The organism is Primorskyibacter aestuariivivens (assembly GCF_028023675.1).
GTDB lineage: Bacteria > Pseudomonadota > Alphaproteobacteria > Rhodobacterales > Rhodobacteraceae > Marinovum > Marinovum aestuariivivens.
In genome coordinates this window covers 1-55662 of sequence record NZ_JAQIOZ010000022.1, presented here as the reverse complement: position 1 = coordinate 55662, position 55662 = coordinate 1, and the positions used below count along the sequence as shown (strand labels likewise).

The 55662-nt window shown below is 61.1% G+C and carries 57 protein-coding genes, 1 tRNA gene and 1 pseudogene (1 of these 59 only partly in view); 20 read left to right on the top strand and 39 right to left on the bottom strand.

The window, feature by feature from the left end; translation table 11 throughout:
• The 8 genes from PGB28_RS18790 to folK all read right to left on the bottom strand — a co-directional run.
• Window positions 1-783, bottom strand: the 5' portion of a protein-coding gene (locus tag PGB28_RS18790; protein ID WP_271423067.1) for a class I SAM-dependent methyltransferase. The gene continues 39 nt to the left of window position 1, outside the view; the window shows 783 of its 822 coding nt (coding positions 1-783); it begins with the start codon at window positions 781-783; its stop codon lies off the left edge, out of view.
• Window positions 784-943: 160 nt separating this feature from the next.
• On the bottom strand, window positions 944-1348 hold the full coding sequence (acpS, locus tag PGB28_RS18785) for a holo-ACP synthase (RefSeq protein WP_271423066.1): 405 nt from the start codon (window positions 1346-1348) through the stop codon (window positions 944-946).
• Window positions 1345-1797 carry a hypothetical protein gene (locus PGB28_RS18780; protein WP_271423065.1) on the bottom strand — a complete coding sequence of 151 codons (453 nt, stop codon included), beginning with the start codon at window positions 1795-1797 and terminating at the stop codon, window positions 1345-1347. The genes acpS and PGB28_RS18780 overlap by 4 nt, the downstream gene beginning before the upstream one ends.
• On the bottom strand, window positions 1794-2534 hold the full coding sequence (locus PGB28_RS18775; RefSeq protein ID WP_271423064.1) for a pyridoxine 5'-phosphate synthase: 741 nt from the start codon (window positions 2532-2534) through the stop codon (window positions 1794-1796). The genes PGB28_RS18780 and PGB28_RS18775 overlap by 4 nt, the downstream gene beginning before the upstream one ends.
• 74 nt (window positions 2535-2608) lie before the next feature.
• On the bottom strand, window positions 2609-3277 hold the full coding sequence (locus tag PGB28_RS18770) for a DUF2062 domain-containing protein (protein ID WP_271423063.1): 669 nt from the start codon (window positions 3275-3277) through the stop codon (window positions 2609-2611).
• A 14-nt stretch (window positions 3278-3291) separates the two neighbouring features.
• Window positions 3292-5430 (bottom strand): RelA/SpoT family protein, encoded by a 2139-nt coding sequence (locus PGB28_RS18765; RefSeq protein WP_271423062.1) that lies wholly within the window; start codon window positions 5428-5430, stop codon window positions 3292-3294.
• A gap of 24 nt (window positions 5431-5454) precedes the next feature.
• Complete coding sequence (rpoZ, locus tag PGB28_RS18760) at window positions 5455-5808, bottom strand: DNA-directed RNA polymerase subunit omega (RefSeq protein ID WP_271423061.1); 354 nt, start codon at window positions 5806-5808, stop codon at window positions 5455-5457.
• A 103-nt stretch (window positions 5809-5911) separates the two neighbouring features.
• Window positions 5912-6520 (bottom strand): 2-amino-4-hydroxy-6-hydroxymethyldihydropteridine diphosphokinase, encoded by a 609-nt coding sequence (folK, locus tag PGB28_RS18755; protein WP_333908247.1) that lies wholly within the window; start codon window positions 6518-6520, stop codon window positions 5912-5914.
• An 86-nt stretch (window positions 6521-6606) separates the two neighbouring features.
• Here folK and PGB28_RS18750 point away from each other — a divergent pair, with 86 nt between their 5' ends.
• The gene (locus tag PGB28_RS18750) at window positions 6607-7176 is read left to right on the top strand and encodes a LabA-like NYN domain-containing protein (protein WP_271423060.1); all 570 of its coding nucleotides are present in this window, start codon (window positions 6607-6609) and stop codon (window positions 7174-7176) included.
• A gap of 34 nt (window positions 7177-7210) precedes the next feature.
• Window positions 7211-7642, top strand: a complete 432-nt coding sequence (locus PGB28_RS18745; protein WP_271423059.1) for a YqaA family protein — start codon at window positions 7211-7213, stop codon at window positions 7640-7642.
• A gap of 55 nt (window positions 7643-7697) precedes the next feature.
• Here the strand turns inward: PGB28_RS18745 and PGB28_RS18740 are convergent, their stop codons facing one another.
• Window positions 7698-8159, bottom strand: a complete 462-nt coding sequence (locus PGB28_RS18740) for a c-type cytochrome (protein ID WP_271423058.1) — start codon at window positions 8157-8159, stop codon at window positions 7698-7700.
• Between the two features lie 154 nt (window positions 8160-8313).
• On the opposite strand from PGB28_RS18740, the gene ispH reads away from it, so the two are divergent.
• Window positions 8314-9267 (top strand): 4-hydroxy-3-methylbut-2-enyl diphosphate reductase, encoded by a 954-nt coding sequence (gene ispH, locus PGB28_RS18735; protein WP_271423057.1) that lies wholly within the window; start codon window positions 8314-8316, stop codon window positions 9265-9267.
• 47 nt (window positions 9268-9314) lie between these two features.
• Here the strand turns inward: ispH and PGB28_RS18730 are convergent, their stop codons facing one another.
• The 3 genes from PGB28_RS18730 to PGB28_RS18720 all read right to left on the bottom strand — a co-directional run bounded on the left by PGB28_RS18730 (window position 9315) and on the right by PGB28_RS18720 (window position 11902).
• Window positions 9315-10358, bottom strand: coding sequence for a succinylglutamate desuccinylase/aspartoacylase family protein (locus PGB28_RS18730; RefSeq protein ID WP_271423056.1), 1044 nt, complete (start codon window positions 10356-10358; stop codon window positions 9315-9317).
• A 238-nt stretch (window positions 10359-10596) separates the two neighbouring features.
• Window positions 10597-11247 (bottom strand): peroxiredoxin, encoded by a 651-nt coding sequence (locus tag PGB28_RS18725; protein ID WP_271423055.1) that lies wholly within the window; start codon window positions 11245-11247, stop codon window positions 10597-10599.
• Window positions 11248-11392: 145 nt separating this feature from the next.
• Complete coding sequence (locus PGB28_RS18720) at window positions 11393-11902, bottom strand: NUDIX domain-containing protein (RefSeq protein WP_408636281.1); 510 nt, start codon at window positions 11900-11902, stop codon at window positions 11393-11395.
• On the opposite strand from PGB28_RS18720, the gene PGB28_RS18715 reads away from it, so the two are divergent.
• From PGB28_RS18715 to PGB28_RS18705, 3 genes are all read left to right on the top strand, one after another.
• The gene (locus PGB28_RS18715; protein ID WP_271423090.1) at window positions 11901-13154 is read left to right on the top strand and encodes a DNA polymerase IV; all 1254 of its coding nucleotides are present in this window, start codon (window positions 11901-11903) and stop codon (window positions 13152-13154) included. The genes PGB28_RS18720 and PGB28_RS18715 overlap by 2 nt on opposite strands.
• Before the next feature lie 198 nt (window positions 13155-13352).
• Complete coding sequence (locus tag PGB28_RS18710; RefSeq protein WP_271423054.1) at window positions 13353-14018, top strand: hypothetical protein; 666 nt, start codon at window positions 13353-13355, stop codon at window positions 14016-14018.
• Window positions 14019-14052: 34 nt separating this feature from the next.
• Window positions 14053-15447 (top strand): caspase family protein, encoded by a 1395-nt coding sequence (locus PGB28_RS18705; RefSeq protein ID WP_271423053.1) that lies wholly within the window; start codon window positions 14053-14055, stop codon window positions 15445-15447.
• 6 nt (window positions 15448-15453) lie between these two features.
• Here PGB28_RS18705 and PGB28_RS18700 read toward each other — a convergent pair whose 3' ends face one another.
• A complete protein-coding gene (locus PGB28_RS18700; RefSeq protein WP_271423052.1) occupies window positions 15454-16320 on the bottom strand; it encodes an N-formylglutamate amidohydrolase in 867 nt (288 codons plus the stop codon).
• Window positions 16321-16472: 152 nt separating this feature from the next.
• On the opposite strand from PGB28_RS18700, the gene PGB28_RS18695 reads away from it, so the two are divergent.
• Together PGB28_RS18695 and ykgO are read left to right on the top strand one after the other, a co-directional pair.
• Window positions 16473-16547, top strand: a tRNA-Val gene (locus PGB28_RS18695).
• Between the two features lie 80 nt (window positions 16548-16627).
• Window positions 16628-16753 (top strand): type B 50S ribosomal protein L36, encoded by a 126-nt coding sequence (gene ykgO, locus PGB28_RS18690; RefSeq protein WP_057820407.1) that lies wholly within the window; start codon window positions 16628-16630, stop codon window positions 16751-16753.
• Window positions 16754-16899: 146 nt separating this feature from the next.
• On the opposite strand, the gene PGB28_RS18685 is transcribed toward ykgO, so the two are convergent.
• Both PGB28_RS18685 and PGB28_RS18680 read right to left on the bottom strand, forming a co-directional pair.
• The gene (locus PGB28_RS18685) at window positions 16900-18519 is read right to left on the bottom strand and encodes a peptidoglycan-binding protein (RefSeq protein ID WP_271423051.1); all 1620 of its coding nucleotides are present in this window, start codon (window positions 18517-18519) and stop codon (window positions 16900-16902) included.
• A gap of 16 nt (window positions 18520-18535) precedes the next feature.
• Entirely contained in the window at window positions 18536-19708 is a 1173-nt protein-coding gene (locus PGB28_RS18680; RefSeq protein WP_271423050.1) for a phenylacetate--CoA ligase family protein, read from the bottom strand.
• Between the two features lie 128 nt (window positions 19709-19836).
• On the opposite strand from PGB28_RS18680, the gene PGB28_RS18675 reads away from it, so the two are divergent.
• Complete coding sequence (locus PGB28_RS18675) at window positions 19837-20706, top strand: hypothetical protein (protein ID WP_271423049.1); 870 nt, start codon at window positions 19837-19839, stop codon at window positions 20704-20706.
• 68 nt (window positions 20707-20774) lie between these two features.
• Here the strand turns inward: PGB28_RS18675 and PGB28_RS18670 are convergent, their stop codons facing one another.
• The 8 genes from PGB28_RS18670 to PGB28_RS18635 all read right to left on the bottom strand — a co-directional run bounded on the left by PGB28_RS18670 (window position 20775) and on the right by PGB28_RS18635 (window position 28855).
• Window positions 20775-21599 (bottom strand): ABC transporter ATP-binding protein, encoded by an 825-nt coding sequence (locus PGB28_RS18670; protein ID WP_271423048.1) that lies wholly within the window; start codon window positions 21597-21599, stop codon window positions 20775-20777.
• Between the two features lie 74 nt (window positions 21600-21673).
• Window positions 21674-22966, bottom strand: a complete 1293-nt coding sequence (locus tag PGB28_RS18665) for an ABC transporter substrate-binding protein (protein ID WP_271423047.1) — start codon at window positions 22964-22966, stop codon at window positions 21674-21676.
• 52 nt (window positions 22967-23018) lie between these two features.
• Window positions 23019-24095, bottom strand: coding sequence for a branched-chain amino acid ABC transporter permease (locus tag PGB28_RS18660; protein WP_271423046.1), 1077 nt, complete (start codon window positions 24093-24095; stop codon window positions 23019-23021).
• 92 nt (window positions 24096-24187) lie between these two features.
• Window positions 24188-24421, bottom strand: coding sequence for a hypothetical protein (locus PGB28_RS18655; protein WP_271423045.1), 234 nt, complete (start codon window positions 24419-24421; stop codon window positions 24188-24190).
• A 74-nt stretch (window positions 24422-24495) separates the two neighbouring features.
• Window positions 24496-25449 (bottom strand): branched-chain amino acid ABC transporter permease, encoded by a 954-nt coding sequence (locus PGB28_RS18650; protein WP_271423044.1) that lies wholly within the window; start codon window positions 25447-25449, stop codon window positions 24496-24498.
• Between the two features lie 10 nt (window positions 25450-25459).
• Window positions 25460-25981, bottom strand: coding sequence for a hypothetical protein (locus PGB28_RS18645; RefSeq protein WP_271423043.1), 522 nt, complete (start codon window positions 25979-25981; stop codon window positions 25460-25462).
• Window positions 25978-26769, bottom strand: coding sequence for an ABC transporter ATP-binding protein (locus PGB28_RS18640; RefSeq protein ID WP_271423089.1), 792 nt, complete (start codon window positions 26767-26769; stop codon window positions 25978-25980). The genes PGB28_RS18645 and PGB28_RS18640 overlap by 4 nt, the downstream gene beginning before the upstream one ends.
• 112 nt (window positions 26770-26881) lie before the next feature.
• Window positions 26882-28855 carry an AMP-binding protein gene (locus PGB28_RS18635; RefSeq protein WP_271423042.1) on the bottom strand — a complete coding sequence of 658 codons (1974 nt, stop codon included), beginning with the start codon at window positions 28853-28855 and terminating at the stop codon, window positions 26882-26884.
• 232 nt (window positions 28856-29087) lie between these two features.
• On the opposite strand from PGB28_RS18635, the gene PGB28_RS18630 reads away from it, so the two are divergent.
• From PGB28_RS18630 to PGB28_RS18620, 3 genes are read left to right on the top strand one after another with little or no spacing between them, the layout of a single operon-like run.
• Window positions 29088-30242, top strand: coding sequence for a sensor histidine kinase (locus PGB28_RS18630; protein ID WP_271423041.1), 1155 nt, complete (start codon window positions 29088-29090; stop codon window positions 30240-30242).
• Window positions 30243-30289: 47 nt separating this feature from the next.
• Window positions 30290-32203 (top strand): PAS-domain containing protein, encoded by a 1914-nt coding sequence (locus tag PGB28_RS18625; RefSeq protein ID WP_271423040.1) that lies wholly within the window; start codon window positions 30290-30292, stop codon window positions 32201-32203.
• Window positions 32196-32900: a response regulator transcription factor gene (locus PGB28_RS18620; RefSeq protein WP_271423039.1), complete on the top strand. Its 705-nt coding sequence runs from the start codon at window positions 32196-32198 to the stop codon at window positions 32898-32900. Before PGB28_RS18625 ends, PGB28_RS18620 begins: the two co-directional genes overlap by 8 nt.
• A gap of 6 nt (window positions 32901-32906) precedes the next feature.
• Here the strand turns inward: PGB28_RS18620 and PGB28_RS18615 are convergent, their stop codons facing one another.
• Window positions 32907-33068 carry a hypothetical protein gene (locus PGB28_RS18615; protein ID WP_271423038.1) on the bottom strand — a complete coding sequence of 54 codons (162 nt, stop codon included), beginning with the start codon at window positions 33066-33068 and terminating at the stop codon, window positions 32907-32909.
• Between the two features lie 114 nt (window positions 33069-33182).
• On the opposite strand from PGB28_RS18615, the gene PGB28_RS18610 reads away from it, so the two are divergent.
• Window positions 33183-33581 carry an MAPEG family protein gene (locus PGB28_RS18610; protein WP_271423037.1) on the top strand — a complete coding sequence of 133 codons (399 nt, stop codon included), beginning with the start codon at window positions 33183-33185 and terminating at the stop codon, window positions 33579-33581.
• A 36-nt stretch (window positions 33582-33617) separates the two neighbouring features.
• Here PGB28_RS18610 and PGB28_RS18605 read toward each other — a convergent pair whose 3' ends face one another.
• The gene (locus PGB28_RS18605; protein ID WP_271423036.1) at window positions 33618-34811 is read right to left on the bottom strand and encodes a hydantoinase/carbamoylase family amidase; all 1194 of its coding nucleotides are present in this window, start codon (window positions 34809-34811) and stop codon (window positions 33618-33620) included.
• Between PGB28_RS18605 and PGB28_RS18600 the strand changes: the two genes are divergently transcribed.
• Window positions 34770-35183, top strand: coding sequence for a hypothetical protein (locus PGB28_RS18600; RefSeq protein WP_271423094.1), 414 nt, complete (start codon window positions 34770-34772; stop codon window positions 35181-35183). The genes PGB28_RS18605 and PGB28_RS18600 overlap by 42 nt on opposite strands.
• Window positions 35184-35479: 296 nt before the next feature.
• Here the strand turns inward: PGB28_RS18600 and fdhF are convergent, their stop codons facing one another.
• Window positions 35480-38248 (bottom strand): formate dehydrogenase subunit alpha, encoded by a 2769-nt coding sequence (gene fdhF, locus PGB28_RS18595; RefSeq protein WP_271423035.1) that lies wholly within the window; start codon window positions 38246-38248, stop codon window positions 35480-35482.
• A 222-nt stretch (window positions 38249-38470) separates the two neighbouring features.
• Between fdhF and PGB28_RS18590 the strand changes: the two genes are divergently transcribed.
• Genes PGB28_RS18590 through PGB28_RS18580 form a run of 3 tightly spaced genes read left to right on the top strand, consistent with a single transcriptional unit; the run spans window position 38471 to window position 41330 of the window.
• The gene (locus PGB28_RS18590) at window positions 38471-39121 is read left to right on the top strand and encodes a histidine phosphatase family protein (RefSeq protein ID WP_271423034.1); all 651 of its coding nucleotides are present in this window, start codon (window positions 38471-38473) and stop codon (window positions 39119-39121) included.
• A 10-nt stretch (window positions 39122-39131) separates the two neighbouring features.
• Entirely contained in the window at window positions 39132-40199 is a 1068-nt protein-coding gene (locus PGB28_RS18585) for a saccharopine dehydrogenase (RefSeq protein ID WP_271423033.1), read from the top strand.
• Window positions 40200-40202: 3 nt separating this feature from the next.
• Window positions 40203-41330 carry a saccharopine dehydrogenase family protein gene (locus PGB28_RS18580; RefSeq protein WP_271423032.1) on the top strand — a complete coding sequence of 376 codons (1128 nt, stop codon included), beginning with the start codon at window positions 40203-40205 and terminating at the stop codon, window positions 41328-41330.
• 21 nt (window positions 41331-41351) lie between these two features.
• On the opposite strand, the gene PGB28_RS18575 is transcribed toward PGB28_RS18580, so the two are convergent.
• The 3 genes from PGB28_RS18575 to PGB28_RS18565 form a co-directional block, all read right to left on the bottom strand.
• A complete protein-coding gene (locus PGB28_RS18575) occupies window positions 41352-42077 on the bottom strand; it encodes a metallophosphoesterase family protein (protein WP_271423031.1) in 726 nt (241 codons plus the stop codon).
• Window positions 42078-42206: 129 nt separating this feature from the next.
• Window positions 42207-42623 (bottom strand): DUF7282 domain-containing protein, encoded by a 417-nt coding sequence (locus PGB28_RS18570; protein WP_271423030.1) that lies wholly within the window; start codon window positions 42621-42623, stop codon window positions 42207-42209.
• 83 nt (window positions 42624-42706) lie between these two features.
• Window positions 42707-43651, bottom strand: a complete 945-nt coding sequence (locus tag PGB28_RS18565) for a LysR family transcriptional regulator (RefSeq protein ID WP_271423029.1) — start codon at window positions 43649-43651, stop codon at window positions 42707-42709.
• A 160-nt stretch (window positions 43652-43811) separates the two neighbouring features.
• On the opposite strand from PGB28_RS18565, the gene PGB28_RS18560 reads away from it, so the two are divergent.
• Together PGB28_RS18560 and PGB28_RS18555 are read left to right on the top strand one after the other, a co-directional pair.
• A complete protein-coding gene (locus PGB28_RS18560) occupies window positions 43812-44288 on the top strand; it encodes a cupin domain-containing protein (protein WP_271423028.1) in 477 nt (158 codons plus the stop codon).
• Window positions 44289-44663 carry a hypothetical protein gene (locus PGB28_RS18555; protein WP_271423027.1) on the top strand — a complete coding sequence of 125 codons (375 nt, stop codon included), beginning with the start codon at window positions 44289-44291 and terminating at the stop codon, window positions 44661-44663.
• A gap of 3 nt (window positions 44664-44666) precedes the next feature.
• Here PGB28_RS18555 and PGB28_RS18550 read toward each other — a convergent pair whose 3' ends face one another.
• The 4 genes from PGB28_RS18550 to PGB28_RS18535 form a co-directional block, all read right to left on the bottom strand.
• The gene (locus PGB28_RS18550; RefSeq protein ID WP_271423026.1) at window positions 44667-45320 is read right to left on the bottom strand and encodes a hypothetical protein; all 654 of its coding nucleotides are present in this window, start codon (window positions 45318-45320) and stop codon (window positions 44667-44669) included.
• 11 nt (window positions 45321-45331) lie between these two features.
• The gene (locus tag PGB28_RS18545) at window positions 45332-45817 is read right to left on the bottom strand and encodes a hypothetical protein (protein WP_271423025.1); all 486 of its coding nucleotides are present in this window, start codon (window positions 45815-45817) and stop codon (window positions 45332-45334) included.
• Between the two features lie 121 nt (window positions 45818-45938).
• Window positions 45939-47537 (bottom strand): phosphoglycerate dehydrogenase, encoded by a 1599-nt coding sequence (serA, locus tag PGB28_RS18540; protein ID WP_271423024.1) that lies wholly within the window; start codon window positions 47535-47537, stop codon window positions 45939-45941.
• Window positions 47538-47634: 97 nt separating this feature from the next.
• Window positions 47635-48789, bottom strand: coding sequence for a phosphoserine transaminase (locus tag PGB28_RS18535; protein ID WP_271423023.1), 1155 nt, complete (start codon window positions 48787-48789; stop codon window positions 47635-47637).
• Between the two features lie 219 nt (window positions 48790-49008).
• Here PGB28_RS18535 and serB point away from each other — a divergent pair, with 219 nt between their 5' ends.
• Window positions 49009-49878 (top strand): phosphoserine phosphatase SerB, encoded by an 870-nt coding sequence (gene serB / locus PGB28_RS18530; RefSeq protein ID WP_271423022.1) that lies wholly within the window; start codon window positions 49009-49011, stop codon window positions 49876-49878.
• Between the two features lie 3 nt (window positions 49879-49881).
• Here serB and uvrC read toward each other — a convergent pair whose 3' ends face one another.
• The 6 genes and pseudogenes from uvrC to PGB28_RS18500 form a co-directional block, all read right to left on the bottom strand.
• Window positions 49882-51756 carry an excinuclease ABC subunit UvrC gene (gene uvrC, locus PGB28_RS18525; RefSeq protein ID WP_271423021.1) on the bottom strand — a complete coding sequence of 625 codons (1875 nt, stop codon included), beginning with the start codon at window positions 51754-51756 and terminating at the stop codon, window positions 49882-49884.
• A 314-nt stretch (window positions 51757-52070) separates the two neighbouring features.
• Window positions 52071-52847 carry an SDR family oxidoreductase gene (locus PGB28_RS18520; RefSeq protein ID WP_271423020.1) on the bottom strand — a complete coding sequence of 259 codons (777 nt, stop codon included), beginning with the start codon at window positions 52845-52847 and terminating at the stop codon, window positions 52071-52073.
• 13 nt (window positions 52848-52860) lie between these two features.
• Window positions 52861-53820, bottom strand: coding sequence for a calcium/sodium antiporter (locus PGB28_RS18515; RefSeq protein WP_271423019.1), 960 nt, complete (start codon window positions 53818-53820; stop codon window positions 52861-52863).
• Between the two features lie 6 nt (window positions 53821-53826).
• Entirely contained in the window at window positions 53827-54006 is a 180-nt protein-coding gene (locus tag PGB28_RS18510; protein ID WP_271423018.1) for a hypothetical protein, read from the bottom strand.
• Between the two features lies 1 nt (window position 54007).
• Window positions 54008-54805, bottom strand: a complete 798-nt coding sequence (locus PGB28_RS18505) for a S49 family peptidase (protein ID WP_271423017.1) — start codon at window positions 54803-54805, stop codon at window positions 54008-54010.
• A 219-nt stretch (window positions 54806-55024) separates the two neighbouring features.
• Window positions 55025-55543: pseudogene (locus tag PGB28_RS18500) on the bottom strand (ABC transporter permease); the annotation flags it as partial.
• Between the last annotated feature and the right edge of the window lie 119 nt (window positions 55544-55662).

Sequence of the window (55662 nt, the reverse complement as noted above, 5' to 3'; positions counted from 1 at the left end):
TTCTTTCAGGCCGCGGAGTTGATTCTTTGTCATGTCCCTTGACTGCCCGCCGAACAAGAGCGCGGTCGTCACGGGCAAAGGATTTGCCGGGCCGGCCTTATTTGCGCGCGCTTCGAGCCAATGAAAGCTCTCGGTCGTCGAATCCCGCTCATGTAAGATACGGAAACCGGCCTCCTCCAGCAGCGCCCGCATGTCATCCGGGGTCACCAGATGGCTCATGCTGGCATCCGAAGCCCATGGGGCAGGGTAAAGCATGTGCCCTCCCTCCCCTTGAAGAATGTCAAACACCGCAAAGATTCCGCCCGATTTCAGCACGCGCCGTGCTTCAGCATACATCTTGTGTTTGTGTTCGATATTCATCGCCACATGAACGGTGACCGCGGCATCAAACCGATTGTCATCAAACGACAGGTTTGTCGCATCGCCTTGCTGAAATCTGGTTCGATCGCTGTACGAGACCCAATCGGACAGCACAGTCGCGACCTCGCAAAGTTCCGGCGTCAGATCCAGACCGACCACCTGACACCCCGCCACCTCGGCAATCGTCCGAGAGACGCCACCCAGACCGCTCCCGATGTCGAGGACTTCGCAGGACGGGGCCAGTCTCATCGCTTGCACCAGTTCAAGCGTGGCCTCCCGTCCGCGGAAATGAAACTCATCTATGGATTCAAGATCGGCAGGCCTTGTTTTGCCGGGTTCCAGCCCCGCGCGGCGCAAACCCTCGGCGACTTTTTCCACCAGACTGCCATCAGCCTGATAGTGGCTGGTAACACCCGTCTCCATGGCGTCGACTCCTTATGATCGGTCCCCGGTGTCGCGGGCGCACGGCCCGCTGAAAGGCTTTGCCAGTTTAACACATGATCTCCGGAACCGCACGACACGCAGATCGCACCAGCCGTCCCTCGCCCCTTGTTTCGGTGGCGAACGGCCCGGAATGATCAGGTCAGGCGTGCAGAGGCCGCGCTTCGATCACGACAAAGGCTTGCGCCCAAGGGTGATCATCGGTCAGCGTCACGTGGATGATCGCCTCATGCCCGTCAGGCGTCATGGCGTCGAGCCGCTCTTTGGCCCATCCCGTCACATGCATGACGGGCTGGCCGGTGCGCAGATTGCTGACCGCCATATCCTTCCACGCGATGCCCATTCGCAGCCCGGTGCCCAGCGCCTTGGAACAGGCCTCTTTGGCGGCCCAGCGCTTGGCATAGGTGCCGGGTGTATCGGCGCGGCGTTCGGCCTTGGCCTGTTCAATCTCGGTAAAGACGCGGTTGCGGAACCGGTCGCCGAACCGCTCCAGCGTGCGTTCGATCCGCTCGATATTACACAGATCGGTGCCAACCCCGAGGATCAATCCCCACCCCCAAGCCAGGCGTCGATCTGACCTGTCGCCTGATTGACGGCGAGGTTGAGCCAGTTCGAAACAAAGCCGCCGGACGGCGCGTCAAACACCTGCACCGGAAGATCAAAGATCAGCCCGACAGACGGGTCGTAATTGGCGTTCATTGCCCCGAACTCGACCCCCGAAAACCCGATAGAGCCATCAAGGCTAACCACTTTGCACTGCCGCCCGCCCAATTCGTCATAGGGCGGTGACAGGATGACAATATGAAACGCCCCGGCTGCGGGTTCTATCGTATCGGTCAGCGCCAGCCGCGTCTGCCCGTTCGAGAATGTGCGGCTGTTGTCTTCCCACGGCTCGACCAAGGCCAGCGCCGAGGCGCGCCAGTCACAATCGGACACGGCCTGCGCGCTTAGTGGCGCCGCCAGAACCAGCGCGGTAAGGGCAGCCAGGCCCTTCATGTCCGCACCTCATCCATCAGGCGGCGCATCTCAGCGATAGCGCCTTCGAGACCCCGGAAAATCGCCTCTCCGATCAGGAAATGCCCAATATTGAGTTCCGCGACCTGAGGGAACGCCGCCACGGGCTGGACCGTTTCATAATTCAAGCCGTGCCCGGCATGCACCTCAAGCCCCAGATCGTGAGCAAGGGCCGCCATCTCGCGCATCGCCTCAAGCTCACGGTCGCGATCCTGAATGCGGCCCTCGGAATGGGCATCGCAATAGGCGCCGGTATGCAATTCGATGACCTGCGCGCCGATCCGGTGGGCGGCCTCGATCTGGCGTTTGTCGGCAGCGATGAAAATCGACACGCGGCATCCCGCCTCGCGCAAGGGAGCGATGAAATGGGCAAGCTTGTTTTCCTCGCGCGCCACTTCAAGCCCGCCTTCGGTGGTGCGTTCCTCGCGTTTTTCGGGGACGATACAGACCGCGTGCGGTTTGTGGCGCAATGCGATTTTCTGCATCTCATCGGTGGCGGCCATCTCGAAATTCAACGGCACGTTCAGCGCGGCCATCAGCCCGTCGATATCGGCGTCCGAGATATGCCGACGGTCTTCACGCAGATGCGCGGTGATGCCGTCTGCCCCGGCCTCTTCGGCCAGTTTGGCGGCGCGGATCGGATCGGGAAACGCCCCACCGCGGGCATTCCTGACGGTGGCCACGTGGTCAATATTCACGCCAAGACGCAGATGTGTCATCCGGGGTCCCCCTTGTGGTTCAGTGTCAGGCTAATATGCGCCACCGCAGCGCGAAATCAAAATTTGATCAAATTTCAGGATTGCCTGCCATTTTCGGCCTTGGCGGCTGCTTTCTTGGCGGCGGCCTTGGCCTTGATCGCGTCGAACCGTTTCTTCATCACACCCTTTCTGCGGGCCTGATAGGCGCGGATCAAGGGTTCCGAGATGAAATAGCAGATCGTCGCCACGATGATTCCCGGAATGATCCCACCGATCATGTAGGGATAGAACACGTCGTGCCAGAAAAGCTGAAGCCCGCTCCAATCCGGTGGCCGCCCCTGAAACCAGTCCCAGAGATTGCGGGTCAGGTCGTCGCCAGCATCAACGAATTTCTGGCCCAGCGACGTCTCCACATCCAGTTCCAGGTTCCCGCCCAACAGAAAATACCCGGTGTTCAGCGAAACGATCCCGATTGGAATATAGGTCAGCGGATTGCCAAAGAACGTGGCCAGAAGCGCGGCAAGGATATTGCCCCGCATGATCCAGGCCAGCGTGCCCGCCACCACGAAATGCATGCCATAGAACGGGGTAAAAGTGGTAAAGACCCCGGCCCAGATGCCGCGCGCAATCTTTTCCGGCGGATCGGGCAGCCGGTGCAGCCGATGTTTCACGTATTTGGCCGCACGCGCCCATCCGCCCCGCGGCCAGAAAAATTCCAACACGGCGCGCCAGGTCGGTTTTCGGTCGCGGCGTTTGAAAACCACGGGATCGGGTCCTTTCAGTTCGCCTCCGCCCTCCTGGCGATCGGCGGGGCGTCCCGCATCCTGTCTACTTGTGCGACATCGCTTTCCGCTTCGAGCGCCGTGATCAGCGAATGGAGGTGTTCAGCGTCGCGTAGATCGACATTTAGATGCAGTCGGTAAAAATCCGGTTTCCGGTCAATGAACTCAAGGTCCGAGATATTCGCCCCTTGCCCGCCAATCAATGTGCAAATACGTCCCAGCACACCGGCATCATTGCTCATGGTTACGTCGAGCGTAACGGCGTATTCCGCCGGGTGCTTGCCTTCGCTCCAATGGAGGTCCAGCCAGCGCTCGGGCTGATCCTCGTAATCGGCCAGCACTTCACAATCGATGGCATGCACCACCACACCCTTGCCGCGATAGGTGATGCCCACGATCCTCTCGCCAGGCAAAGGCTGACAACAGGGCGCGCGCCGGAAGCTCTGGCCTTGCTCAAGGCCAATCACCGCGCGCTTGCGGTCGATCTCATCGCCGTCTTCGGGGACAAGGTCGGGATAAACCGCCTCGACCACTGCACGGGAGGTCAGTTCCGCCGATCCAAGCCGGGCGAGAAGCGTATCAGCACTGTCGAGCCGCAGGTTCTTGGCCGCAGTTTCCAGCACCTTGTCCTTGGCCTTGCGGCCCACATGCTCGAACGCCGCGCGGGCCAGTTCACGACCCAGCCGAACGAAGCGCTCGCGGTCCTGTTCGCGCAACGCCCGGCGAATGGCGCTCTTGGCCTTGCCGGTGATGGCGATGTCGAGCCAGGTGGCCTGGGGCTGCTGGCCTTCGGCGGTGATCACCTCGACCGACTGGCCATTCTTGAGCCGGGTCCAAAGCGGCACGCGCAACCCATCCACCTTGGCCCCCACGCAGGCATGGCCGATCCGCGTGTGAATCGCATAGGCAAAATCCAGCGGGGTGCCCCCACGCGGCAGCTTGATCACGTCCCCCTTGGGCGAAAAGCAGAACACCTGATCCGAATACATCTCCAGTTTGACGGCTTCGAGAAAGTCATCGTGATCATCCTCGCCCTCGAATTGTTCGGTGAGCGACGAAATCCAGCGCGCCGGGTCCACGGCAAAGGGGTTTTCCGAGCGCACGCCATCGCGATAAGACCAATGTGCCGCCACCCCGGTTTCGGCCACGTCATGCATCTGGCGGGTGCGGATCTGCACCTCAACGCGTTTCCCGTCGCGGCCCGACACCGTGGTGTGGATCGAGCGATAACCATTCGATTTGGGTTGGCTGATATAATCCTTGAACCGGCCCGGCACGGCGCGCCAGCGCTGGTGGATCACGCCCAGAGCGGCATAGCAATCCGCTTCGCTCTCGGTGATGATGCGGAACCCGTAAATGTCGGAAAGACGGGAAAACCCCATCTCCTTTTCCTGCATCTTGCGCCAGATCGAATAGGGTTTCTTGGCCCGGCCAAAGACCTGCGCCTCGATCCCGGCTTTCTCGAATTCCGAGCGCATATCGCCGGTGATGCGGTGGATCACATCGCCGGTTTCTTTCTGCAACGTGATGAAACGGCGGATGATGCTGGCCCGGCCCTCGGGGTTGAGCACGCGAAACGCCAAGTCCTCCAGTTCGTCGCGCATCCATTGCATACCCATGCGACCCGCCAGCGGCGCAAAAATATCCATGGTCTCGCGCGCTTTTTGCACCTGCTTGTCCGGGCGCATCGCCTTGATCGTGCGCATGTTGTGCAGGCGGTCGGCAAGCTTGACCAGAATGACCCGCAAATCGCGCGACATGGCCATGAACAGCTTGCGGAAATTCTCGGCTTGCTTGGTCTGGGTCGAAGAGAGCTGCAGATTGGTCAGCTTGGTCACACCATCAACGAGCATCGCGATCTCATCGCCGAATTTCCCGGCGATATGAGTGTAGGTGCTTTTGGTGTCTTCAATCGTGTCGTGCAAAAGCGCGGTTATGATTGTCGCGTCATCCAGACGCTGTTCGGTCAGGATCGCAGCCACGGCAACCGGATGCGTGAAGTACGGCTCGCCGGAATGGCGGACCTGCCCCTCGTGCATCTCGCGGCCATAATCATAGGCCGCGCGGATCAACGTTTCGTTGGTCTTGGGATTATAGTTGCGGACAAGCGCGACGAGGTCGTCAGCAGAAATCATCGCGCGTCCCTACCAGGGCCGGGCTTACCCCTGGCCTTGAGCTTCCATCAGCGCCCGGAGGAGTTTTTCCTCGGACATGTCATCATCCTGCGGCTTGTCGGGCTCGGCCCCCATCAGCAGCGCCATGGCGTCCTCTTCGGGCTCGTCCACTTCGATCTGGGTCTGGTTGCTCTCGATCATGCGCTCGCGCAGGTCTTCGACGCTCTGGGTTTCCTCGGCGATCTCGCGCAGCGACACGACAGGGTTCTTGTCATTGTCCCGATCCACGGTGATCGCGGCACCGGCGGAGATTTCGCGCGCACGGTGTGCGGCGAGCATCACCAGCTCGAACCGGTTCGGAACCTTGTCAACGCAATCTTCTACCGTCACGCGGGCCATGGGAATCTCCGTCTGGCAATATCTGCTTGAAGGACGGGTACATAAAGCGGATCAAACCTCTTGACAAGCGCGTTTCCGGATGATCGCACAGGTTTTTGCCATCTCACAGGGGTTTTATCTCATCCCGCTCTGAGATGGGCAGCGCGTCATGCATGTCCCGCACGGTTTGCCCCAGCACAGGGTGTCTCCAATCCGGCGCCACATCCATCAGTGGGACAAGGACAAACGCCCGGTCCTGCAAACGCGGATGCGGCACGATCAACTGGCCCGGAGTCTCGGTCATCTGGGCCCCAAGCGGAAGATCACGCCAATGCGTATAGGTCGCAGCATCCGGCAGAACCGTCGCGCCAAACGCAATGAGATCTAGGTCCAGGGTGCGCATGCCCCAACGCTCCGTCCTTTGCCGTGCGAAGCGCGCCTCGATCTCGTGAAGCAGGCCAAGTAAAGCGTGGGCAGACCCCGTCCAGCCAACCGCAATCGCCGCATTGACATAGTCGGGCCCGGCGCCTGCCGGAAAGCAGGGCGTTCCGTAAAACCGGCTCCGCGCACGAATCATTGCCCCCGCATCCGAAAGCGCCTCAATGGCCAATGGAAGGGATTTAATCGGCGGCCCGGACGGTGAATCGAGGTTCGCGCCCAACGCAATTAAGGCGATATTCTCGCTAGGGCTGCATTTTCCTGAGTTTTTCTGTTGAACTTGCTCTTGCGACACGGACGAATTTCTCTAATTTTAGTGTAGGCTCGCTGCGTATTTTTCACTCACAAAGCAGGACGGGGCCACTTTTGGAAGGACAATTTATGTTTTACAAGGACGAACGGCTCGCGCTGTTCATCGACGGCTCCAATCTATACGCTGCGGCAAAAGCTCTTGGGTTTGACATCGACTACAAGCTCCTCAGGCAGGAATTTGTCCGGCGTGGGAAATTGCTGCGCGCTTTCTACTATACGGCGCTTCTGGAAAACGAGGAATATTCCCCGATCCGGCCATTGGTGGATTGGCTGCACTATAACGGCTTTACCATGGTGACCAAGCCGGCCAAGGAATATACCGACAGCCAGGGCCGCAGAAAGGTCAAGGGCAACATGGATATCGAACTGACCGTCGATGCCATGGAGCTTGCACCGCGCGTGGATCATATCGTGCTGTTTTCCGGAGATGGGGATTTCCGGCCGCTGGTGGAAAGCCTCCAGCGTCAGGGCGTGCGCGTTTCGGTGGTCTCGACGATTCGCAGCCAACCGCCGATGATCGCCGATGAACTGCGCCGTCAGGCCGACAACTTTATCGAACTGGATGGGCTGCGCGACGTGATCGGCCGCCCGCCGCGTGAACATGTAGAAGACCGCTCAGCATCTGCGGCTGCGGGCTGATAACGCGCCCGCACTCTAGGTCCGGACCCGAACCTTGGCTGAGCTGACGTCACTCATCACGCTCTTTGCCGCTGCGTTCGGGGCCGCGACCATCCTGCCCTTTCAGTCGGAAATCGTTTTCGTCGCGATGCAAAAGGCCGGGAACGTGCCGGTTGCGGCGCTGGTCCTGTGGGCCAGCGTCGGAAATACGCTTGGGGCTTGCGTAAATTACGTTCTGGGACGCTGGGCCGCCCATTTCGAAGGACGCCGCTGGTATCCGGCGTCGCAGGCACAAATGGCACGTGCCGAGCGGTGGTATGCGAGGTGGGGCGTCTGGACGCTGTTGCTCAGCTGGGCCCCGTTCGGAGACGCGTTCACGGTGATCGCCGGCGTGTTGCGCACGCCGGCCTGGTTGTTTCTGGTGCTGGTCACAATTGCCAAGACCGGACGCTACATCGTTCTGGCCTGGATCACGGCGCAGATTTGAAACCCGAAATCCTCCAAAGATTTCGGGCCGGTGTCCGGATCGGGAATCGGGACCGTTACTGCGATGCTTCGAAGCGCCGATTCAGCTCGTTGTGACGCGCGATGATCCGCTCCGGCCACGACGCCTTGATATAGCCAAGAACCGCCAAAATCTCCTCATCGCTCAGGATCTTGCCAAACCCGGCCATATCCGATTGCACGGCACCACCCATGACCACTTCGGTCCCAAATTTGGTGATCGCAAAGAGCTGCGCGTCCGGATGATGCCAGGTGTGGCCTGTTTCATCATGCGGCGGGGCGCGAAACCCACCGTCGGGATTACGGGAGCGCCAGTCCTCCTCGCCTTCAAGCTCGGCACCATGGCAGGCCGCACAGTTCTCGGCATAAAGCGTTTCGCCAATCTGGACCTGCTGCGCGTCCCAATAGGGAAATAACCCTGCTGCATCCTCCGGTTTGCCTTCGGCCCATACAGGCGCGGCGCTCACGGCAACAAGGCCCATCCAAATCAGTCGTTTCACTGTAGTCTCCGCTTCATGGTATTTGCCCTCAATTCGAAGCTTCCCATGGGGGAAGGTCAATTCACCACCCTGTGAGCGCCCGTCTCACTGGACGAAGCGCCCGCAACGTATTACCTCCGGGCCAACTTCCAAGGTCGCCCCAAAGGACGCCAACATGACTGAGAAACCCACCCTGACCCTCTATCTCGCGGCCCCGCGCGGGTTTTGTGCAGGCGTGGATCGCGCCATCAAGATCGTCGAAATGGCGATCGGGAAATGGGGCGCGCCGGTCTATGTGCGCCACGAGATCGTGCATAACAAATTTGTTGTCGACGATCTCCGCCGTAAGGGTGCGGTATTTGTCGAGGAACTGGAAGATTGCCCCGACGACCGTCCGGTGATCTTTTCCGCCCATGGCGTGCCGAAATCCGTCCCAGCCGAAGCCGCGCGGCGCGAGATGCTCTATGTCGATGCCACATGTCCTTTGGTGTCCAAAGTGCATATCGAAGCGCAACGCCATGCCGAAAATGGCTTGCAAATCATCATGATCGGCCATGCGGGGCATCCCGAGACCGTGGGCACAATGGGACAATTGCCCGACGGTGATGTGCTATTGGTCGAAACCGAAGCCGATGTGGCGCATGTCGAGGTGCGCGACCCGAACCGGCTTGCCTTTGTCACGCAGACGACGCTCTCGGTCGATGACACGGCGGGGATTGTCGCGGCACTTCAGGCGCGGTTCCCCAACATCGTCGGACCGCACAAGGAAGACATCTGCTATGCCACGACCAACCGTCAGGACGCGGTCAAGGCGATGGCGTCGAAATGCGACGCGATGCTGGTGGTGGGCGCGCCGAATTCGTCCAACTCGCGACGGCTGGTCGAGGTCGGGGCGCGAGCGGGCTGCAGCTATTCCCAACTGGTCCAGCGCGCCACGGATATCGACTGGCGCGCGCTTGATGGTATCACCTCCGTTGGGATCACTGCAGGGGCGTCCGCCCCCGAAGTGCTGGTGAACGAGGTGATCGACGCGTTCCGCGACCGCTATGATGTACGGGTCGAGCAAGTTGAAACCGCACAGGAAAACGTCGAATTCAAGGTGCCGCGCGTGCTGCGCCAACCGGCCTGATACCGGTACCGGCGTAGGGTGGGCAGTCCCGCCCACCACGCTGCTCCTCAGATAATCTCATCCTCGTCAAACAGCGGCGCGGCCTCGCGCTGGGCCGACATTTCATCCACCACCGCCTCGGCCACCCGGGCCGATGGGGTCAGCGCAATGTGAAACAGCGCGTCGCCCTCATTGACCACGGGCATGTTTGTGCGCCCGATGATGATCCCCGCCATGTCGCTGATCACCTCGGTTTCCACGTCGCCAAACGGGTCCGAGACGACGCCAAGAACCTCGCCCGGCTCGACCAGGTCCCCGATGGTCCGGTAAGTTCGCAAAAGCCCGCCCAGCGGCGCGCGGAACCAGCTTGAGCGTTCCGACGCCAGCGGACGCCCCTTGGCCCGGGGCACACCTTTGGCCCCGATCATCTTCAACGCGTTCATGACCCTCAGAATGCCCGACACGCCCGCCCGCGCCGCGTATTCGTCAAAGCGCAGCCCCTCGCCCGCCTCGTAGAGCAGCACATCAACCCCCTGCTCTTCGGCTGCCATGCGCAGCGACCCCTCGCGCAGCTTGGATTGCAGCATGACCGGTGCGCCAAAGGCGCGGCCCAGTTCTTCCAACCGCGCATTGCCGGGCGTCAGGCGGATCTGCGGCAAGTTCTCGCGCCGGATCGCGGCGGAATGCAGGTCAATGCCGATATCGCTGCGCGCCACCACCTCGGTCATGAAAAGATGCGCAAGCCGCGCCGCCAGCGATCCGGAGGGATGCCCCGGAAAACACCGGTTGAGGTCGCGCCTGTCCGGCAGATAGCGGGAATGGTTGAGGAACCCGAAGGAGTTGACCAGCGGCACGGCCAACAAAGTGCCCGCCAGACGCGACACGGGCGAGGCCCGCAAGAGCCTGCGCACAACCTCGACGCCGATCACCTCATCCCCGTGGATGGCGGCAGAGACAAACATCACGGGTCCCGCGCGCCGCCCATGCACCACATGGACGGGCATGGTCACCGGCGTATGGTCGGGCATCTGGCTGACCGGCAGTTCGACAGTTTGACGCGCACCCGGGGCGACCTTGACCCCGCCTATTTCAAACGCCGATTGCCTGACCATACCGTATCCTCGCTCAATCCATCCTCGTAGAGCGATAGGAAATCGGTGCGCCCATGTCCATGGGGCGGCCTATGATCAAAGCCGCGCCGATTTTATTTGAAGCGTCTCACGTCGTCGCGGGCCGCAACGCCGATACCCGGCCGGATTGGCCGCGCGGACGTTGAACAGGCGGCAAAAAGCCCCCGAAACCATGGGTTCCGGGGGCTCGTATCCTTCGTGACCAAGAGATCGGGGCAGCTCAGGCCGCTTTGGTGGTCCGCAGGTAAGGCAGCTTGACGTCGATCTCACCGAATTTTTCGCGGGCCTGTTCGTCCGTCAGGGACAGCGCCACGATCACATCCTGACCCTTTTCCCAGTTGGCCGGGGTGGCAATCGGCGTGCCATATGTGGCCTGCAGCCCGTCCAGTGCACGCAGTACCTCGGCAAAATTCCGGCCCACCGACATCGGATAGGTCATGATCAACTGCACTTTCTTGTCCGGGCTGATGATAAAGACCGAGCGGACCGAGGCGCTGTCCGCTGCCGTGCGCCCATCGGGCAGGTAGGCCTCGGCGGACAGCATATCGAAGAGCTTGGACACCGCCAGATCTTCGTCAGCGATGATCGGGAAAACGGCGGGCGCGCCCGAGAAGCTTTCAATATCGCTTTTCCATTCCTTGTGTTCGTCCACGCCGTCCACCGACAGGCCGATCACCTTGGTGTTGCGCTGCTCCCATTCCGCAGCCAGCTGGGCGACAGCGCCAAATTCGGTGGTGCAGACCGGGGTGAAATCCTTGGGGTGCGAAAACAGGATGACCCAGCTGTCACCGATCCAGTCGTGAAACGTAATGCTGCCCTGATCTGTTTTAGCGGTGAAATTCGGTACGATATCGTTGATGCGCAGACCCATGCGAGTGTCTCCTTGTGGGGTGTTGCCTTGGTTCACATTCCAAAACGGAGATATATTTTATATTCAGGTTTGCCACCCCCCGGAGACCGGGAATCGACGCTCGTGACAGGATGTCGCAAATCGCGCTGTTTAAAGGATTCACGCCCTATCGCCCTGCTCCGGAAAGATGCGAAAGATATGCCGCCACCTGTTCGCGAAAATGCGGCACCGCATCGTCGCACGCTACGAAATCTCCGGCGGCCATGAGCATCCACCCCTGTCCCTCATCACCAAAGACGACCTGCCCGGCAGCATCGATTGGCAAGTGAGCCGCGAAAAACGCAACCGTGCCATGCGGGCGCGTGTAGTCCCGGCGATAGACCAACGCATCAACGCCAAGGCGCAGCCCCACCTCTTCGCGGGTTTCGCGCAGCACGCAGACCTCGGCGGTCTCGCCCGCCTCGCGCCCGCCCCCGGGCAGGTCCAGATGACCGGGCCACGGAATGTCCGGGTCGTCATCACGCCGGATCACCAGCAGCGCGCCGCCCAGAAACAACGCCAGCTTGGCCCCAACGATATGGTCGTCTGACATGAATTCCACGTGCTTGCCTGCCTCTTGCCCTATATAGTCGAGACCCAGCCCCACTGCACCCGACTTGATCCGGTTTATGCTCATGCCTGCCCTATGCCGCGATTGCCTGACCGAATTTGACACCGGCCTGTCCTGTCCCGCCTGCCGGTCGCGCCGCGTTGTTGCGCATGACGAACTTTGGGAGCTGTCCATCGCGCATATGGACTGCGATGCGTTTTATGCCAGCGTCGAAAAGCGCGATGATCCCAGCCTTGCCGGGAAACCCGTGATCATCGGCGGCGGGCGGCGCGGTGTGGTTTCGACTGCTTGCTATGTCGCGCGCATTCGCGGCGTGCGCTCGGCCATGCCGATGTTTCAGGCGCTCAAGCTCTGTCCCGATGCGGTGGTGATCAAGCCGCGCATGCAGGCCTATGTGGACGCCTCCCGCGCGATCCGCGCCATGATGGACGAACTGACCCCGGTGGTCGAACCCCTGTCGCTGGACGAAGCTTTCATGGACCTGACAGGCACACAGCGCTTGCATGGCCACCCACCCGCCATCATGCTGGCGCGCCTGATCCGGCGGATGCGGGACGAATTGGGCCTCACCGGGTCGATCGGGCTGAGCCACAACAAGTTTCTCGCCAAGATCGCCTCGGATCTGGACAAACCGCACGGGTTTTCCGTGATCGGCAAGGCCGAGACAGCGTCTTTTCTGGCCGACAAACCCGTGCGCCTGATCTGGGGCGTGGGCAGCGCCGCGCAGGAATCGCTCGACCGCGCGGGCATCCGCACCTTCACCGACCTCAAACGCTGGGACGAACGGGACCTGACCGCGCGGTTCGGCTCCATGGGCACGCGGCTCTGGCATCTGGCACGCGGGCTGGATGCGCGGCGCGTCTCCGCCAATGCACCGGTGAAATCAATCTCGAATGAAACGACATTTTTCGAGGATACGTCGGACCCCGATCTTCTGGATGGGCATCTCTGGCGCATGGCGGAAAAGGTGGCGGACCGGGCCAAGGCCAAGGACAAAGCCGGACGCGTCGTGACGCTCAAGCTGAAACAGGCCAATCACCAGATCCTGACCCGCCGCCTTTCCTTGCGGGACGCGACGCAAATGGCCGACACGATCTATCGCACCGCGCGCATGTTGTTCGATCAGGTTGATGACAAAGGCCCCTACCGGCTACTTGGCTGCGGGATTTCACATCTCGTCGATGCAAGCGAGGCCGACCGCGCGCCGGACCTGCTTGACCCCGATGCCGGAAAACGTGCCGAGGCCGAACGCGCGACGGACCGCATTCGCGCGCGGTTCGGGCCAGATGCCATTCTGAAAGGCCGGTCGCTGCGTTAGGATTGAGGCGCTTGCCGAAATTTCACGCAAGAGTCGAAAAGTATAAACATTTCAAAGCCGTGCCCTTGACGGCCAGACTCTGATTTTGTTCTTTGAAGGGTCACGAACACCCTTCACTCACCCTTCCACGTCCAAAGGCAATCAATGACAAAGAATTTTCTCGCCGGTCTCGCGGCCCTCGCCCTGATGGGCGCTTGCATGGAAACCGAATCCTCCAGCCCCACGCCCAGCCGCAATGCCGATGCGGATTTCAAAGCCGCTGCCGCCATTCTCGACGAGCGTGGGTTTGCCGATGTGGCGATCATGTCGATCCTGCAAGGCAAGATCTTTGAGGTGCAGGGTGTCTCGGACGGTCTGCTGGCCGAGCTTCAGGCGCAGTATGGGGAGCCCAACCAGATGGTGTATTCCGAGTTCGAACCCGATACCGGCCGCCAGATTCCGTCCAGCAACCTTGCCGCCTATGCCCGCTCGGCCAGCCCGTGCCTGAAAAACGGTCGCCCGTGGCGCGACTGTCAGTTGAACTACCAGCCGGTAGATGGCTGTTTCCTGGAAGCCGAGCCGCTGCGGTTCTGCAAAACCGAAGCCCGCAAGCTCGACGGGAATGGACTATTGCCGGGCGGCACACCGTCGCAATGCTGGAATTACGAAAAAGGTCCGGGCGTGATGCTGCCCTATCAGGCCGAAACCAAATCGGAGATTGACCTTGCCAAGGTCAAGGTGGTCAAAGCGGCGGCTCCGGCTCCCGCTGCGACACCAGCGTCCGAAGCCAAGCCGAAACCGCGCCAGACCCGTGTCAACACGATGGGCCGCCCAAGCTGCAAGCACGGCTACGCCAATGGCCCGGTTTTCGATCCCTTCGGGTGACGGGATGCGGGTCGCCTTGATCAGATCAGCCGGGATGCTTCTTCTCGGCTGGTTTCTTGCCGCCTCGGTCGCCTTCGCGCAGGAGGGCAGCGTCTATAATGCCCCCGGCAACAAGGTGGCCTGGGTCATCGGTATCGGTGCCTATGAAAAGACCACACCGCTGGTGAACCCGGAAAACGATGCCAGCGCCATGGCCGACGCGCTGCGCGCGCTGGATTTCAACGTGATCGAAACGCTGCATCCGACCTCCGAGGCGCTGCGCCGGGATGAGGCACAGTTCGTCAACCTGCTCTTCGATGCCGATGTGGCCATGCTCTATTACGCAGGCCATTCCATTCAGGTGAACAGCGAAAACTACATCCTGCCCACCGACTCGGATTTCGGGACTTTGGAAAAGTTCCGCGCCCAGACCATGGGCGTGTCCAGCATCCTGACCAAAATGGACCGGCTGGCCAAGATGAAGATCGTCGTGCTCGATGCCTGCCGGGACAACCCCTTTGCAGAGCAGTTGGCCGATGCCACGGGCGACCCGCAACTGACCCGCGGGCTGGCCCCGATCACCAGCCTTGTGACCGATGGCGAACTGTCTGCCGCCAATACGGACGTCTATGGCACGATCGTGGCCTATGCCGCCGCACCGGGGCGCACCGCGCTGGACGGCGAAGGGCAAAACAGCCCCTATACCAAGGCGCTTCTGAGCCGACTGCATGAACCGGGGCTTGAGGTCGGGCGGCTGTTTCGGCAGGTGGCGGCGGATGTCATCGAGGAGTCACAGGGCAAACAGCGTCCCGAATACCTCGTGAAACTCACCGACGAATTCTATTTCCGCAATATCGAGCCGCATCAATGCGATTATCTCGCGGCGGAGCCGATCAACAACCTGTCGATCCCGGGCGTCGAGTTTGACCTGCTCCAGACGGACGCAGCCATCGCCGCCTGCACCGACGCCCTGTCCGAGGCCCCCGATCACGCGCGCTATTCCCACAATCTGGCCCGCGCGCTGGACGCCGCCGGGCGGCACAAGGACAGCATTCCCCATTACCGCGTGGCCGCGAAACAGGGCTATGTGCATGCGCTCAACAATCTTGGCGTGATGCATATCAACGGCCAAGGCGTCGGGCAGGATTTTGTCGAAGGCACCCGTTTGCTGAATGAGGCTCGCACGCGTGGCCATGTTCAGGCCCGGGTCAACCTTCAGGGGACAGATTTCGGGGTTCTGATGTCCGGCGGCGAATTCCGCAAGGTGCAACAGGAGCTGGCGAGCCGTGGCCATTACAGCGGTCCGATTGACGGCGATTTCGGCAAAGGCAGCAAGGCCGCGCTAACCGCTTATCAAAAGGCAAACCGGTTTGCCGAGAATGGCCTGACGCTGGAAACACTGGACGCGCTTGGCCTGCTCGGGATCATCCCGAACTTCGTGCTGGAATAAGCGCGCTCATTCCGCGGCCAGCGGGCGTTCCTGTGTGCTGGCCCCGATCTCGGCAATCTCCGCCACAACGCCGCGCAGAAGCTTTCTGAACGCATCGAAATTCGCATTCGGGCGGATCGCCTGCTCATTCATGTAGATCGCCCGGTCGATCTCGATCTGCACGGCGTGCTGTCCGCGTTGCGGGCGGCCATATTGCTGGGTGATATAGGCCCCGGCAAAGGGCGAATTACGCACAACGGTCAGCCCTGCCGACATGAACGCGGCCTCTACACGGTCCACGATGCCGCCATCAGCGGATGCGCCGAAACGATCCCCGATCACGATCTCAGGGCGACGCGCCCCGGCGCGGGCGATTGATTCGAGCGCCTCATGCGGCATGGAATGACAATCAATGAGAATCGCCTGGCCGAACCGCGTATGCGCCGCCGACAAAAGCGACCGGAGCTGATCATGATACGGGCGCCAATAGCGTTCGATTCGGCGCTGCGCCTCGGTCATGGGGAGCTTGCCGCGATAAATCGCCCGCCCATTGGCCACCACGCGTGGAATGACACCCAGCCCGGAATTCACGCGCGGATTATAGTTGCTCGGGCGCACGCCTTCGATCACCGCCGGGTCAAGCTCGTCGGCAGACCGGTTCAGATCGACAAAGGCGCGTGGGGCACCGGCCTTGAGAAGTGGCGCGCCAAAGCTGGGCGCACAGTCAAAAAGCCTGTCTACATAGGCATCTTCCGAGGTTCGGATGATGTGTTCGTCCAGTACGGTGCGCCGCAGAAACGTCCAGGGATAATCCCGCCCGGAATGCGGCGAGGCAAAGACCACCGGCGTTGTCCACTGCTCTGGCTCGGCAAGGTAAAAGGCTCTTTTCGGCACGTTGCACTCCTGTGATGGCGTTAATGATAGACATTTTTTTCAGAAGTCCAAAAGCCCTTGATCCCCTTCGCAAAGCTTTATATAGACCCCGCTACTGGCGCGGGGTTCCGCGCCCCATTTTGTTGGGGCTCCTGCGACAGGACGGACTTTCCGGGCGATTAGCTCAGCGGTAGAGCACTTCGTTGACATCGAAGGGGTCACTGGTTCGATCCCAGTATCGCCCACCATGAACACCGTCTCCGGCCCGCCGGAGGCAGAACCGAAACCCAGGGGCGCACGCCAGCGCCGCGTAGAAGGAGAGACTGACATGAAAGTCAAGAACTCGCTCCGCTCGCTCAAGAATCGCCACCGCGATTGCCGCGTTGTGCGCCGTAAGGGCCGTGTCTATGTGATCAACAAGACGCAAAAGCGGTTCAAAGCACGTCAGGGCTAAGCCCGGACAGGCGACACCGCCAGCGACATGATCAAGCCCCGCAGCATATGCCGCGGGGCTTTGTCGTTCTCAGCTCCTGAAACCGTGGGATAGGGGCCGGGATTCAGGCAGGGCGCAAGGTCCGCCCTGCCCGCCCATACGGTGGCTCACCGCCCGGACAGAAGGAAACCCGCTGTCTTGCGGTCGACATAGCCGCTGTCGAAGATGTCCCGGTCCTTCTGGAATTTTCGGATCGCATTGCGCGTATTGTCGTCGAAATTGCCATCGGGCACACCCGGACGATAGCCAAGCTGGATCAGCCGTTGCTCCACCAGCAGCATGGTGATCGGGTTTCTGAGGATATCGCGCTCTTCCGATCTGGCTTTGCGAATGCTGGCGTCACGCCCCTTTTCGCGGAGTTCGCGAATCCGTTCGCGGGCTGATTCCGCCGCACGGGTGTTGGGGTATCGCTCGATGAAATCGCGATACGCCTCAATCGTATCCGCCTCACGCGCGCGGCTCCACGCCGCACGAACCTCGGCGCGTTCATCCTCGCGCACGTCCTCTTCGAGCGCCGCAAGCCGGTCACGGGCCTCTGCCGCGTGGCGCCCGCGCGGGTAGCGGTCAAGATAGGCGCGCAGCCCTTCGACCGTGCCACGCGCTCCTGTGCGTTCCCAATAGGCATCGTCTGCGCGTGCTTCCTCTTCTTCGCGCTCACGTTCAACCTCGCGCGCCTGCGACGCGATCAGGTTCATGATGGTCCGTGTCAGGTAGCCGGTCTGCGGATAACCGTTGGCGCGTTGCCAGGCCCGGATAGCGTTGCGCGTTCCGTTGCCAAAGATGCCGTCCACGCCGCGCGTGTTGTAGCCCAGCAGGGTGAGTTGACCCTGAACGCGCCGACGGTCATTGCGGTTCAGGCCAAGCTGTTCCTCCTCCCGTGCCCATTCGCGCACACGGTCGCCTTCGAGCGCGGCAATCCGGTCCCGTGCCTGTTCCACAAAACGGCCACGCGGGTAGCGAGAGATATAAAGCTCGTAAGACGCTTCGGTGTCGATGGCGCGGACCGCGTTCCAGAAGCCATCCTCTTCTGCGCTGCCTTCAATGACGCCCGGGCGTGGTCCGTCCCGCCCGGCAGTAAAGCCAACGGATTTGGACAGGAAGCCGCGCGCGGACATATGGGAAAGCGCCTCATCAAGGCTTTTGCCGCGCGCCAGAAGGCCATCGAAAATGGCTCGGCGCAAATTTTCAACGGACCCACGCGCCAGCGTCACCCCTTGGGGCAGGTCCATGCCACGCGTACCTACGCCCAGCCCCGTACCCAGCACATCGCCCTTGCCGGTCGGCCCAACCAGAATGACGGATCGGCCCGCCGCGTGACGGGCAAACCGGGCAAGACCAGAAAGCGACAGCCCTTCATGCGCAACGCTCATCAGATCGGGCCGGTTGGCTTCGGTTCCCAGGAGCCAGGCATCCGTTGTCGTCGTGGCGATATGGCCCGAGACCACAATCAGTATGCGATCCGCATCATCAGAGAGCCTGCGGAACCGGTCAGCCGCGGCAAGAAGATCGCGAGTATCCTCGTCAAAGGCCGCGACAACATCAAACCCGTTCCGTGCCAGGTCTTCGGCGATGGCCCGCAATTCGTCGCCCGTGCGAAAATCCGGCATCCGGCGGTAATCAGAATTCGCAAGTACCAGTGCCACATCGGCAGCGCGGCCGGGGCTCGAAGAGGACACGGCAACCAGCGCCGCGATCCCGATTGCGATGCGGCTGAACAAAACACTCATGATGGGTCCTCCCGGATCAGTCGTAGACCCGGGTATCCTCTATCACGATGCCGTCTTTGGGAAGGGTGCCAGGGGACACAAGCTCGATAGCGCCACGAAGCTTGAGCACATCGCGCACCGTCGCATCATAGCGCGAGGGGTCGTCAGACGCGCTTTCAAGACGCACGATCATCGTGTCTGCCTCGCCTTCTCGCGCGGCGATCACACGTGCGCGAGTGACCTCCTCATGGCGCGCGACCAGTTCGGCCACCTGTTCGGGACGCACGAACATACCCTTGATCTTGGTGGTCTGATCGGCACGGCCCATCCAGCCCTTGATGCGCATATTTGTCCGCCCACAAGGGCTTTCGCCGGGCATGATCGCACTCAGATCACCGGTCGCAAAACGGATCAGCGGATAATCGGGGTTGAGCGTAGTCACGACAACTTCGCCCACTTCACCGGGGGCCACCGGATCGCCGGTTCCCGGTGTCACGATCTCGACGATCACGCCTTCGTCAATGATCATGCCCTCCTGCGCCGGGCTTTCATATGCGATATTTCCAAGATCAGCGGTGGCGTAACATTGCAGACAGGAAATGCCCCGATCGGCATATTCCTGCCGGAGCGAGGGGAAGAGTGCACCGCCACCCACAGCTGCGCGGGTGATCTTGAGGGGCAGGCCCATCTCCTCGGCCTTGTCCAGAATCACCTTGAGATAATCCGGTGTGCCCGCATAGGCCGTCACCCCGATGTCATGGGCAGCGCGCGCCTGAAGCTCGGTCTGGCCGGTGCCGGCGGGCAACACGGCGGCACCCACGGCGCGCGCGCCATTCTCGAAAATCATGCCGGCAGGTGTCAGGTGGTAGCCGAAACAGTTCTGCACGATGTCACATGTCCCGATGCCCACCGCATGCAGGAAGCGTCCCATGCGCCACCAGTCATGGCTGACCCCGCCGGGTTCATAAATCGGACCGGGAGACTGGAAGATATGCGCTACATTGCTGACGGGCAGCCCGCCGAACGGAGCCTGTTGCTTTTGCCGCGCCACGAGATCGGATTTGCGCAGCACGGGGCGCCCCGACAGCTCGGAAAGATCGCCCACCCGCGCCATGCCATTTCGCTCCAGCTGTGCATTCAGGTCGGTCAACTGACCCGCCGCGCGTTCATCGGCCGAGCGGGTTTCCAGATTATCGAAATAGGTGCTCATGCGACTTGTCCTCTGATGAATTGACGCAGCGACAGCTTGCCCTGTGTGCAGGGGTGGGCCCGCGCGTCTAGGTCTGTATGCAAATGTGTACGGAGCGCCCGGGAGGGGCGTGAACGAGGGGTATTGTCATGTCCGATACGGAAACCGCGGTCCAGCTGGTCACGCGCGAGGCGCTGAATGCGCGCATCACGTTTCACGAAACGTTGCAGGCCATGGAGGCGGATTTTTCCGACTTCTCCTTTGACAGCGCCGAAACCGTGAACCTGTTCTACGACCGGCTGGAAGACCGCATTGCGGCGACCGGCGAAGATAAATGGTTCTTTCTCGTCAATCTGAACGGCACAAGGATCGAGCCGGATGCATGGCTGGCCTACCGCAAGCGGGGCAAGGTGCTGAACCTTGCGCATTCCATGGGATCGGTGCGTTTTGACGCCTCCGAAGAAACCCGGCGCCAGATCGAACGCGCGGCAAATACCGAAGCCTTTGATCCGAACCTGTTCGAGACCCGGGACGCGGCCATAGAGCGGATCAAATCCCTGCCGTCCAAACGCGTGACGCGCCGGGTGCAGCATGACCCGAACTATGTCGAGGCCGATTTTGCGCGCCGCCTGTCCTTTGACGAAGAGGCGGTGATCATGGAGGTGGATTTCTCGCACTTCACCTTCCATCATTCGCGCGATGTCAACGATTTCTATGACTTCATCGAAGCACGTATCAAGGAGACCGACCGCAAGTGGTTCTTCCTTGTAAACCTCAATGAATGCCAGATCATGCCCGAAGCTTGGGTACGTTATGCCCATCGCGGCAAGCGGCTCAACATCGCCGCCTCGCTGGGGTCGGTGCGCTATGCCGTCGGCTCCGAGACCGAGGAAGACATTCGCATGCGCGCCACGACGCAGGGCTTTGAGCCCAATATCCGCAACACCCGCGAAGAGGCGCTTGAGCGGCTCGCCCATATGCGCGCCGATGTGATCGCCCGCATTGGTGGCCAGAGCTAGGATGCAGGGACCCTGCCCTATGGCGGGGTTCGCGCCATGGGGTGCATATGTCTGACTGTTTCGGGTCATCAGGCCAGCCAACGCTTCCGGCGGCGGTAGCTGCGCACATCGCGGAACGATTTGCGCCCCTCGTCCGACATGCCCAGATAGAATTCCTTCACATCCGGGTTTTCGCGCAGGTCATCGGCAGGGCCGTCCATCACCACGCGCCCGGATTCCAGGATATAGCCGTAATGCGCAAAGCGCAGGGCCACATTGGTATTCTGTTCGGCCAGCAGGAAAGACACGCCTTCGTTCTCGTTGATGGATTTCACGATCTCGAAAATCTGTTCCACCAGCTGCGGGGCCAGCCCCATGGACGGCTCGTCCAGCAGGATCGTTTCAGGCCGTGACATGAGCGCCCGGCCCACCGCCGTCATCTGCTGTTCGCCGCCTGAAGTATAGCCCGCCTGGCTCTTGCGCCGTTCCTTGAGGCGCGGGAAATAGGAATAGACCATCTCAAGATCGGCCTCGACCGCGCCCTTGCCGTCCTTGCGGGTATAGGCCCCGGTCAGCAGGTTTTCCTCGACCGTGAGGTGCTCAAAGCAATGGCGGCCTTCCATCACCTGGATAACGCCGCGTTTGACAAGCGCCGCCGGGTCCAGATCCTGCACCCGCTCGCCCTTGTAATTGATCGAGCCCTTGGTCACCTCGCCACGCTCGGAATGCAGCAGGTTCGAAATCGCCTTGAGCGTCGTCGTCTTGCCCGCACCGTTGCCGCCCAACAGCGCGGTGATCCCACCCTTGGGAACCGACAGCGACACGCCCTTGAGCACGAGGATCACGTGATTGTAGATCACCTCGATATTGTTGACCTCAAGAAGCGTCTCTTGCGTTTTTGCAGCGTCCAGCATGGGTCTTCTTCTCTTTGAAAAATGCGCAAATGTCCCGGCGGCGACGGCATGCGCCGCCGCCGGAGTGAAGGCGCTTAGCCTTCACACTCTTCGTTCACCGGCCAGGGCGCATTGGACGTGGCGTATTCGCCCGCCTTCTCGGCCACCAGCGCGGCATAGGCATCGGTGTTCGGTGTCAGCAGGTCCGAGGCTTTGACGAACTTCGAACCGTCCCATTCCAGCATCCAGCCGCCGGAGTTGCCGGTGTGGTTGGAGCAGGAGGTGGCAAAGGGCGGCACCATGCCGTCCAGACCCAGCTCGGCAATCCGCTCCTCGGTCATGTTGATGTTTTCCAGACCCCAGCGAAGCTGCGAGGCGTTGATTTCAGCCGTGCCGAAATGCTCCTGCGCCACGGCGATGCCTTCGGCCAGAATGGCGGAAATGACGATACCGCGGGAATAGAAGACGCCAGACATCTCTTCGGGGTTGGACTGGGTGTTGCCAGCTTCGACCACGTGTTTCTGGATGTCCGCCATGACCGGCGCATCGGGGTTCGGGAAGGACCAGGAGATCGACTTGTAGCCCTTGCCGTCTTCGCCAACGATCTTCAGGTCGGCATCATGACCGGCCCACCACACACCGATGAAGTTTTCCATCGGGTACTTGGTTTTCACGGCCTCGGTGATGGCGCCGGCGTTCATCGCGCCCCAGCCCCACATGATCACATTGTCGGGACGCATGCGGCGGATCTGCAGCCACTGGGCCGACTGGTTCTGCATCTCTTTCAGACCGACCGGGATCGGCGTGAATTCAAAGCCCTTGGCCGCAGCCAGCGCTTCCAGAACCGGGATCGGCTCTTTGCCATAGGGGTGATCGAGATGCAGGAAGGCGATTTTCTTGCCCGCCAGATCACCCTGGCTTTCCAGATACTGGATGATCATGTCGGCGCCATCCCAATAGCCCGACGGTGCGTTGAACGCCCATTGGAAGGTCTTGCCATCCATCATCGGCGAGAAGCCGTAGCCAGGCGCCAGGATCGGGATTTCGTCCACGTTGGTCTTGGGCAGAACCTGCAGCGTGATGCCGGTGGACCACGGCTGGGTCACGATGGCCTTGCCTTTGGTCTTCTCGTAGCATTCCACGCCCTTCTCGGTGGAATAGCCGGTTTCACATTCGTCAAAGTCGATCATGACGCCGCCGATACCGCCGTCACGGGCGTTCAGCATGTTCATGTAATCGGCCTGACCATTCATCAGCGGAATACCCGTGGCCGCAAAGGGACCGGTCCGGTAGCTGAGGTTGGGCGTATAGAGCCCCTCGGCCATCGCCGCGCCTGCGGTCACCGAAGCGACCACCGCTGCAGCGGCCAGTTTCGCAAAATGTTTCATCGAGGTTCCTCCCATTGGTTGTTCGATGATGGTTCTGTTGTTGGACCGGCCCCTAGTGCGGGAACGGCCAGATGATGAGTTTCTCGCGGATCAGCGCCCAAAGCCGCGCCAGCCCATGCGGTTCGATGATTAGGAAAAAGATGATCAGCGAGCCGACAATCATGATATTGAGATGTTCCACCATGGCGCTGTCAATCGGGATGCCCAGCAGGTTGGGCAACAGGTTCAGCACCACCGGCAGCCCTACGATCAGGATCGCGCCGAGGAAATTGCCCATGATGGACCCAAGCCCTCCGATGATGGCGATGAACAGCACTTGGAAGCTGAGCGGAATGTCGAACACGTTGGGCTCGGCCGCGCCTTTCCACATGAAGACGTAAAGCGCGCCGGCAACACCCACGATATAGGAACTGATCGCAAAGGCGGTGAGCTTGGATTTCATCAGGTTGATGCCGATAAGCTCCGCCGCGATGTCCATGTCCCGCGTTGCCTTCCACGTCCGGCCCAGATTGCCCCGCGTGAGGTTGATGCAGAGCATTGTGAGCAACGTGACCACAAAGAGCACCACGTAATATTCCGTGACCGACGCCGCCTGCGGGCCCGAGATATAGGTGCCGAACATCTCAAGGTTCGGAACCTGGATCGCGCCCGAGGAGTTGTAGTTGTAAAGCCAGGCCCATTTCTCAAACAGCCAGACCAGAAAGAACTGCGCCGCCAGCGTTGCAATGGCCAGGTAGAACCCCTTGATCCGCAGGCTGGGAATGCCGAACACGACACCAATCCCGGCGCTGAACACACCTGACAAAAGGATCGCCACGATCGGGTTCATCCACGGCATGAGCGTGATCATCTTGTAGCAGGCATAGGCCCCCACCCCCATGAACGCCCCGGTGCCAAGGCTGAGCTGCCCGGCAAAACCCGTGAGTATGTTCAGCCCCATCGAGGCCAGCGCAAAGATCAGCACCGGGATCAGGATCGCCTGAAAGGTGAACTCGCTCGCCGTGAGCGGAAAGATCACCCAGACAAAGACGAGGATGATGGCCAGCAGGATCGCATCCTGCCGGATCGGGAACAGCGCCTGATCCGTCTTGTAGCTGGTCTTGAATTGTCCTGCGGTTCTGTAAAGCATCCGTCTTTTCCTTATGTCGGTGCGCGCCAAGGGGCACACCCCACATCCCCGTTTTTCCCGTTGGGCGCGCAATCACTCACGCACCGCCTGCGTCAAATGTCGTCCGGCTTCTCCACCCGGTTGGCCGGTTTGGCGTATCCGATCTCTTCGGAATGCCGTGCCAGCCAGAACCAGGCCCAAAGCCCGATCGCCGCGCCAAACGCCGCCAGAAGCACTGCGGTGACCATGTTGCCGGATTCGTCCGGCGTGGTGGTCAGCGCGAGGTAGCCAAAGGCCCAAAACCCGGACCAGGCCACCACGTTCAGAATTGCAATCAGTTTCGCCATTCACTCGTCTTTCCCGTAGGGTGGGCAATCCTGCCCACCTTTCCCGTCTCTGTCGCAGCGCGCCCCGCGCCGCGTCAGACCCTTTCGATGATCTTCTCCCCAAAGAGCCCCTGCGGACGGAACAAGAGCACCACGAGCGCCAATACAAAGGCAAACCATGTCTCGGTATTGCCGCCCAGAAGTGGCTGACCCCAGTAAATCTCGAAGAGTTTTTCCAGCATGCCGATCATCAGACCGCCGATGATCGCCCCGGTGATACTCTCCAGACCACCCAGCATCAGAACCGGCAGCGCCTTGTAAGCGATCACTTCGAGCGCAAAGGACACACCCGCCCGCGCGCCCCAGGCGATGCCCGTGACCAGCGCGATGATCCCGGCGATAAACCAGACCAGCACCCAAACCGTCTGAAGCGAGATGCCAACGGACAAAGCCGCCTGGTGATCATCGCCCAGCGCCCGGATCGCCCGGCCCATCTGGGTGTAGTTGAGGAAAGCCAGGAGCGCGAGCACCAGAAGCGTCGCAACAACAACAACTGTGATATCCAGATGTTGCAGGATCAACAAACCGCCCCAGGGCTCCAGCACGGTGTCACCCGTGGGAATGCCCAGCTCTTCCGAGATCATTACCTTGTTTTCACCGCCAAAGATGATCTCGCCAAAACCGATGAGGAACAGCGTGATCCCGATGGTTGCCATGAACAGGATGATGTCGGGCTGGCCCACCAGCGGGCGCAGAACCACCCGTTCAATGGCGACCGCCAAGACGAACATCACCCCCAGCGTCAGCAGCACACAGATCCAGGCGGGCACACCCATGGCATACAGCCCCACCAGCGTCAGCGCCGCAAACACCACCATGATGCCCTGGGCAAAGTTGAAAATCCGGGACGACCGGAAGATCAGCACAAACCCGAGCGCGATCAGCGCGTATAGAATGCCTGAAACCAGCCCTTCCCACAGCACCTGCAACAGGAAATCGGGGGCTTCAACCATATCCACGAAGGGTTTGATGAAGATTTCATTCAGCATAAAGCAGTCCTCATCCACATTGCTTAAAATTGTCGGGGGTCGTGAGCGCGACGGCAAAGCCGAGCGCTTCGGGCGCATCCCCGTGTTTCGCGGCCACAACCTGCACCGCGACGGACGCGAGATCAGGCAGGCAAAGAACGCGGGACACCTGTGCCTCGCCCTCCACTGCCTGGCTCAGGCCTGTGCTGTCCAACCAGCCAAACCATGCCGCGACGCTGTCTTCTGCAGGCCCATAGGGGACAGTTTGCGGAGCATGCCCAAGGGTACACTCAACCAACTGGCCGTCACGGATCGTGGCGGAGACGGCCATGTCACCCAACCCGCTTGTCAGAGTGCCAAGAAAGCCTCGTTCCCCGCCGTTGTCTGCGCCTTGCGGCACCATCTCGTAGGCCGACAGCCGGAACAGACCGTTGCCCGAGGTGACCGCGGAAAAGCAGTCGTCAAAACCGCGGGTCAGCGCATCATCCGGTGCCGCCATCGCGCCCCCGGCCGCCAGACACAGGCCAAGACTTATGCCAGCCAGCCGGCTCAATGTGCCACCCCCAGATAGGCGTCGATCACATCCTGGTTGTTACGCACCTCGTCCGGCGTGCCGTCACCGATCTTCTTGCCGTAATCCATCACGACAACCCGATCCGACAGGTCCATGACCACGCCCATATCGTGTTCGATCAGCGCGATGGTGGTGCCGAACTCGTCATTCACATCAAGGATAAAGCGGCTCATGTCCTCTTTCTCCTCGACATTCATGCCCGCCATCGGCTCATCCAGCAAAAGGATCGACGGCTCCGCCGCCAGCGCACGCGCCAGCTCTACCCGCTTTTTCAACCCGTATGGCAGGTTGCCCACCGGTGTTTTGCGGATCGCCTGAATCTCAAGGAAATCAATGACTTCCTCCACCTTGCGACGATTTTCAATTTCTTCGTCCCGGGCCTTGCCCCACCACAACGCCTGCGCGCCAATACCCGCATGCATATGGGTCAGCCGACCGGTCATCACGTTGTCCAACACGCTCATGCCCTCGAACAGCGCAATGTTCTGAAAGGTCCGCGCCACTCCCAGCCGCGCCACCTCAAAGGGCTTCATCGGCGGGCGTTTCGATCCCTTGTACCAGACCTCGCCCTCGGACGGCGTATAGAAGCCCGAGATCACGTTCAGCATGGACGATTTGCCCGCGCCATTGGGACCGATAATGGCCCGGATCTCACCTTCGCGAATGTCGAACGAGATGTCCTGAATCGCCACCACGCCACCAAAGCGCAGGGTGATGTTTTTCATCTCCATCAACACGCCGCCAATCTGGCGCCCGTCGGCGGTCATATATCCTTCGGTGTCTTTCACCAAACCAGCCCCTTCATCTTGCCAAATAAACTCCCGCCGGAGGCACCCGCGGGAGGGTGGGCGGGGTGTCGCCGAAGGCGCACGTCGCCCATCATTCCGCCGCCACCGCTTTGGGGGTGACCGGCACAACCTTGGCGTCGCGGATTTCCAGCGTCGCCTTGATCTTGCCCTTGCGCCCATCCTCATAGGTCACTTCTGTCTCGGTATAGACCGATGTCGACCCGTCATAGAGCGCGTTCACCAGATCCTCGAACTTCTCGCCAATGATCTTGCGGCGCACCTTGCGGGTCCGGGTCAACTCGCCATCATCCGCATCCAGTTCCTTGTGCAGCACTAGGAAGCGGTGGATCTGACAGCCCGAGAGCATCTCATCCTCGGCCACGGATGCATTGGTGTCCTCAACATGGGACTGGATCATGTCCAGAACCTTGGGATGCCCCGCCAGTTCCTGATAGGAGGCATAGGCGATATTGTTGCGCTCGGCCCAGTTGCCCACGGCTGTCAGGTCAATATTGATAAAGGCACAGCACTTGTCGCGGCCTGCGCCAAACACCACCACCTCAAGGATATTGGGGAAGAACTTCAGCTTGTTCTCAACGTATTTCGGCGCAAACATCGCGCCATCGGCCATGTTGCCCACATCCTTGGCCCGGTCGATGATGCGCAGATGCCCGGTATCGGGTTCAAAGAACCCGGCATCACCCGTGGCCACCCAGCCCTCAGCGTCCTTGGTGTCCGCGGTGCTCTCGGCGTTCTTGTAATATTCCACAAAGGTGCCGGGCGAGCGGTAGAACACCTCGCCATTCTCGGCGATTTTGATCTCTACCCCCGGGGATGGCACGCCCACCGTGTCCGAGCGGACTTCGCCATCGGGCTGCTGGGTGATAAAGACCGAGGCTTCGGTCTGGCCATAGAGCTGCTTCAGGTTGATGCCCAATGCGCGATAGAAATCAAAGATTTCCGGGCCAATGGCTTCGCCCGCCGTATAGCCCACACGCACCTTGGAAAAGCCCAGCGCATTCTTGAGCGGACCATAGACCATGAATTCGCCCAGCGCGTATTTGATCCGGTCCAACGTCCCGACAGAATGCCCGTCCAGTATCTTAGGACCGACCTCGCGCGCGTGGTTCATGAAATATTGGAAGATCCTGCGCTTGAGCGGGCTGGCATCTTCCATGCGGATCATGATCGATGTCAGCTGCGTCTCGAACACCCTTGGCGGCGCGAAATAATAGCTGGGCGCAATCTCGCGCAGGTCCGTCATCATCGTGTCCGCGCTTTCGGGACAATTCACGCAGAACCCGGTCCAATAGGCCTGACCAATGGAAAAGATGAAATCGCCAACCCAGGCCATGGGGAGATAGGCCAGCACCTCGTCGCCTTCGCGCAGGTGGTCAAATTCGGATGAATTCTTGGCCGTCTCGATGATATTGCGGTTGGAAAGAACCACGCCCTTGGGCTTGCCCGTAGTCCCCGAGGTGTAAAGCATGACGCAGGTATCGTCATAGCCAAGCCCGCCACGGCGACGATCCAGTTCCTTGATGTGTTCGTCACGGGCGGCACGGCCCTGATCCTGCACATGGGAAAACTGATGCAGTCGGGAATGGTCGTATTTCCGCAATCCGCGCGGATCGATATAGATCATGTGCTCGAACTGGTGCAGGTGCTCCTGCACTTCGATCACCTTGTCCACCTGCTCCTGGTCGGCCACGATGACGAACCGCGCGCCGCAATGGGACAGCACATATTCCATCTCTTCGGCCACCGAATCCTGATACAGCGGCACGGGCACGGCCCCCACGGACTGCGCAGCCACCATGGACCAATAAAGGTAGGGCCGGTTGCGCCCGATAACGGCGATGAAATCGCCTTCGTTCACGCCAAGGTTCAACAGCCCCAGCGCCAGCGCTTCGATTTCCTTTTCCGCCTCGGACCAGGTCCAGCTTTGCCAGATCCCGTATTCCTTCTCGCGATAGGCGGGCGAGTTTGAAAATTGCGTTGCATTGCGCTTCAACAGCGCCGGTACAGAGCGCAGACCTTCCACGCCCTCAGCATTCTGAGCCAATCTATGTCCTCCCTTTGCCCCGTCTCCCCCGGGGCGGACCGCTTACATGCGATTCTGAGCATCATTTGGTCAGGGGTTACGCTGGGGGTCAACTTTTTCCTGAACATTTCCCAATTCTTACGAATTGTAACAAGCGCTCTCCCGCCGCCGCTCCACGACGTTAAGCATGGTTAACCACCTCTTAACACTTGCATGGACAGATGTCCGCAAGTGGCATGAAAGGCGCGAAGCGATGCAAGCTGCAATCACCTTCTTTCAGGATCTGGGCTACATGGCGCATGGCATGTGCCTTTTGTGGCAACCTTGGCTCATTGCGCTTTTTGCGGGCTCGGATTTCCTGATCTTCATGGCCTATTCAATTATTCCGGTTGCCATCTACCGCGTGATGCGTGGCCGCCCCGATCTGGAAAACCGCGGGCTGGCTTGGCTGTTTGCCGCGTTCATCGCGCTGTGCGGGTTGACCCACCTGATCTCGATTGTCACGCTTTGGGTGCCGGTCTATGCGCTGCATGGGCTGGCCAAGCTGGCGACCGGTATTGTCTCGCTTGTGACCGCTGCTGTGCTGTTTCCGTTGGTTCCCCGGATCATCGCCCTGCCCTCGCCCGCGCATCTGCGCGACGCAAACGCCAAGCTGAGCGCCGAAATCGCCGCGCATGAGGATACGCTGGCCGATCTGCGCCGGGCCCGCGACGCGCTGGAAGATACCGTGGCCGAGCGCACCCGGGAACTGGCCCGCACCAATGAAGAGCTCAACATCGTCTTGCGACAGGCCGGACACCGGGCCGACAATCTGGCGCAGGTGACCGCCGCACTGGCGCGCCAGACCGCGCAGCACAGCGGCGACAAGGAGGATTTTCTCGACCGGTTCCTGGCACGGCTGGACGCCATGGCCGCCACCACCGACGATCTGACCCGGGGCGGTCAACGCCTACCGCACAGCCTGTTGAAACTGGCCCGTCACCAGCTGCGCGCGCATCTTGAAGCCTTTCCCAACCGGATTTCCATCCAGGGTGATGATGAAGACCTGAACTCCGAAGCCGCCCGGCAAATCGCCCTTGCTCTGGACGAGCTGGCAACCAATTCGGTGAAACATGGCGCATTGCGCGATGATGACGGAAAGGTCTATCTGCGTTGGGACCGAACCGGGGGCGAGATGGGGCAGCCGCCGCAGCTTGACCTGCAATGGATCGAGACGCGCCCGGAGGCGGTTCCCGCCACAACCACGACCGCGCCGCCCGAAACCGGGTTCGGCTATGGCTCGCGTGTGCTCAACCTTGTCGTGCCGCAGCGGCTCGGGGGGCAGGCCGATGCGGATTTTTCCACCGGCGCGCTGGCTTATTCCCTGTCCCTGCCGCTTGAGCGGATCGCGCCGCAGGGTCAGAGTTGATCCTGTCCCCCGCCTGACGTAAGCCCCGATCAGGGGGGCACAGATTCATGGACCTGTCCGACAAGCAATTGTCCGACCTGACGCAGGCCGGTCTCAATCTCATCCAGCAGGCCCTGTCGATCTATGACAGCGATCTGCGGCTGGCCCAGTGCAACCGGCGTTTTCAGGAAATGTTCAACCTCCCCGAAGCGCTGGTCACCCCCGGTGCCCGCTTTGCCGACACGGTCCGCCATCTGGCCAAAAGCGGCGAATATGGCGAGATCGACGATATCGAGGAATTCGTCGCCCAGCGCGAAGACCAGGCCCGCGCCTTTGAGCCGCATTACATGGAGCGGCCGCGCGCGGGCGGCAAATGGCTCTCGGTCGAGGGTGCACCGCTGCCGCAGGGCGGCTGGGTCACCGTCTATACCGACATCACCCGCACAAAGCAGCAGGAAGAGCTGTTGCGCACCCGCTCCGAGCTGCTCTCGGAAGAGGTGCTGCGCCGGTCCGAGGAACTGGCCGCCACCAACCGCGAACTGGCCGCCACGATCAGCGCGCTGGAAGAAACCCAGCGCCAGTTGCGCGCCATTGAGGCCCGTACGCGGCTCACCACGGAAATGATGCCCGCCCATATCGCCCATGTGGATGCGAACGGATGCTATACCTATTCCAACCGGCGTCTTAGCTCGGTCATCCCCGGCAGGCCTTCCAATATCCTGGGCCTGCACATCTCCGACGCGCTTGGCCCCGATGCCTATGACAAGGTCAGACCCCATCTTGATGCGGCCTATGACGGCCAGCAGTCAGTGTTCGAGTTCACCGACACACCCAGCCTGCGCCGTATCCGCGTGTCCTTTACCCCGGATCAGAGTGAGCGCGGGGTCTACATCCTGTCGATGGACATCACCGAGGAAACTCAGGCACGCGTCGCCCTTCAACAAACGCGCCGTAGGGAAATGGCCGCACAGCTGACCAGCGGGCTGGCACATGATTTCTCCAACCTGTTGACGGTGATCCTTGGCATGCAATCCAAGCTCGACCGCATGGACGCGCTTCCCCCGGACGCCGCTCCGCTGGTCGCCGCCACCATCGGCGCCGCCCGGCGCGGAGGTCGTTTGCTCAGCCGCATCGCCGACATGACCGGCAGCCGGACGTATTCACCCGCTGCGGTGGATGTCGCATCTTTCGTGGAAGAGCTGCAAACCCTTGCAAAGCCCAGCCTTCCCGACGGTGTTTCCCTGGCGCTGGATGTTCAGGCAGGCGGCGCGCATTCGCTCGACCCCGGCATGTTGCAGGATTCGCTGCTGAACCTTGTCCTGAACGCGCGGGACGCCTGCGGCGACAGCGGAACCATCACCTTGACCGTGCGGGAGGAAACCGGCACCTGGCTGACCTTTGAAGTCTCCGATACCGGGCCCGGGTTCACGGAACAGGCCCTGCGCGACGGGTTGGCCCCGTTTTTTACCACCAAGGGCGGCGAAGGATCAGGGCTGGGCCTCGCCATGGTTTACGACATGACCAAGCTGGCCGGGGGCGAGGTTCGCCTTGCCAATGGCCAGACCGGTGCGCGCGTCACCATCCGGTTGCCCCTGCGTCCCGCGGACCTGCCCAGCACCATGCAGCCCGATCTGATCCTTCTGGTCGAAGACAACCCCGACCTGCGCGACAGTGTCCGGGAAATGCTGACCGGCATGGGCCATCAGGTTGTCGAAGCCGCATCCGTGCCTGAGGCCACGGCGCTGGTGGCCGGGTTGCCCGATATCACTGCGGTCCTGTCCGACATTCAGCTTGAAGGGGTTGAGACCGGGCTTGATCTGTCCCGCATGGTGGCCCCGTTGCCAACGGCATTGATGACCTCTTTGCCCCGAACCCATGATCTGGCAGAGATGGCCGCCCAGCGCGGGCCGCTCCTCCACAAACCTTTTGACGCGGTTCAACTCGCCGCCGCGCTGCACACCGCCAAGGCACATCATGACTGATCAACCGCTTGTCACCATCCTTGACGACGAACCGGACATTCGCCGCCTGCTGGCCGACACGCTGGAAGAGGCCGGGTTCCGCACACTGAGTTTTGCGCGCGCCACGGAATTCGAAGCCGCGTTGCGGACGACAACGCCGGATGTCTGTCTGGTCGATCTTGGCCTGCCGGATCGGGACGGGTTGTCTCTGGTACACCGGCTTGCGCTGGAACAGGGGGCAACGGTCATCATCATTTCCGGACGAGCCCAGGTGCAGGACCGGATCACCGGGCTGGAACTGGGCGCGGATGATTACATCATCAAACCCTTTGACCCGTCCGAAGTCGTGGCGCGCATCCGCGCCCGGCTGCGATCCTCTCAGCCCAAGGTGCAGAACCGCCGCATCGCCCGCTTCAATGGCTGGGAGGCAGATTTCGATGCCTATACTCTGCGCAGCGACGACGGGACCGAGGGCAGTTTCAGCCATGCCGAGGGCGAGGTTCTGCGGATGTTCCTCGAAAGCCCCCGCCGACTGATCAGCCGACAACAGATGCAGGAAACGCTGGGCGGCGCGGCGGGCGAAAGTTTTGACCGGGCGATGGATGTACGCATCTCGCGGCTGCGCACCAAGCTGGGCGAAGACCCCAAGAATCCGCGCCTGATCAAGACGATCTATGGCGCTGGCTACATCTTTCTTGGCGATGTGGCATGGAGCTGACGTCGCTCAAAAGCCAGCGATCAACCGCACTGTCGGCAACAAAGTCGCCGCGATGACGCCGACAATGCCCCCGATAAGGAGCCGCACGAGCGTTCCGCCAAGTTTCGGTCCCGCCATACCCAGCACGCCACAGACCACCGCGTAATATGACACTGTGATAATATCCATCGCGGCAGACTAACACGATTGCTGCACGCTTTCAGCCCCTTGGCCCAAATGAAGCACGCGAAAACCACGATTCATGCTATGCTCCCGGCGCTGGCATCATGGGAGGAAACCGCCATGTCATCGCTTGAATTCTACACCGCGCTGAGCGCGACCTGGATCGCCATCGCCTGGTTGCCCTATATCCTCGACCGCATCCTCGTTCGGGGATTGATGGGAGCGCTGGCCAATTACGACCCCAATGCCACGCCACAATCGGACTGGGCGCAACGCGCCATGCGCGCCCATACGGTTGCAGTGGAAACATTTGTTGCCTTTGCCCCGCTTGCCGTGCTGGCCATGATCAAACTGCCGGAGGATGCCTATCCCGGCACGTTGGCCATGACCTATTTCATCGGCATATTCGCCCATTACATCATTTATGTGCTGGGTATCCCGGTGCTACGCACGCTGGCCTTTGCGCTGGCCGCGCTTTCCACATTGGGCCTTGGCCTGCGTGTCTTGGGCGTGATCTGACCCTGTAGGGTGGGCAATTCTGCCCACCTTATGCACCTACAGCGTCGCGACGGCCCCGGCCAGCACTTCCAGCCCGGTCACCAGGTCGGCCTCGTCCGTATCCTCGGCAAAATCATGGCTTATCCCGCCGATGGACGGCACAAACAGCATCGCCACCGGCATCAGACGCGAGACATTGGTCGCATCATGCAGCGCGCCCGAGGGCATGTCGCGCCATTTCCCCGGCGCAACATGTTCCGCAGACGACGCCAGCGCACCGCGCAGACGTGTATCCATAGGCACCGGTTCAAGCCCCAGCATCGGCCCGAAGCTCAGCGCAAAATCCTCTCCTGCGACCTCGGCGGCAGTCGCACGAATGATCTCTTCCATACGGGCCAGCCGGTCGGCATCGCCGTCGCGCCATTGCATCGAGAACGTCACCTTGCCCGGCACGATGGACGACGCGTTCGGGTGGAGGCTCACATGCCCGATGGTCCAGACCGTCGCGGGCGTGACAACATTGCGGAACCGCTCATTGATTAGCGTGGAAAACCGCGCCAGCGCCTGAAAGGCATCGCGGCGCAGATGCATGGGCGTGGTGCCGGCGTGGTTCTGCTGGCCTTCCAGGATGATTTTCATGTCGCGGATACCGACGATATCGCTGACCACGCCAATTTTTTCCCCGGTCGTGTCGAGGTATGGTCCCTGTTCGATATGCATCTCAAAAAAGCCGGTGAAGCGGGAGGGATCAACAAAGCCCTCCGCCCGGTCGGCAAAGACCGCGCGCGCGGCATCAAAACGCACCCCATCCCGGTCGGTCAGTGTATCGGCCTTGTCCAGAGCCAGATTGCCCGCCCAGACCGCACTGCCGGTGGTTACACCAAATCGGCCTTCCTCATCCTCGAACGACACGACCGACACAGGCGGCCCGCCCGCCTCTTGCGTCGCTTTCGCGATCTCCAGCGCCGCCATGACGCCCAGCGCCCCATCCAGCCAGCCGCCTTCGGGTTGGCTGTCGCTATGAGACCCCAGCAAGAGAGAGGGCCCCTCGCACAGGCCAAAGAGATTGCCCACCGGATCAAAATGCGGGGTCAGCCCCGCGGTGCGCATTTCCTCCGCGAGCCAGTCTCGCGCTGCGACATCGGCGTCGGTATAGGCGGGGCGCTGAACGCCCTTTCCGATGCCTGCGGCCCCGAATTGACGCAACGCATGCAAGGAATTCAGAAATCGATCAGGGTTTACCGGCAGCATGCTGGCCTCTCTTGGGATCGGGCGAACATGCATGCCAACGCGCAAGGCGTCAACTCAAGGCCACCGACCGCCGGAAACCTTGCGAAACTGGTCCCCCGGCAAGACGACCACGCACACCGGCCCATTTTTCATGACCGGTCTGCCAATTGGATGGGCAATGCCAACGCACTCCAAGCCAGACAATTTCCTTGGCTTCACCTAGTTTGTTTTGTGATCTGCGGCATTGCCAAGCTGCTCTGGACCGACACGATATTGATCAATACCGAGCTCAAAACGAAACAAGTTATCGCCGTCAAAAAGAAGACGACAGCGCCGGTCGCGATGGCCTCCATTCTTCTCTTAATCCGTTCACGCGTTAAAGAACCACCATAGTCATAGTACATCTGCTCGCTCCTGTTTTGGCAGGGTTTGGTGCCCGCCTTATATTTTTGAGCCCACACACCCAGATGTAGGATGTGCGCATGATGGTAGTGCCTTGGTCGATTTATATCACAAAATATTGAATATATCTACCGCACAATATGCGGTGCAAATTTGAACGACTTGGAGCGCGAACCCGGCGGCGGGACACTCAGTGTCCCTCAACTGCCAAACACGACACCGCACTGCATGTCGCGCGGGACGTGCAGTGCGGCCAGAAGTGCCTCCAGATAAGCAAATGTTGCTGCTTACTCGGCCGCCACGACGCCTTCCTCGGCCTTTTCCACCTTGACCGCCGAGAACTTGAACTCGGGGATCTTGCCATACGGATCCAGCGCCGGGTTGGTCAGGATATTGGCCGCCGCCTCCACATAGGCAAAGGGCAGGAACACCATGTCGGGCGCCACCGCCCGGTCGGCCCGCGCCATGACCGTGACTGAGCCGCGCTTGGTGGTCAGCCGCACATGTTCACCGGGCGCGACACCCAGCTGACGCAGCGTGGACGGATGCAGCGAGCAGTTCGCTTCCGGTTCTACCGCGTCCAGCACGCTGGCACGCCGGGTCATCGAACCGGTATGCCAATGCTCAAGCTGCCGCCCCGTGGTCAGGATCATCGGATACTCCGCATCCGGCACATCATCCGGCGCAATCACGCTGGCAGGGGTGAATTTCGCGCGACCGTCGGCGCGCGGGAACCCATCGCCAAACACGATCGGCTGGCCCGGATCTTCGGGCGACAGCGACGGATAGGTCACCGCGCCTTCGCGTTCCAGCCGCTCCCAGGTGATGTTGTTGAGCGACTTCATATTGAGCTTCATCTCGGCAAAGACATCCGCCGGGCTGCCATAGGTCCAGTTCAGCCCGCAACGCTTCGCCAGCTCAGTGGTGATCACCCAATCCTCGCGCGCCTCGCCCGGAGGTGTCACCGCCGGGCGGCCCATCTGCACCTGACGGTTGGTGTTCGTCACGGTGCCGGATTTCTCATAGAAGGCAGAAGCAGGCAGGATCACATCGGCATAATTCGCCGTCTCGGTCAGGAAGATGTCCTGCACCACCAGATGATCGAGCTTGGCCAACGCATCGCGGGCGTGCTCCACATCCGGGTCGCTCATCGCCGGGTTCTCGCCCAGGATATACATGGCCTTGATCTGGTCGTCATGGATCGCATCCATGATCTCGACCACGGTCAGACCCTTCTCGTTCGAGAAATCCCCGCTGCCCCATACATCGGTAAAGGCGGAACGCACGCCATCGTCGGTCACCGTCTGGTAATCCGGCAGGAACATCGGGATCAGCCCGGCATCGGACGCGCCTTGCACGTTGTTCTGACCGCGCAGCGGGTGCAGGCCAGTGCCTGGGCGGCCCACCTGACCGGTCATCAGCGCCAGCGAAATCAGGCAGCGCGCATTGTCGGTGCCATGGATATGCTGCGACACGCCCATACCCCAGAAGATCATCCCCGCCTTGGCGGTGGCAAAGGTGCGCGCCACATCGCGCAGGACCTCGGCCTCGATGCCGCAGATCTCGGCCATCTTCTCGGGCGCGAAGTCCTTGAGATGCGCTTTCTCGGCTTCCCAGTTCTCGGTATAGGCCGCGATATATTGCTCGTCGTAGAGACCTTCTTCGACGATCACATGCATGATCGCGTTGAGCATGGAGACATCCGCGCCGGGGCGGAATTGCAGCATATGCGACGCAAAACGGCGCAGCCCCACGCCGCGCGGGTCCATCACGATCAGCTTGCCGCCGCGCTTGGTGAATTGCTTGAAATAGGTGGCGGCAACGGGATGGTTTTCAATCGGGTTGCAGCCGATGGCAATCGCCACGTCGGCATTCTCAATCTCATTGAACGTCGCGGTCACCGCGCCGGAGCCCACGTTTTCCATCAGCGCCGCCACAGACGACGCATGGCAGAGCCGCGTGCAGTGGTCCACGTTGTTATGGCCAAAGCCCTGGCGGATGAATTTCTGAAACAGATAGGCTTCTTCATTGGTGCATTTGGCCGATCCGAAGCCAGCGACTTCACGGCCCCGGCCTTTCAGCCCCTTGGCCGCCGCATCCAGCGCTTCGTCCCAGGACGCCTCGCGGAAGAACGCCTGCCAGTTACCCGGGTCAACATTCAGCCCCTTCTCCGGTGCATCCTCGCGGCGGATGAGCGGTTGGGTCAGGCGATGGGGATGGTGGATATAGTCAAAGCCAAAGCGCCCCTTGACGCAGAGCCGCCCTTCATTCGCAGGGCCATTGATGCCCTCGACATATTTGACCTTGCCATCCTTGACCTTGAGCGAGACCTGACAGCCGACGCCGCAGAACGGGCAGACCGATTTCACCTCTTCATCGAAATCCTTGCTGTCGCCCACCTGCGCATCATCAGTCACCGTGGCGGGCATCAGCGCGCCGGTGGGACAGGCCTGAACGCATTCACCGCAAGCGACACAGGTGGACGTACCCATGGGATCGGCAAAATCAAAGGTGGGATAGGCATCATGGCCGCGCCCGGCCATGCCGATCACGTCATTGACTTGCACTTCGCGGCAGGCGCGCACGCAAAGCCCGCATTGGATACAGGCATCGAGGTTCACGCTCATCGCCACGTGGGAATCGTCCAAAAGCGGAATGCGTTCGGGTTCCAGCGTGGGCAGGCGGCTTTCCGTCACGCCATTCAGCTCGGCCATGTCCCACAGATGCGAGGATTTGTCATGTGCCGCGTCGCGGTCCGGCTGGTCGGCGAGCAGCATTTCCACCACCATCTTGCGCGCGCCGGTCGCGCGGGCCGAATTGGTCGTCACGACCATACCCTCGACGGGTTCGCGAATGCAGGATGCCGCCAGCGTGCGTTCCCCCTCGATCTCGACCATGCAGGCGCGGCAATTGCCATCGGGGCGATAGCCGGGCGCGGGCTTGTGGCACAGATGCGGGATCACCAGACCACGGCCATTGGCGACCTCCCAGATCGTTTGACCGGGGGCGGCCTCAACCGCTTTGCCATCCAGCGTGAATCGGATCGTATCGGACATGGCGCATTCCTCCTGCTGGGGACCTTACACCATCCGGTGCGACAGATTGGACGGCCAATCCCGACACCTGCCCGCGAATTTGCGTCCTGCGGGTTTCTTATCGACCGCGTCCTGTCGCGGATCGCGGTCATGTATGCGATTGGTACGCGCGCAACGTCCCAAACGCGGCCCCCTTTCCCCCGCCTGCCCTCTTGGCTAGACAAGGCCCAAGCAGGAGGCCCCATGACTCATATCACCCTTGTCCGCCACGGGCAGGCCAACACACATGCGCGAACCGCCGAGGATTACGACCGGCTCAGCCCGCTTGGCGCACAGCAGGCGGAATGGCTGGGCGATTGGTTGCGCGACACGCAGGCCCATTTCGATCATGTCTGGTCCGGCGACATGTCCCGTCATCTGGCCACGGCGCAGGGCATGGGGCATCTGACGCCCGAGGTCGATACGCGCCTGAATGAATTCAATTATTTCGATCTGGCCACCAGTGCCGAGCAGGAGCACGGGTTGCCCGCGCCGACGACGCCAGAGGAGTTCACCCGCCATATTCCGCAGCTCATGGACCTGTGGCAGGCGGACAAGCTCCGGGGCGCACCGGAACGTTTTGGTGAGTTCGAGGACCGCGCCCGCAGCTCGATGCAGGATATCCTGTCCCATGGCGGGCGGGCGTTGGTCATCACATCGGGCGGGTTCATCTCGATGGTGCTGCGCAACGTGCTGGGGCTTGAGATTTCGCCCATGACGCATCTGATGTTCCAGATCCGCAACTCGGCCCTGACAGAGTTCGAGTTCGTCCATGGCCACAAGATGCTGGCAGGCTTCAACGCGATTCCGCATCTGGCCGCGCCCGACCGCGCCCATGCGCGCACATTTATCTGAGGATACCGCCTTGACACATTCCAAGACACATCTGTGGGTCCGCGCCGAGCAGCGCGAAAACGAGGAGCGGGTTGGCCTGACGCACAAGGGCGCGGCAGAGTTGGTCAAGGCCGGGCTGAATGTGACGGTCGAGGAAAGCTCGGTCCGCGCCATCGGGATCGACGGCTACCGTGACGCTGGGTGCGAGATCGCGCCCGAGAACAGCTGGCCCGATGCCCCCGCCGATGCGATCATCTTTGGGCTCAAGGAACTGCCCAAAGATGGCACGCCGCTTACCCATCGCCACATCATGTTCGGCCATGCTTACAAGGGGCAACCGGCGGGGCAACGGCTGCTGGCCCGGTTCAAGGCGGGCGGCGGCACGCTTTACGATCTTGAATACCTCGTGGACGAGGCCGGTCGGCGCGTTGCGGCCTTTGGCTATTGGGCGGGTTTTGCCGGTGCGGCGGTGGCCCTGCGCTGCTGGGCGGCGCAGCAGCAGGGCGGGATTTGCCCGCCTGTAGCGACGCACCCATCGGCGGACCATATGAAGGACGATCTGCGCGCTGCATTGGACGCGACCGGCGCGGAGCGGCCCAATGCCATCGTGATAGGCGCGTTGGGTCGTGTTGGCACCGGCGCGGCGGACCTCTGCGAAGCGATGGGCGTGCAGGTCACCAAATGGGACATGGCCGAGACTGCTCATGGCGGGCCGTTCCCCGAGGTTCTGCAACATGACCTTTTCCTCAACTGCATCCTTGCGCGGCCGGGGACACCGGTCTTTGTGCCCGCTTCGGCAAAGACCGATGCACGGCAATTGACGGTCATCGGCGATATCGCCTGCGATCCCGACAGCGATTTTTCCCCGATCAAGGTCTATGACCGCACAACAACCTGGGACGACCCCGCGCTGCGCGTGCATGACGACCCGGTGCTGGATGTCACGGCCATCGACAACCTGCCCTCCATGCTGCCGGTGGAAAGCTCCGAGGATTACGCGGGCCAGCTCCTGCCGTCGCTGCTGACCCTGCCGGATTTATCGGCTGGCGTCTGGGGGCGGGCCAAGGCAGAGTTCGATAAACATGTCAGGGAGGTATAAGGCATGACGATTCATTGGTGCGGCACCGGCCTCTCGGCCATTCCCGGGTTGCGACGGCTGATCGAGACCGGACATGAGGTCACGGTCTGGAATCGGACGCTGGACAAGGCCCGCGATGCGGTGGGCGACCTGACCCAGCGGATCGAAGCCTTTGACATCGATGCACTGGGGGCTGAGCTTCAGGTGGGCGACGTGGTCGTCTCCATGCTGCCCGGCGACTGGCACGTGCCGCTGGCCGAACTGGCCATTTCCAAGGGCGCGCATTTCGTGTCCTCCAGCTATATCGCGCCCGAGATGCGCGCGCTGCATGCTAAGGCGCAGCTCAAAGGCGTGAGCCTGATCAACGAGGTCGGGCTGGACCCGGGAATTGACCATCTGATGGCCCATGCGCTGGTGGCGGATTACCGGTCAAGCCCGCGTTGTGATACGTCCAATGCGCTGAAATTCACCTCTTATTGCGGTGGCATCCCGAAACACCCCAACCCGTTTCGCTACAAGTTCAGCTGGTCGCCGGTAGGTGTGCTGAAAGCGCTGCGCAGCCCGTCGAAATCCATCCGCGACTTCAAGGAATTCAACGTGGCTCGCCCCTGGGACGCGCTCAGCCATTACACCGCGCCGCTGCCCACACCGGAAAGCTTCGAGGTCTATCCCAACCGCGACAGCCTGCCCTTCATGGAGGAATACGGGTTCGACCCGACATGGAAGGTGGACACGTTCGTGCGCGGCACCCTGCGGCTCAATGGCTGGGCCGAGGCCTGGGCCGATGTGTTCGACGCGGTCGAGACAGCCGATGACGCAAGGCTCAAGGAAATGTCCGATCTGTTCTGGGCGGAGAACGCCTATGACGAGGGCGAACCGGACCGCGTGGTGCTGTGCGTCTCGCTGGAAGCGGCGGACAGTTCCGGGCCGGTCTGGCACAAAACCTATGTGATGGACGCCTGGGGGGATGAAAACGGCACGGCCATGGCGCGGCTGGTGTCGATCCCGGTGTCGCTGGCCGTTGAGGCGGCGATGAAGGGCGACCTGCCTGCGGGTGTTCAGGCCGCGCCGTCAGATCCGGCAATGGTCAACGCCTGGATGTCCGAAGTCGCAAAGCTGGCGCAACATCTGGCGATTGTCGATCACAGCTGATCGGACGGGGAGCGAGGGCGCTTATCCCAGCCACGCGCGACCAAACGGGCCAAGCGTAAAGACCTCGTCGCCATCGAACACCGCAGGTGACAGGGGCTGGCCATATCCGGCCCCTGAATCCAGGTTAACCCTGTTTCCATAGTGGACCGGGGCATCGACCGGCGAATGCCCATGCACGATCAAGGCGTCAAACGGCTCATCCCAGCTCAGGAACGGCTCGCGTATCCAGATCAGATCGTCTTCGGCCTGCTCCGACAAGGCCACGCCGGGCCGAACGCCGGCATGCACAAAGAACTTGCCCGCCTCGGCGTGGCACAGCGCCAGATCCGACAGGAGTTTTCGGTGACGGGCCGGAACGGCCTCGCGCGCGGCGGACAAGACGGGCCGCAGAGCCGGATCGTCGCCCTCGACCTGTACGCCGTAAGAGGCCAGCGTATCGCGCCCGCCCAAGTTTGGATGCAGCCAGCTCTTGCCCGACAGGATGCGCGGATCGTGCAATGCGCCCGTCTCCAGAAACTGACGGAACATGCGGTCATGATTGCCCAAGAGGGGGATCCAGTCGCGGCCCTCGTCGATCCCGCGGCAGAGCATTTCCAGCACCCGGAAACTGTCGGGGCCACGATCCACGTAATCGCCCAGAAACACCACCCGCGCCTCCGGCCCGCCATCGGCCTCGATCCATTCCAGCGCATCGGCCATCATCTCGAACTGGCCGTGAATGTCTCCGATGGCATAAATCGCGGTCATGGCGCACCTCCTGCACGCCTGCACATAGCATCGCGCCGCACGGGTTACACCCCTTGCCATCACAGCATGCCGGTCACACCTAGGCCGCCCGGCCGGGATCCCGACCGGGCGGTCGTGAGTGGCGCTTGGTTACTGCGCGGTAATGGTTGTCATGACCAGATTGCCATCCGGCTTGATCGGCCCGTCTTCCTTGGCACCCAGCGTGTATTCAAAGACGCCGGTCGCCATACCGCCATCTTCGGCATGGATCATCAGCATGAGCATATCTCCCGAGGCGACGCCCTCTTGCAAAATGGCCGAAACATCGCTGTTTTCGCCTTTTTTCAATGCGGCGTACCCGACAACGGGGCCCGGTTTCATGGATGCATCCGTCCGGTGCACGACAAGCCAGCCATTCTCCGGCGCGATGACAGATGACGCGGTCACGGTGCCGCCGGATACGTCCTGATCCGCCGCCTCGACGGCAGGTGTCATTCCGTGCCCCGCGGCAAAGGCCAGCGTTGCGGACATGGTGGCAGCGATGGTGGACAGTGCAAAACGTTTCATATCTTGGTCTCCCTTTCTGTGGCAAGGTCGGAGGTGTTTTCCGGCCCGATGCTCAGAGCTACGAAAGGGTGCGCAAAAAAGTTTCAGGAATCCTCTCTTTCATCCAGCCCACGGGTCAGCAGAACGATCTGCTCGCGTATCCAACGATGTGCTGGCGAGTTGGTAGACCGTTTGTGCCAGATCATGATGATTTCCACCCATGGCAATGGCATTGGCGCTTCAAAAACCTCCAACCCGACGCGCGGCGCCACTCTGCGCGCGAGTGACGCGGGAAGGAGAGCGACCATATCACTTCCCGCCACCGTATTGCAGACACCGGAAAACACGGGAAGCGTCATCGCCACACGTCGCTTGCGCCCGACCTCGGACAATGCGGCATCGCCAATTGCCCCAGGCTTGCCCTCGGGCGAAAACAGAACGTGCTGAAGATCACAAAACAGGTCGATGGGGATCACCTCGCCGGGCTTGACGCCTGATCTTGCCAAACGTTCATGCCCTGTGCGGGCGATGGTGACGAAGCGCGAATGAAACAGCACTTCGTGTTCGATCCAATCCGGCAGATCCGTTCGGGGCAGTAGCGCAAGGTCCACCCCGTAGCGTTCCAGCGTGTCCTCGTAGCGGTCAGGAACCAGATCGACCTGATGCACCCGTATCCCCGGAGCCACCCGCGACAGGTGCTCGGCCAGATCGGGCATCAGAAGTTCGGAAAAGAAATCACTGCCCGAAATCCGGAACCGGGTGTTCGCCAAGGTCGGGTCGAATGTAGCGCCCCCCGATAGGAGCGCCTCGGTCTGTTCCAGTATCTGGCGCAGCGGATCGCGCAATTCAGAGCCATAATCTGTCAGGACAAGCGCCCGGCCCTGCCGGACCAGAATCGGATCACCCAACGCATCGCGCAGCCGCGACAGGGCGGCAGACACAGCCGGTTGCGACAGCCCGATCTTTTGCCCCGCAACTGTCGGCGAGCGGGTTTCCAGCAAGGCGTCGAGGATACGCAGGAGATTGAGATCGAAGGCTTTGAAATTCACCTGACAAATCCCTGAAATACAAACAATCAATTTCAGGTATGCACAACAAGCTGTCAGGATGCAATCACGGGGGATCGTCAAGTTATTGCCCGTTAAAGAGTTGCACGAGTTTTCAGACCCGGCCGGGGACATTTATCTACACGCTTTGCAAGAGGCTAACATGCACACACATATTCTCGGACCCGAGGCCGTCGAATGGCGCGGGGTTGTCTATAAAACGATCCTGTCCAGCGATACGAGCGGCGGCGCATTGTCGATCATCGACAATGTCTCGCGCCCCGATACCGGACCACCCCGTCACGTGCATTCCGATTGCGACGAGGCTTTTGTCGTCCTGTCGGGCGAGGTCGCATTTGAAGTCGAAGGCCAGCTTGTCCATCGCGGGCCCGGCCAAACCGCCTTTGTGCCCCGAGGGGCAGAACACAGTTTCCGCGTGCTGGGCCATCAGCCGGCCCGCATGCTCACCATCTTTTCGCCCGGCGGATTCGAGGCGTTTTTCGCCGAGATGGCCGAGAACGATTACAGCATTCCCGGCGACATGGAACAGATCGCCCGGATCGGGGCCGCCCGGAACGTCACGTTCACCGGACCGCCACTGGAGGCAGAGCGCCTCGCACATATAAAAGGAGGGACCTGAATGAAACCACTTGCTTTTGCATTCCTGCTCTTGGGCACGATCTCGGTCGTGATCGGCATGGGCTGGGGCATCCAGATGTCGGCCACGGCTGACCACACATTGTCACCGGCACATGCGCACCTGAACCTTCTGGGCTGGGTGACCATGGCGCTGTTTGCCTTTTTCTATCAGCTGGTTCCCGGCGCGGATCAGGGCCTGTTGCCCAAGCTGCATTTCGCCTCGGCGGCGCTGGGTCTTGTCATCATCATCCCCGGGATTGTCATGGCGGTGAAACAGACGGGTGAGACGATGGCCAAACTGGGGTCGGTGCTCACGCTGTTGTCGATGGTTTTGTTCCTCGTCGTGGTACTGACCAAAGGTCGGAAATCCGCCTGAGGCTCACTCTGCAAGAAAGCCGGGCCCGAAGATGGCAATCGCCAGCGGGACCGGCGACACCGCGATCAATACCGTCAGGAAAAACAGCGGCGCGCGGAAACAGCGGCTCAGCCCGGCCATCATGGCAATACCGCCACCGCCGCCGATCACCACATTGCCCGGCAGGTTGATCAACAGCGCCAGTGCCACGTAGCGATTGCGCAAGAGAAACCGCGCCCATCCCTGTGGCGCAGCGCTCACCAGAGTCGGGACGATCTCGCCGGGCGGCAGCCCCGCAAATCCCGTCAGGAAACGCTCGATCCGCAGCAACCCCAGATCATGTGCGATACCGATCAACACCCTGATTGGCATAAGCCGCCCGATCAGGAACCCAAGGCATAGCCCCACCACTGTACAGATATAGACCAGCAGCACGATCCGCGGTCCGAATATAGCGATCAGCGCCAGCCCGATCTCGACCCCCGGGACAAAGGGCAGTGCCAGCGTCAACGCATAGACCACCGCCGCCACCATGATCATGCGATGCACCATGTCCTCGTTGGTGGGCCGAAGATCCATTTCCAGCATATCGAGGAAATAATGCAGGTACTGGTTCACCGCGATCAATATAGCGACGAAGATCAAGAGCTTAAGCGCGCCCCGCAGTCTTCTGGGCATTGCCGACGCGCTCACCCTTCTCCGCCCGCCGGTTGCGTGACCCGTTGCGCCTCGAATGCAAAGTCACGCTCTATCGTCCAGTACCAGCGCTTCATGGTCCATGTGGCAATCCCGGTGACCGTATCGTCCACAATCGTGCCGCGCCAATGGATCGTCGCATCCTTGTAGGGGCATTTGGTCAGGCTCTCGAACTGCCAGCCTGTGTCCGTGCGCTCTGCCGCATAGGGTTTCGCCGGGTAATCGCAGCGCAGCTCGCATTCCTTTGACAGAAAGTTTCCAGCTGCAAAGACAAACGTGTCTTCCACATCCTTTGGCTGCCCGTCGGGGCCCAGCATCCCGGTAAAGATCATCCCGTCCAGCGGTCCCTGCCCGGTCGCAGGCAGGAACGCCGTCTCGGGACCGGCACTGTCAGCGCGCAGGAAAATACCACCGCCCATAAGGATCAGCAGAACCGGCAACCATGCCAGTCTTTGGATCAAGGTTCGGGAATTGGCCATCACGCACTCCTTGTCCTTATCCTATCAGAAGAGCAGAGATTCCCGAAATCACGCCTGCGCATATAAAAAAGCGCCGCCCCGGGCCGGGGCAGCGCCTCTTGTCTGGTTCAAAATGGCGGGATCAGGACGCCACGTCGAATTGCAGCGGCTTGACCTGCCGGAACATGCCGGTGGCTTCCAGCTTCGCACGGATCGGTGCGGGCACTTCCGCGTCCACGTAAAGAAGTGCAATCGCCTCGCCGCCCTTGTCGGCGCGGCCAAGAGTAAAGTTGGCGATGTTCACGCCGTTCTCGCCCATGGTCTGACCCAGTGTCCCGATGATGCCCGGCACGTCCTCGTTCGAGGTGTAGAGCATATGCGCCCCGATCTCGGCGTCGATATTGATGCCCTTGATCTGGATAAAGCGCGGTTTGCCATCGCTGAAAACGGTGCCCGCGATCGAGCGCTCGCGCTTGTCGGTCACAACGGTCACTTTGACATAGCCGTCAAAGGCGCCCGACTTGGCTTGATTGGTGGTCGATATCTTGATGCCGCGCTCCTTGGCCACCACGGGAGCAGAGACCATGTTCACCTCGGGGTTGGCGCGTTTCATGATGCCCGCAATCACCGAACAGTTCAGCGCCTCAAGGTTCATCTCGGAGACCGAGCCGTCATAGAGGATGTTGATCGCCTTGATCGGCTCATCGGTCATCTGGCCGATAAAGGCACCAAGATGCCCGGACAGGTCCACCCACGGCCCCATGACCTTGGCTTCCTCGGCGGTCACCGACGGCATGTTCAGCGCGTTTTCCACAGCACCGGTCAGCAGGTAATTGGCCATCTGGTCGGCCACCTGCAACGCCACGTTTTCCTGCGCCTCGGTCGTCGCCGCGCCAAGATGCGGCGTGCAGACCACGTTGGGCAGGTTGAAGAGCGGGTTTTCCTTGGCCGGTTCTTCGGAGAACACGTCAAAGGCCGCGCCGGCAACGTGACCCTCTTTCAGGGCATCGGCCAGCGCTTCCTCATCCACCAGACCGCCGCGGGCACAGTTGATGATGCGCACGCCTTTCTTGGTCTTGGCGATGTTCTCGCGGCTCAGGATATTACGGGTGCTGTCGGTCAGCGGCACGTGCAGGGTGATGAAATCGGCGCGCGGCAGAAGCTCTTCAAGCTCGACCTTTTCCACGCCCATCTTGTCGGCCTTGTCCTGGCTCAGATAGGGGTCATAGGCGATGACCTTCATCTTCAGCCCGCGCGCGCGGTCGCAAACGATGCCGCCGATATTGCCCGCGCCGATGACGCCCAGCGTCTTGCCGGTCAGCTCGACACCCATGAATTTCGACTTTTCCCATTTACCCGCATGGGTCGAGGCGCTGGCCTCGGGGATCTGACGGGCACAGGCGAACATCATCGCAATGGCGTGTTCGGCGGTGGTGATCATGTTGCCAAACGGCGTGTTCATCACGATCACGCCCTTTTTCGACGCTGCGGGTTTGTCGATATTGTCGGTGCCGATCCCGGCGCGGCCGATCACCTTCAGGTTGGTGGCGTTTTCGAGGATCTTCTCGGTAACCTTTGTGGCCGAACGGATGGCAAGGCCGTCATAATTGCCGATCACTTCGGCCAGCTTGTCCTTGTCCTTGCCAAGATCGGGTTGGAAATCCACCTCGATGCCGCGGTCGCGGAAAATCTGGACGGCGGCTTCGGAGAGCTTGTCGGAAATGAGTACTTTGGGAGCCATGTGTCTGGTCCTTTTGGAAAGGTCGGGATGGTGGGCAAACTGCCCACCCTACGATGTCAGGTGAGGTGTAGGGTGGGCATTTCTGCCCACCATTGCGTCACGCCGCTTCGGCCAACGCGTCGATTTCAGCGTGGAAGGCCCAGTTGAGCCAGGGCAGCATCGCCTCGATATCCGAGGTTTCGACCGTACCGCCGCACCAGATGCGCAGACCGGCGGGGGCATCACGATAGGCCCCCACGTCCAGCGCCACACCTTCGGCCTCCAACCGCTTGGCAACGGCCTTGGCAAAGGCCGCACCATCGGTGATGCGCGCATCGGTGAATTTCACGCAGACCGAGGTATTCGAGCGCGTCGCCGGATCAACGGCGAGGTTCTCGATCCAAGGCTTCGCGTCGCAGAAATCCCAGACGGCTTGCGCATTGGCATCGGCCCGGGCGATCAGGCCCTTAAGCCCGCCAACCGAACGCGCCCAGTCCAATGCGACAAGGTAATCCTCGACCGCCAGCATCGACGGCGTGTTGATCGTTGCGCCCTCAAAGATGCCGTCGATCAGCTTGCCGCCCTTGGTCAGGCGGAAGATCTTGGGCAGCGGCCATGCCGGCGTGTAGTTTTCCAGACGTTCCACCGCGCGGGGGGAGAGGATCAGCATGCCATGCGCCGCTTCGCCGCCCAGCACCTTCTGCCAGGAGAAGGTCGTCACATCCAGCTTGTCCCAGGGCAGGTCCATCGCAAATGCCGCAGAAGTCGCGTCACAAATGGTCAGCCCTTCGCGATCCGCGGGGATCACATCGCCCGAAGCCACGCGCACGCCCGAGGTCGTGCCGTTCCAGGTGAAGACAACATCGGTATTGTAATCCAGCGCCGCCATATCGACGATCTCGCCATACTCGGCGGTTTTGACCTCGGCGTCGAGTTTCAGTTGTTTGACCACATCGGTGACCCAGCCCGCGCCAAAGCTTTCCCAGGCGCACATGGTGACCGGGCGCTGACCCAACAGCGACCACATCGCCATTTCAACCGCACCTGTATCAGACGCAGGCACAATGCCAATTTTGTAGTCAGCGGGGATGCCAAGGATTTCGCGCGTCTCTTCGATCGCGGCTTTCAGCTTGGCCTTGCCCACGGCGGCGCGGTGCGACCGGCCCAGAGCGGCGTCAGCCAGCTTCGACAATTCGAATGTGGGGATCTTGGCGCAGGGGCCAGAAGAAAAACGCGGATTTGCCGGCCGCGTTACCGGTTGGTCAATAGCCATCAATGCTACCCTCTCAGATATACGCCCCTCGTTGGGGAGGGGTGTCCCACGAACGCATCTACTGCCCTGCCCCATGCTGCACAACAGCGAAAATGACGCATCCACGCCGCTTCAGCGCGAAAATGCGACGCCGCCGTCGCCTATCGGAAACTTCGCCCTCGCCTCTGGCGCTTGGCCGGTCCAGCGCTTATGAGCAGCGCCAAGCAAGGAGGCCCGCCTATGTTCATGACCACCCTGATCGCCAAACCAGGCCAGCTTGACCCTTCTGCGGCCGAGGCCCTGCGCAACGCCTGGGGCGGTAGCGCGCTACAATGGCTGTCGCCGGATGAGGCCGCAGAGTTCGCTGTCGACACGCTGCCAGACAATCAATGGCAGGTCTGGGAAGATATGCAGGCGCTTGGCATCGACCTTGTCGTGCAACCCACAGAAGGGCGCCGGAAGAAAATGCTGCTGGCCGATATGGACAGCACCATGATCCAGCAGGAGTGCATTGACGAACTCGCCGATGAGGCCGGCGTCGGCGAGCGGGTCAAGGACATCACGGCGCGCGCCATGAATGGCGAATTGGATTTCGAAGGCGCGTTGACCGAACGCGTGGGCCTGCTCAAAGGTCTCCCCGAAGGGATCATCGCGCAGGTGCTTGAGACGCGCATCACGCTGATGCCCGGTGGCCCGGCGCTTTTGGCGACGATGAAGGCCAGTGGTGCCTATTGCGCCCTGGTCTCCGGTGGGTTCACCGCCTTTACCGCACGGGTCGCGGACAAGCTGGGCTTTGACGAAAACCGCGCCAATACACTGTTGATCGAAGATGGGGCCCTGACGGGTACGGTCGGGATGCCCATTCTGGGGCGCGAGGCCAAGGTGCAGGCGCTGGAAGAGATCACCGCAAGGCTGGGGATCTCTGAGGCGGATGTTATGGCCGTGGGCGACGGGGCCAATGATCTCGGCATGCTGGGCCGGGCAGGCGCGGGCGTTGCGCTGCACGCGAAACCGTCGGTTGCGGCGGAATGTGATATCCGCATCAATCATGGTGACCTGACCGCCCTGCTCTACCTGCAGGGCTATGCCAAGAGCGAATTCGCAGGCTAAGCCTCAGCCATTCTCGTGAAAATGCGCATAGATTTTCTCGGCCAGCGCGGCTGAGACGCCCTCCACGGCTTTCAGGTCAGCAAGGTTCGCGCGACTCACCGCCTTGGCCGAGCCGAAATGCGCCAGCAGCGCGCGTTTGCGCGCCGCGCCCACGCCTGCCACATCATCCAGAGGATTGGCGCTCACCGCCTTGGACCGTTTGGCGCGGTGGGTGCCGATGGCAAAACGGTGTGCCTCGTCGCGCAGGCGTTGGATGAAATAGAGCACCGGATCATTGCGGCGCAGCGCCATGGGGCGCTGGCCAATCCGGTGGAACTCTTCCTTGCCATGGTCGCGGTCCACGCCCTTGGCGACGCCCACCATCGGCACATCCTCGACGCCATATTCACGCATGATCTCGGCGACGGCCGAGACCTGCCCCGCGCCGCCGTCGATCAGCAGAAGATCAGGCCACAGCCCCTTGTCGCGGTCCGGGTCTTCCTTGAGCAGGCGTCTGAACCGTCGCGTCAGCACCTCTTTCATCATGCCGAAATCGTCGCCGGGGGTGAGCTCTTCGCCCTTGATGTTGAACTTGCGATACTGGTTCTTGAGGAATCCCTCGGGCCCCGCCACGATCATCGCGCCCACCGCATGCGCGCCCTGAATATGGCTGTTGTCATAGACTTCGATCCGCGCCGGGGGCTGTTCCAGGCCAAACGCTTCCCCCACCCCACGCAACAGCTTGGCCTGTGTCGCGGTCTCGGCCATCTTGCGGCCAAGGCTTTCGCGGGCGTTGCGCACGGCGCTTTCGATCAGTTCGGCCTTTTCGCCGCGCTGCGGGACCAACAATTGCACCTTGCGCCCGGCCTTCTGGCTCAGCGCCTCCCCCATCAGGTCATCATTCTCGATACCATGCGACAGGATCAACTGTTTCGGCGGTTCCTTTGTGTCGTAGAACTGGCCAAGGAAGGCTTCCAGCACTTCTGGTGCCTCCACATCCTCTCCGACGCGGGGGTAGAAATCGCGGTTGCCCCAGTTCTGGCCCGCGCGGATAAAGAACACCTGCACACAGGCCTGACCGTTTTCGAGGTGCAGCCCGATCAGGTCGGCCTCGTCCACGGTGCGGGGGTTGATCCCCTGCGAGGTCTGCACCTGGGTCAGCGCGCGGATGCGGTCGCGCAGCGCGGCGGCCCGCTCAAACTCCATGGCCTCGGAGGCCTGCTGCATCTCCGCCGCAAGCTTTTCCTGAATATTGGTCGAGCGGCCCGAGAGGAACCGCTGCGCATCGGTGACGGCCTCGGCATAGGCCGCCTCGGAGATCTTGCCGACGCACGGCGCGGAGCAGCGCTTGATCTGGTACAGCAGGCAGGGGCGTGTGCGGCTGTCGAACATCGAGTCCGAGCAGTTGCGCAGCTGAAACACGCGCTGCAGCTGGTTCAGCGTGCGGTTCACGGCGCCGGCACTGGCGAAGGGGCCATAATAGCTGCCCTTCTCCTTTTTCGCGCCGCGATGCTTGCGGATCATCGGATAGGCGTGATCGGTGACGTGAATGTTGGGAAAGCTTTTGTCATCGCGCAGCAGCACATTGTATTTCGGCTTGAGCTGCTTGATCAGGTTCTGCTCCAGCAACAACGCCTCGGTTTCAGTGCGCGTGGTCAGGAACATCATCGAGGCGGTATCCCGGATCATTCGGGTAATGCGCGGAGAATGCCCCGAGGGACGCGCATAATTTGACACCCGTGCGCGCAGGTTGCGCGCCTTGCCCACGTAGAGCACAGCGTTCTTTGCATCGAGCATCCGGTAGACGCCCGGCGAGCTGTCCAGCGTCTTGAGATAATCCGCGATGACGCTATGGCCGGTACGCGGCGCGTTGGTGTCGGGCGTGTCGGAGTCAGACATATTCAAAGATTATGATTCCTTGGCAGGCGCTGCAATGTCAGCCCCGCAGGTGCAAGAAAAAACAAATCCACCAAAGCTGTGGATAAGTCTGGGGGCATGTTCTGGGTATACTAGATTCTTCGTTGTTTCTGGCGGGCTTGGTTGATTTGCACAATTTTTAAGCATGACCACAACCGACTGAAAACAAAGGAAAATTAATTGAACGCATTATAAGTTTATGAATTTGTTACATATTTTGTAACGGCTAGGTAACGCTCTTGCGAGCGGTGCACAACTCTCCCGCTCAGGTGGTAAAAAGCCCTTTGAATTTACACCTATTCGACGCCCAGAACATCCGGCGTCTGCCATCCCAAATGCTGCCCGCCATCCACGCAGATCAGCTGTCCGGTCACCGCCGACGCATCGAGCAGATAGCCCAGCGCCGCCGTGATGTCCGACGCATTCGCACCACGCCCCAACACGGTATTGGCACGTTGCCGGGCAAAGTGATCCGCGCTCTGGCGCGCGCCCTGCAGCGTTGGCCCCGGCCCGATTGCATTGACACGGATATCCGGTGCCAGCCCCTGCGCCGCTGTCTGGGTCAGCGCCCAAAGCCCCATCTTGGCAATGGTATAAGTCGAGAACTCCGGGGTCAGTTTGCGCACCCGCTGGTCGATCATGTTGATGGCAAGGGCCTGCGCCCGCGGCTCACCATTTTCGTCAGTGACGGCTTTGGGGGCCTGCGCGGCCAGCGCCTGCAAGAGGACATAAGGCGCGCGCAGATTGCTTTCGATATGGCGATCCCAGCTTTGGCGCGTGGCGCTCCGGATCGTGTCATATTCAAAGATCGACGCGTTGTTCACCAACACGGTGATCGGCCCGCCCAGCCCCTCGGCGGCGCGTGGCAAGAGCGCCTGTGTCGCCTCCTCAGACAAAAGATCGGCCTGAACCGTGATGGCCTGCCGCCCCTTGGCGCGGATGTCCTGCGCAGCCGCCTCGGCCCCGTCAACGGAACTGGCGTAATGCAGCGCCACGTCAAAGCCCCGATCCGCAAGATACAGCGCCATGGCCCGGCCCAGCCGGTGGCCCGCGCCCGTTACCAATGCCCGCATGCGCCTTCTCCTCTCAGACAATCACGAGGATGACATAGGTGATATAAAGCGCGGTCAAGACCGCCCCCCAGATCCGGGTGATATTCCATTTGTTGAACACGAAGGGCCAGAGCAGCAGCGACGCGCCGAGCATGACCCAGAGATCAAAGCGCAGGAAGACCGGATCAACCGGGATCGGCCCGATCAATCCGGCCACGCCGATAATGGCCAAAAGGTTGAACATGTTCGACCCGATGACATTGCCCAGCGCAACGTCGGCCTGACGGCGCAGCGCCGCCATCACGGTCGTGGCCAGTTCCGGCAAAGAGGTGCCAAGCGCCACAAGCGTGAGGCCAATCACCGTGTCCGAAACACCATACATACGGGCGATCTGGCTTGCATTATCCACCAGAAGATCCGCCCCCAGCGGCAGCCCGACAAGCCCTAGCACAAGAAATACCCCGATCTTCCACCAGGGCATGTCAGGATCTGCGCCCTCAAGGTCCTCCAGCTCCTCTTCGAGCACGGCGGCCCTGGCCTCGCGCCGGTGCCGCGCCGCATCCTGAAAGGCCACGAAAAGCATGGCAGCGAGCGCCGCCAGAAGCACCAGCGCCGAAATCCAGGTGAAGATGCCGAAAAACGCCAGACCGATGAAGAGCACGGTAGCCGCCAGCATCTGCTTATAGGTCTTTCTGCTGTCGCATTCCGACGTGTGCAAGGTCGCCAGAAGCGCGGGCATCCCGAGCACCATGAGGATATTGGCCGTGTTCGACCCCACCACATTGCCCAGCGCAATGCCCGGCGCATCCTCCAGCAAGGCACTGATCGCAATCAGAAGTTCCGGTGCCGATGTCCCAAAGGCCACGATGGTCAGGCTGACGATGAGCGCCGGAATACCGATCCGCAGCGAGAGGTTCACCGCGCCTTTGACCAGAGCATCACCCGCCAGCAAAAGGATCACGAGCCCAAGCCCGGTCAGCAACCACACCATCATATAGGATTACCCCTTGTCCCGTCCGCAGGGGCATGGCCCCTTGCCTATTTTATAGCGCCCGCAGGAGCGGCATTTGCGATTGTCCAGCGTTTTCCGGCCCCAGCGCGCGCCGGGAATGCGCAGCTTGCCGAACATGGCAAGCACACCCATGAAGATCAGAAACAGTGTGACAATCTTGATGATCACGTCACAGCCCAAAGCGGGCGAACTCCGCCCGTTCCTCAACCGCCGAAAGGGCATCCTGTGCCATCGACATGCCAAACCGCTGCAACAGCCCGCGGCCCTTTTCGTAGCGGCGAAACTTCACCTTATCCCCGAATTTTTCCTTCATCATCGGCACGATATGGCCGATCCCGTCGATCAGACCCACATCTTTGGCACCCTCGCCCACCCAGATCTCCCCAGCAAAGAGGTCGGGGTGATCCGCCAGCTTCTCGCCGCGCCGTTCCTTGACATGGGAGATAAAGTTCACGTGGATCTGATCCAGCATCCGTTTGAGCCGCGCCACGTCTTCTTCTTTCTCGGGCTGGAACGGGTCCATGAAGCTTTTTGACTTTCCAGCCGTATGCACGCGCCGCTCAACGCCTTGCCGCGCAAGGAAAACATTGGCCCCGAACCCCGCGGAAATCACCCCGATGGAGCCGACAATCGACGAATGATCGGCGTAGACCTCGTCCGCCGCGCAAGCCAGCCAGTACCCGCCCGAGGCCGCAACATCCTCGACAAAGGCATAGACGGGGATGCCCTTTTCTTCGGCCAATCGCCGGATTCGCGCGCCGATCAGCGCCGATTGCACGGGCGAACCGCCGGGCGAGTTGATCTCAAGCGCAACGGCAACGGGTTTGCCGCGCCGAAAGGCTTTTTCGATGATCGGTGCCAGTGTCTGATCCGAGAGCGCGCCGCGCCCCCCCATGCCGATAGCCCCCTGGAGACGGATCACCGCAACCATCGGGTCGGCCTTCATGTAAGGTATCCAGCGTTTCATGATGTCGCACATAGAATGCCCGCCCCCGGCAAACAAGGTGCAGCGCCCGGAAACCCGGTTTGCAATGGCAGCGACCGCTTTGGGCGTTGCGCGAAAACCCCATGATCTTCTTCTGTTTGAAAGCACCTTCGGGGGTGAGGCCGACGGGCCGAGGGGGCAGACAGCCCCCTGACCGCCCCGCAGGGGCTCAGGCCTGTGCGCCGCAGGCGCTCTGCCAGGTCACGCCCGGATGCGCCACCCCGTCCGGAATATCCACCAGATCACCCCAAGGCACAGCGCCGTGAACCCGGCAATGGCCAAAAGGCTCAGCCCCACCGACACGTCAGCGGTGCCGAAAAACGACCACCTGAACCCTGAGACCAGATAAACCACCGGGTTGAACAGCGAGATGGTCTGCCAAACCGGCGGCAGCATCGAGATCGAATAGAACGACCCGCCAAGAAACACCAAAGGTGTGACCACCAGCAGCGGGATCAGCTGCAATTGTTCGAAATTCTTTGCCCAGATGCCGATAATGAACCCGAACAGGGAAAAGGACAGACAGGTGAGCAGCAGAAAGGCGATCATGGCGAGCGGGTGCTGAATACTGAGATCCACAAAGAACGTCGCCGTGCCAAGAATGACCAATCCGATAAAGAGCGACTTGGTCGCCGCTGCTCCCACAAACCCCGCGACGATTTCCAGAAAGCTGATCGGCGCCGACCACAGCTCATAGGTCGTGCCCAAAAATTTCGGGAAATTGAGCTACTCCCCAGTGTTTGGACAGTGTTCAGCGTAAATTAAGCTACTCTTTGCTCCTGCTGACCTGATTGGGTTTCGTCTTTTCTTAGCCAGTAGACCACGGCTGGGGGTTTGCC

What these genes read in the sequence shown, in the direction of transcription:
- PGB28_RS18780 (WP_271423065.1), bottom strand. Translation starts at nt 1,797, where the DNA reads ATGAAGGGCCTGGCTGCCCTTACCGCGCTGGTTCTGGCGGCGCCACTA.
- PGB28_RS18775 (WP_271423064.1), bottom strand. Translation starts at nt 2,534, where the DNA reads ATGACACATCTGCGTCTTGGCGTGAATATTGACCACGTGGCCACCGTC.
- PGB28_RS18765 (WP_271423062.1), bottom strand. Translation starts at nt 5,430, where the DNA reads ATGATTTCTGCTGACGACCTCGTCGCGCTTGTCCGCAACTATAATCCC.
- rpoZ (WP_271423061.1), bottom strand. Translation starts at nt 5,808, where the DNA reads ATGGCCCGCGTGACGGTAGAAGATTGCGTTGACAAGGTTCCGAACCGG.
- PGB28_RS18750 (WP_271423060.1), top strand. Translation starts at nt 6,607, where the DNA reads ATGTTTTACAAGGACGAACGGCTCGCGCTGTTCATCGACGGCTCCAAT.
- ispH (WP_271423057.1), top strand. Translation starts at nt 8,314, where the DNA reads ATGACTGAGAAACCCACCCTGACCCTCTATCTCGCGGCCCCGCGCGGG.
- PGB28_RS18730 (WP_271423056.1), bottom strand. Translation starts at nt 10,358, where the DNA reads ATGGTCAGGCAATCGGCGTTTGAAATAGGCGGGGTCAAGGTCGCCCCG.
- PGB28_RS18725 (WP_271423055.1), bottom strand. Translation starts at nt 11,247, where the DNA reads ATGGGTCTGCGCATCAACGATATCGTACCGAATTTCACCGCTAAAACA.
- PGB28_RS18715 (WP_271423090.1), top strand. Translation starts at nt 11,901, where the DNA reads ATGCCTGCCCTATGCCGCGATTGCCTGACCGAATTTGACACCGGCCTG.
- PGB28_RS18720 (WP_408636281.1), bottom strand. Translation starts at nt 11,902, where the DNA reads ATGAGCATAAACCGGATCAAGTCGGGTGCAGTGGGGCTGGGTCTCGAC.
- PGB28_RS18710 (WP_271423054.1), top strand. Translation starts at nt 13,353, where the DNA reads ATGGAAACCGAATCCTCCAGCCCCACGCCCAGCCGCAATGCCGATGCG.
- PGB28_RS18705 (WP_271423053.1), top strand. Translation starts at nt 14,053, where the DNA reads ATGCTTCTTCTCGGCTGGTTTCTTGCCGCCTCGGTCGCCTTCGCGCAG.
- ykgO (WP_057820407.1), top strand. Translation starts at nt 16,628, where the DNA reads ATGAAAGTCAAGAACTCGCTCCGCTCGCTCAAGAATCGCCACCGCGAT.
- PGB28_RS18685 (WP_271423051.1), bottom strand. Translation starts at nt 18,519, where the DNA reads ATGAGTGTTTTGTTCAGCCGCATCGCAATCGGGATCGCGGCGCTGGTT.
- PGB28_RS18680 (WP_271423050.1), bottom strand. Translation starts at nt 19,708, where the DNA reads ATGAGCACCTATTTCGATAATCTGGAAACCCGCTCGGCCGATGAACGC.
- PGB28_RS18675 (WP_271423049.1), top strand. Translation starts at nt 19,837, where the DNA reads ATGTCCGATACGGAAACCGCGGTCCAGCTGGTCACGCGCGAGGCGCTG.
- PGB28_RS18670 (WP_271423048.1), bottom strand. Translation starts at nt 21,599, where the DNA reads ATGCTGGACGCTGCAAAAACGCAAGAGACGCTTCTTGAGGTCAACAAT.
- PGB28_RS18665 (WP_271423047.1), bottom strand. Translation starts at nt 22,966, where the DNA reads ATGAAACATTTTGCGAAACTGGCCGCTGCAGCGGTGGTCGCTTCGGTG.
- PGB28_RS18660 (WP_271423046.1), bottom strand. Translation starts at nt 24,095, where the DNA reads ATGCTTTACAGAACCGCAGGACAATTCAAGACCAGCTACAAGACGGAT.
- PGB28_RS18655 (WP_271423045.1), bottom strand. Translation starts at nt 24,421, where the DNA reads ATGGCGAAACTGATTGCAATTCTGAACGTGGTGGCCTGGTCCGGGTTT.
- PGB28_RS18650 (WP_271423044.1), bottom strand. Translation starts at nt 25,449, where the DNA reads ATGCTGAATGAAATCTTCATCAAACCCTTCGTGGATATGGTTGAAGCC.
- PGB28_RS18640 (WP_271423089.1), bottom strand. Translation starts at nt 26,769, where the DNA reads ATGACCGCCGACGGGCGCCAGATTGGCGGCGTGTTGATGGAGATGAAA.
- PGB28_RS18630 (WP_271423041.1), top strand. Translation starts at nt 29,088, where the DNA reads ATGCAAGCTGCAATCACCTTCTTTCAGGATCTGGGCTACATGGCGCAT.
- PGB28_RS18625 (WP_271423040.1), top strand. Translation starts at nt 30,290, where the DNA reads ATGGACCTGTCCGACAAGCAATTGTCCGACCTGACGCAGGCCGGTCTC.
- PGB28_RS18620 (WP_271423039.1), top strand. Translation starts at nt 32,196, where the DNA reads ATGACTGATCAACCGCTTGTCACCATCCTTGACGACGAACCGGACATT.
- PGB28_RS18615 (WP_271423038.1), bottom strand. Translation starts at nt 33,068, where the DNA reads ATGGATATTATCACAGTGTCATATTACGCGGTGGTCTGTGGCGTGCTG.
- PGB28_RS18610 (WP_271423037.1), top strand. Translation starts at nt 33,183, where the DNA reads ATGTCATCGCTTGAATTCTACACCGCGCTGAGCGCGACCTGGATCGCC.
- PGB28_RS18600 (WP_271423094.1), top strand. Translation starts at nt 34,770, where the DNA reads ATGCAAGGAATTCAGAAATCGATCAGGGTTTACCGGCAGCATGCTGGC.
- PGB28_RS18605 (WP_271423036.1), bottom strand. Translation starts at nt 34,811, where the DNA reads ATGCTGCCGGTAAACCCTGATCGATTTCTGAATTCCTTGCATGCGTTG.
- fdhF (WP_271423035.1), bottom strand. Translation starts at nt 38,248, where the DNA reads ATGTCCGATACGATCCGATTCACGCTGGATGGCAAAGCGGTTGAGGCC.
- PGB28_RS18590 (WP_271423034.1), top strand. Translation starts at nt 38,471, where the DNA reads ATGACTCATATCACCCTTGTCCGCCACGGGCAGGCCAACACACATGCG.
- PGB28_RS18580 (WP_271423032.1), top strand. Translation starts at nt 40,203, where the DNA reads ATGACGATTCATTGGTGCGGCACCGGCCTCTCGGCCATTCCCGGGTTG.
- PGB28_RS18575 (WP_271423031.1), bottom strand. Translation starts at nt 42,077, where the DNA reads ATGACCGCGATTTATGCCATCGGAGACATTCACGGCCAGTTCGAGATG.
- PGB28_RS18570 (WP_271423030.1), bottom strand. Translation starts at nt 42,623, where the DNA reads ATGAAACGTTTTGCACTGTCCACCATCGCTGCCACCATGTCCGCAACG.
- PGB28_RS18560 (WP_271423028.1), top strand. Translation starts at nt 43,812, where the DNA reads ATGCACACACATATTCTCGGACCCGAGGCCGTCGAATGGCGCGGGGTT.
- PGB28_RS18555 (WP_271423027.1), top strand. Translation starts at nt 44,289, where the DNA reads ATGAAACCACTTGCTTTTGCATTCCTGCTCTTGGGCACGATCTCGGTC.
- PGB28_RS18550 (WP_271423026.1), bottom strand. Translation starts at nt 45,320, where the DNA reads ATGCCCAGAAGACTGCGGGGCGCGCTTAAGCTCTTGATCTTCGTCGCT.
- PGB28_RS18545 (WP_271423025.1), bottom strand. Translation starts at nt 45,817, where the DNA reads ATGGCCAATTCCCGAACCTTGATCCAAAGACTGGCATGGTTGCCGGTT.
- serA (WP_271423024.1), bottom strand. Translation starts at nt 47,537, where the DNA reads ATGGCTCCCAAAGTACTCATTTCCGACAAGCTCTCCGAAGCCGCCGTC.
- PGB28_RS18535 (WP_271423023.1), bottom strand. Translation starts at nt 48,789, where the DNA reads ATGGCTATTGACCAACCGGTAACGCGGCCGGCAAATCCGCGTTTTTCT.
- serB (WP_271423022.1), top strand. Translation starts at nt 49,009, where the DNA reads ATGTTCATGACCACCCTGATCGCCAAACCAGGCCAGCTTGACCCTTCT.
- uvrC (WP_271423021.1), bottom strand. Translation starts at nt 51,756, where the DNA reads ATGTCTGACTCCGACACGCCCGACACCAACGCGCCGCGTACCGGCCAT.
- PGB28_RS18520 (WP_271423020.1), bottom strand. Translation starts at nt 52,847, where the DNA reads ATGCGGGCATTGGTAACGGGCGCGGGCCACCGGCTGGGCCGGGCCATG.
- PGB28_RS18515 (WP_271423019.1), bottom strand. Translation starts at nt 53,820, where the DNA reads ATGATGGTGTGGTTGCTGACCGGGCTTGGGCTCGTGATCCTTTTGCTG.
- PGB28_RS18505 (WP_271423017.1), bottom strand. Translation starts at nt 54,805, where the DNA reads ATGAAACGCTGGATACCTTACATGAAGGCCGACCCGATGGTTGCGGTG.